At 51.8% G+C, this 57,671-nt stretch carries 55 protein-coding genes (1 of these 55 running past the window's edge); 26 read left to right on the forward strand and 29 right to left on the reverse strand.

What is annotated here, in order from left to right:
- The coding region (locus tag BS640_RS05685) for a GNAT family N-acetyltransferase (protein WP_338153346.1) at window positions 1-590 on the forward strand (590 nt) is incomplete at its 5' end.
- Here the strand turns inward: BS640_RS05685 and BS640_RS05690 are convergent.
- Both BS640_RS05690 and BS640_RS05695 read right to left on the reverse strand, forming a co-directional pair.
- Window positions 591-2,003 (reverse strand): DHA2 family efflux MFS transporter permease subunit, encoded by a 1,413-nt coding sequence (locus BS640_RS05690; RefSeq protein WP_084912154.1) that lies wholly within the window; start codon window positions 2,001-2,003, stop codon window positions 591-593.
- Window positions 2,004-2,061: 58 nt separating this feature from the next.
- Window positions 2,062-3,300 (reverse strand): MFS transporter, encoded by a 1,239-nt coding sequence (locus BS640_RS05695; RefSeq protein ID WP_084912155.1) that lies wholly within the window; start codon window positions 3,298-3,300, stop codon window positions 2,062-2,064.
- Between the two features lie 190 nt (window positions 3,301-3,490).
- Here BS640_RS05695 and BS640_RS05700 point away from each other — a divergent pair, with 190 nt between their 5' ends.
- Window positions 3,491-4,378: a LysR family transcriptional regulator gene (locus BS640_RS05700; protein WP_084912156.1), complete on the forward strand. Its 888-nt coding sequence runs from the start codon at window positions 3,491-3,493 to the stop codon at window positions 4,376-4,378.
- Window positions 4,379-4,427: 49 nt separating this feature from the next.
- Here BS640_RS05700 and BS640_RS05705 read toward each other — a convergent pair whose 3' ends face one another.
- Together BS640_RS05705 and BS640_RS05710 are read right to left on the reverse strand one after the other, a co-directional pair.
- Window positions 4,428-4,949 carry a chromate transporter gene (locus BS640_RS05705; protein WP_165429192.1) on the reverse strand — a complete coding sequence of 174 codons (522 nt, stop codon included), beginning with the start codon at window positions 4,947-4,949 and terminating at the stop codon, window positions 4,428-4,430.
- Entirely contained in the window at window positions 4,946-5,533 is a 588-nt protein-coding gene (locus BS640_RS05710) for a chromate transporter (protein WP_017490076.1), read from the reverse strand. The genes BS640_RS05705 and BS640_RS05710 overlap by 4 nt, the downstream gene beginning before the upstream one ends.
- 115 nt (window positions 5,534-5,648) lie before the next feature.
- On the opposite strand from BS640_RS05710, the gene BS640_RS05715 reads away from it, so the two are divergent.
- Complete coding sequence (locus BS640_RS05715) at window positions 5,649-6,560, forward strand: LysR family transcriptional regulator (protein ID WP_017490075.1); 912 nt, start codon at window positions 5,649-5,651, stop codon at window positions 6,558-6,560.
- 6 nt (window positions 6,561-6,566) lie between these two features.
- Here BS640_RS05715 and BS640_RS05720 read toward each other — a convergent pair whose 3' ends face one another.
- Window positions 6,567-6,926 carry an ArsR/SmtB family transcription factor gene (locus BS640_RS05720; protein ID WP_017490074.1) on the reverse strand — a complete coding sequence of 120 codons (360 nt, stop codon included), beginning with the start codon at window positions 6,924-6,926 and terminating at the stop codon, window positions 6,567-6,569.
- A 260-nt stretch (window positions 6,927-7,186) separates the two neighbouring features.
- On the opposite strand from BS640_RS05720, the gene fusA reads away from it, so the two are divergent.
- Complete coding sequence (gene fusA / locus BS640_RS05725) at window positions 7,187-9,292, forward strand: elongation factor G (RefSeq protein ID WP_017490073.1); 2,106 nt, start codon at window positions 7,187-7,189, stop codon at window positions 9,290-9,292.
- Window positions 9,293-9,403: 111 nt separating this feature from the next.
- Here the strand turns inward: fusA and BS640_RS22360 are convergent, their stop codons facing one another.
- Entirely contained in the window at window positions 9,404-9,493 is a 90-nt protein-coding gene (locus BS640_RS22360) for a Hok/Gef family protein (protein ID WP_081601379.1), read from the reverse strand.
- Window positions 9,494-9,648: 155 nt separating this feature from the next.
- On the opposite strand from BS640_RS22360, the gene BS640_RS05735 reads away from it, so the two are divergent.
- Window positions 9,649-10,206 carry a TetR/AcrR family transcriptional regulator gene (locus BS640_RS05735; RefSeq protein WP_165429195.1) on the forward strand — a complete coding sequence of 186 codons (558 nt, stop codon included), beginning with the start codon at window positions 9,649-9,651 and terminating at the stop codon, window positions 10,204-10,206.
- A 58-nt stretch (window positions 10,207-10,264) separates the two neighbouring features.
- On the opposite strand, the gene BS640_RS05740 is transcribed toward BS640_RS05735, so the two are convergent.
- Together BS640_RS05740 and BS640_RS05745 are read right to left on the reverse strand one after the other, a co-directional pair.
- Window positions 10,265-10,717 (reverse strand): GNAT family N-acetyltransferase, encoded by a 453-nt coding sequence (locus BS640_RS05740; RefSeq protein ID WP_084912158.1) that lies wholly within the window; start codon window positions 10,715-10,717, stop codon window positions 10,265-10,267.
- 36 nt (window positions 10,718-10,753) lie between these two features.
- Window positions 10,754-11,782, reverse strand: coding sequence for a glycosyltransferase family 9 protein (locus BS640_RS05745; RefSeq protein WP_084912159.1), 1,029 nt, complete (start codon window positions 11,780-11,782; stop codon window positions 10,754-10,756).
- 328 nt (window positions 11,783-12,110) lie between these two features.
- Here BS640_RS05745 and BS640_RS05750 point away from each other — a divergent pair, with 328 nt between their 5' ends.
- From BS640_RS05750 to BS640_RS05765, 4 genes are all read left to right on the forward strand, one after another.
- Window positions 12,111-13,496 carry a diaminobutyrate--2-oxoglutarate transaminase gene (locus BS640_RS05750; RefSeq protein ID WP_026110281.1) on the forward strand — a complete coding sequence of 462 codons (1,386 nt, stop codon included), beginning with the start codon at window positions 12,111-12,113 and terminating at the stop codon, window positions 13,494-13,496.
- Window positions 13,497-13,514: 18 nt separating this feature from the next.
- The gene (locus BS640_RS05755; protein ID WP_017490068.1) at window positions 13,515-14,987 is read left to right on the forward strand and encodes a pyridoxal phosphate-dependent decarboxylase family protein; all 1,473 of its coding nucleotides are present in this window, start codon (window positions 13,515-13,517) and stop codon (window positions 14,985-14,987) included.
- A 160-nt stretch (window positions 14,988-15,147) separates the two neighbouring features.
- On the forward strand, window positions 15,148-15,423 hold the full coding sequence (locus tag BS640_RS05760) for a metal/formaldehyde-sensitive transcriptional repressor (protein WP_017490067.1): 276 nt from the start codon (window positions 15,148-15,150) through the stop codon (window positions 15,421-15,423).
- A gap of 55 nt (window positions 15,424-15,478) precedes the next feature.
- A complete protein-coding gene (locus BS640_RS05765) occupies window positions 15,479-16,597 on the forward strand; it encodes an S-(hydroxymethyl)glutathione dehydrogenase/class III alcohol dehydrogenase (protein ID WP_017490066.1) in 1,119 nt (372 codons plus the stop codon).
- Window positions 16,598-16,652: 55 nt separating this feature from the next.
- On the opposite strand, the gene BS640_RS05770 is transcribed toward BS640_RS05765, so the two are convergent.
- From BS640_RS05770 to BS640_RS05840, 15 genes are all read right to left on the reverse strand, one after another.
- The gene (locus BS640_RS05770) at window positions 16,653-18,005 is read right to left on the reverse strand and encodes a flippase (RefSeq protein WP_017490065.1); all 1,353 of its coding nucleotides are present in this window, start codon (window positions 18,003-18,005) and stop codon (window positions 16,653-16,655) included.
- Between the two features lie 152 nt (window positions 18,006-18,157).
- Complete coding sequence (locus tag BS640_RS05775; protein WP_017490064.1) at window positions 18,158-20,356, reverse strand: polysaccharide biosynthesis tyrosine autokinase; 2,199 nt, start codon at window positions 20,354-20,356, stop codon at window positions 18,158-18,160.
- 220 nt (window positions 20,357-20,576) lie between these two features.
- Window positions 20,577-22,325, reverse strand: a complete 1,749-nt coding sequence (locus BS640_RS05780; protein WP_206023983.1) for a hypothetical protein — start codon at window positions 22,323-22,325, stop codon at window positions 20,577-20,579.
- Between the two features lie 243 nt (window positions 22,326-22,568).
- Window positions 22,569-23,672: a DegT/DnrJ/EryC1/StrS family aminotransferase gene (locus tag BS640_RS05785; RefSeq protein WP_084912161.1), complete on the reverse strand. Its 1,104-nt coding sequence runs from the start codon at window positions 23,670-23,672 to the stop codon at window positions 22,569-22,571.
- Window positions 23,673-24,230: a GNAT family N-acetyltransferase gene (locus BS640_RS05790; protein ID WP_017490061.1), complete on the reverse strand. Its 558-nt coding sequence runs from the start codon at window positions 24,228-24,230 to the stop codon at window positions 23,673-23,675. It lies immediately after the preceding gene.
- Window positions 24,220-24,675, reverse strand: a complete 456-nt coding sequence (locus BS640_RS05795) for a sugar 3,4-ketoisomerase (RefSeq protein ID WP_017490060.1) — start codon at window positions 24,673-24,675, stop codon at window positions 24,220-24,222. The genes BS640_RS05790 and BS640_RS05795 overlap by 11 nt, the downstream gene beginning before the upstream one ends.
- A gap of 402 nt (window positions 24,676-25,077) precedes the next feature.
- Entirely contained in the window at window positions 25,078-26,478 is a 1,401-nt protein-coding gene (locus BS640_RS05800; protein WP_084912162.1) for a group 1 glycosyl transferase, read from the reverse strand.
- A 43-nt stretch (window positions 26,479-26,521) separates the two neighbouring features.
- On the reverse strand, window positions 26,522-27,472 hold the full coding sequence (locus tag BS640_RS05805; protein ID WP_017490058.1) for a glycosyltransferase family 2 protein: 951 nt from the start codon (window positions 27,470-27,472) through the stop codon (window positions 26,522-26,524).
- Window positions 27,473-27,553: 81 nt separating this feature from the next.
- A complete protein-coding gene (rfbD, locus tag BS640_RS05810; RefSeq protein ID WP_017490057.1) occupies window positions 27,554-28,408 on the reverse strand; it encodes a dTDP-4-dehydrorhamnose reductase in 855 nt (284 codons plus the stop codon).
- Window positions 28,405-28,941: a dTDP-4-dehydrorhamnose 3,5-epimerase gene (gene rfbC, locus BS640_RS05815; RefSeq protein ID WP_017490056.1), complete on the reverse strand. Its 537-nt coding sequence runs from the start codon at window positions 28,939-28,941 to the stop codon at window positions 28,405-28,407. Before rfbC ends, rfbD begins: the two co-directional genes overlap by 4 nt.
- A gap of 1 nt (window position 28,942) precedes the next feature.
- Entirely contained in the window at window positions 28,943-29,818 is an 876-nt protein-coding gene (rfbA, locus tag BS640_RS05820; RefSeq protein WP_084912163.1) for a glucose-1-phosphate thymidylyltransferase RfbA, read from the reverse strand.
- A gap of 19 nt (window positions 29,819-29,837) precedes the next feature.
- Window positions 29,838-30,899: a dTDP-glucose 4,6-dehydratase gene (rfbB, locus tag BS640_RS05825; protein WP_017490054.1), complete on the reverse strand. Its 1,062-nt coding sequence runs from the start codon at window positions 30,897-30,899 to the stop codon at window positions 29,838-29,840.
- A 40-nt stretch (window positions 30,900-30,939) separates the two neighbouring features.
- Window positions 30,940-31,848 (reverse strand): glycosyltransferase family 2 protein, encoded by a 909-nt coding sequence (locus BS640_RS05830; RefSeq protein WP_017490053.1) that lies wholly within the window; start codon window positions 31,846-31,848, stop codon window positions 30,940-30,942.
- An 89-nt stretch (window positions 31,849-31,937) separates the two neighbouring features.
- Window positions 31,938-33,083, reverse strand: a complete 1,146-nt coding sequence (locus BS640_RS05835; RefSeq protein WP_017490052.1) for a polysaccharide export protein — start codon at window positions 33,081-33,083, stop codon at window positions 31,938-31,940.
- Between the two features lie 1,434 nt (window positions 33,084-34,517).
- Window positions 34,518-35,456 carry a LysR family transcriptional regulator gene (locus BS640_RS05840; protein ID WP_017490051.1) on the reverse strand — a complete coding sequence of 313 codons (939 nt, stop codon included), beginning with the start codon at window positions 35,454-35,456 and terminating at the stop codon, window positions 34,518-34,520.
- A gap of 161 nt (window positions 35,457-35,617) precedes the next feature.
- On the opposite strand from BS640_RS05840, the gene BS640_RS05845 reads away from it, so the two are divergent.
- Both BS640_RS05845 and msrA read left to right on the forward strand, forming a co-directional pair.
- Complete coding sequence (locus tag BS640_RS05845) at window positions 35,618-36,829, forward strand: MFS transporter (RefSeq protein WP_017490050.1); 1,212 nt, start codon at window positions 35,618-35,620, stop codon at window positions 36,827-36,829.
- A gap of 143 nt (window positions 36,830-36,972) precedes the next feature.
- Window positions 36,973-37,518 (forward strand): peptide-methionine (S)-S-oxide reductase MsrA, encoded by a 546-nt coding sequence (msrA, locus tag BS640_RS05850; RefSeq protein ID WP_017490049.1) that lies wholly within the window; start codon window positions 36,973-36,975, stop codon window positions 37,516-37,518.
- A gap of 77 nt (window positions 37,519-37,595) precedes the next feature.
- On the opposite strand, the gene BS640_RS05855 is transcribed toward msrA, so the two are convergent.
- Window positions 37,596-38,312, reverse strand: coding sequence for an SDR family oxidoreductase (locus BS640_RS05855; protein WP_026110280.1), 717 nt, complete (start codon window positions 38,310-38,312; stop codon window positions 37,596-37,598).
- A gap of 157 nt (window positions 38,313-38,469) precedes the next feature.
- On the opposite strand from BS640_RS05855, the gene BS640_RS05860 reads away from it, so the two are divergent.
- From BS640_RS05860 to ansP, 4 genes are all read left to right on the forward strand, one after another.
- The gene (locus BS640_RS05860) at window positions 38,470-39,333 is read left to right on the forward strand and encodes a helix-turn-helix transcriptional regulator (RefSeq protein WP_017490047.1); all 864 of its coding nucleotides are present in this window, start codon (window positions 38,470-38,472) and stop codon (window positions 39,331-39,333) included.
- Window positions 39,330-40,163, forward strand: a complete 834-nt coding sequence (locus tag BS640_RS05865) for an AraC family transcriptional regulator (protein WP_017490046.1) — start codon at window positions 39,330-39,332, stop codon at window positions 40,161-40,163. The genes BS640_RS05860 and BS640_RS05865 overlap by 4 nt, the downstream gene beginning before the upstream one ends.
- 54 nt (window positions 40,164-40,217) lie before the next feature.
- Entirely contained in the window at window positions 40,218-40,667 is a 450-nt protein-coding gene (locus tag BS640_RS05870; RefSeq protein WP_084912164.1) for a DUF2000 domain-containing protein, read from the forward strand.
- 302 nt (window positions 40,668-40,969) lie between these two features.
- Window positions 40,970-42,439: an L-asparagine permease gene (ansP, locus tag BS640_RS05875; protein ID WP_017490044.1), complete on the forward strand. Its 1,470-nt coding sequence runs from the start codon at window positions 40,970-40,972 to the stop codon at window positions 42,437-42,439.
- Window positions 42,440-42,492: 53 nt separating this feature from the next.
- On the opposite strand, the gene BS640_RS05880 is transcribed toward ansP, so the two are convergent.
- Together BS640_RS05880 and BS640_RS05885 are read right to left on the reverse strand one after the other, a co-directional pair.
- Entirely contained in the window at window positions 42,493-43,191 is a 699-nt protein-coding gene (locus BS640_RS05880) for a fumarylacetoacetate hydrolase family protein (RefSeq protein WP_017490043.1), read from the reverse strand.
- Window positions 43,192-43,344: 153 nt separating this feature from the next.
- Entirely contained in the window at window positions 43,345-44,136 is a 792-nt protein-coding gene (locus BS640_RS05885) for an SDR family NAD(P)-dependent oxidoreductase (protein WP_084912165.1), read from the reverse strand.
- A 130-nt stretch (window positions 44,137-44,266) separates the two neighbouring features.
- Here BS640_RS05885 and BS640_RS05890 point away from each other — a divergent pair, with 130 nt between their 5' ends.
- Entirely contained in the window at window positions 44,267-44,719 is a 453-nt protein-coding gene (locus BS640_RS05890) for a winged helix-turn-helix transcriptional regulator (RefSeq protein ID WP_017490041.1), read from the forward strand.
- A 75-nt stretch (window positions 44,720-44,794) separates the two neighbouring features.
- On the opposite strand, the gene BS640_RS05895 is transcribed toward BS640_RS05890, so the two are convergent.
- A complete protein-coding gene (locus BS640_RS05895; protein WP_017490040.1) occupies window positions 44,795-46,213 on the reverse strand; it encodes an aminotransferase-like domain-containing protein in 1,419 nt (472 codons plus the stop codon).
- A 152-nt stretch (window positions 46,214-46,365) separates the two neighbouring features.
- Between BS640_RS05895 and BS640_RS05900 the strand changes: the two genes are divergently transcribed.
- On the forward strand, window positions 46,366-46,683 hold the full coding sequence (locus BS640_RS05900) for a DUF1127 domain-containing protein (protein WP_084912166.1): 318 nt from the start codon (window positions 46,366-46,368) through the stop codon (window positions 46,681-46,683).
- A 214-nt stretch (window positions 46,684-46,897) separates the two neighbouring features.
- Here the strand turns inward: BS640_RS05900 and BS640_RS05905 are convergent, their stop codons facing one another.
- The gene (locus tag BS640_RS05905; RefSeq protein ID WP_017490038.1) at window positions 46,898-47,686 is read right to left on the reverse strand and encodes a DeoR/GlpR family DNA-binding transcription regulator; all 789 of its coding nucleotides are present in this window, start codon (window positions 47,684-47,686) and stop codon (window positions 46,898-46,900) included.
- A 410-nt stretch (window positions 47,687-48,096) separates the two neighbouring features.
- Here BS640_RS05905 and BS640_RS05910 point away from each other — a divergent pair, with 410 nt between their 5' ends.
- The 9 genes from BS640_RS05910 (at window position 48,097) to BS640_RS05950 (ending at window position 57,384) form a co-directional block, all read left to right on the forward strand.
- Window positions 48,097-48,918, forward strand: coding sequence for a transketolase (locus BS640_RS05910; RefSeq protein WP_017490037.1), 822 nt, complete (start codon window positions 48,097-48,099; stop codon window positions 48,916-48,918).
- A 2-nt stretch (window positions 48,919-48,920) separates the two neighbouring features.
- On the forward strand, window positions 48,921-49,868 hold the full coding sequence (locus BS640_RS05915; RefSeq protein WP_017490036.1) for a transketolase family protein: 948 nt from the start codon (window positions 48,921-48,923) through the stop codon (window positions 49,866-49,868).
- Window positions 49,858-50,658 (forward strand): GolD/DthD family dehydrogenase, encoded by an 801-nt coding sequence (locus tag BS640_RS05920; RefSeq protein WP_017490035.1) that lies wholly within the window; start codon window positions 49,858-49,860, stop codon window positions 50,656-50,658. Before BS640_RS05915 ends, BS640_RS05920 begins: the two co-directional genes overlap by 11 nt.
- A gap of 97 nt (window positions 50,659-50,755) precedes the next feature.
- Window positions 50,756-51,688, forward strand: coding sequence for a D-ribose ABC transporter substrate-binding protein (locus tag BS640_RS05925; protein WP_017490034.1), 933 nt, complete (start codon window positions 50,756-50,758; stop codon window positions 51,686-51,688).
- 61 nt (window positions 51,689-51,749) lie between these two features.
- Complete coding sequence (locus tag BS640_RS05930) at window positions 51,750-52,382, forward strand: DUF2291 family protein (RefSeq protein WP_026110278.1); 633 nt, start codon at window positions 51,750-51,752, stop codon at window positions 52,380-52,382.
- Between the two features lie 9 nt (window positions 52,383-52,391).
- Window positions 52,392-53,960, forward strand: a complete 1,569-nt coding sequence (locus tag BS640_RS05935; RefSeq protein WP_017490032.1) for a sugar ABC transporter ATP-binding protein — start codon at window positions 52,392-52,394, stop codon at window positions 53,958-53,960.
- Between the two features lie 15 nt (window positions 53,961-53,975).
- A complete protein-coding gene (locus tag BS640_RS05940) occupies window positions 53,976-55,049 on the forward strand; it encodes an ABC transporter permease (RefSeq protein WP_084912167.1) in 1,074 nt (357 codons plus the stop codon).
- Window positions 55,042-56,574, forward strand: a complete 1,533-nt coding sequence (locus BS640_RS05945; protein WP_017490030.1) for an FGGY family carbohydrate kinase — start codon at window positions 55,042-55,044, stop codon at window positions 56,572-56,574. The genes BS640_RS05940 and BS640_RS05945 overlap by 8 nt, the downstream gene beginning before the upstream one ends.
- Before the next feature lie 12 nt (window positions 56,575-56,586).
- Window positions 56,587-57,384 (forward strand): SDR family oxidoreductase, encoded by a 798-nt coding sequence (locus BS640_RS05950; protein ID WP_017490029.1) that lies wholly within the window; start codon window positions 56,587-56,589, stop codon window positions 57,382-57,384.
- A gap of 6 nt (window positions 57,385-57,390) precedes the next feature.
- Here BS640_RS05950 and BS640_RS05955 read toward each other — a convergent pair whose 3' ends face one another.
- Window positions 57,391-57,671 carry the end of an amino acid deaminase gene (locus BS640_RS05955; protein ID WP_084912168.1) on the reverse strand. 958 nt of this gene lie beyond the right edge of the window, so the window shows 281 of its 1,239 coding nt (coding positions 959-1,239); its start codon lies off the right edge, out of view; its stop codon occupies window positions 57,391-57,393.

A 57,671-nucleotide genomic window follows, 5' to 3' on the forward strand; every position in this document is an offset into this window, starting at 1 on the left:
CTATAATTTTAATAATTTTATCCAAGAGGGTAAAACTAATGAAAAGTTTTCATGGCAAAACAATAGTTCTACGTCCGGTAGAAATTAGTGATTACGAGTTTATACATAGCCTACGCGTTGCGCCTAAGAGTACGAAATTTCTGAGTATTGTCGATGATGACCCCTTGCAACAAAAACGTTGGTTAGAGCAATATAAAAAGCGTGAGGATGCAGGGGAAGAGTGTTATTTTCTCATTCAACGCGTCGATAATGCTCAGTCAGTGGGTTCTTTACGCGCTTATAATATTGATAATGAGAAGAAAACCGCACAGTGCGGCAGTTGGATTCTTAATGAGAATAAAACGATGACATCGGCAGTAGAAAGTATTTTATTACTCTGTGAAGCCATGGATGAATTAGGGATGAAAAAAGTGATTGTCGATGCACGTAAAGATCATGCAATGGCCCTTCGCTTTATAAAGAAAATATCCCAACGTTTTCATAGCGAAGATGCCACCAACTTTTATTACGAAATAGACATGCCGGTAATAATGACCGAGTTTTATAAAGATAATCATCATTATATTGAAAGGGATATCGCTCAGGCATGATTAATCCTTTCTTTTCGGCAGGCGTATTGCACTGATGATAATTAAACTGTGCAGTACGCTTAAAAGGATGAACGCGGAGAGATAGGGACGTGAAGATGGGGTAATGTGCGTCTGAAGGTCGATCTGCCACTGAAGAAATAGTGCGCAAAGTGTTGTCAATGTGGGTCCGCCTATTCGTTGTGAAATATTGAGCGTCGTGGTGGCCATCGGCAAGACGTTGCTTTCTACTGACCTATAGGCTGCCGCCATAGAGGGAATCCCCGTGGCGCTGAGCCCTGCACCGCGAATGAACAGCGAACATGCCAGCACCGGCACAGGAATTCCTTCTGCCGCCATCAGGATAAAAGGCAGGCATCCCAGCAGCGAGAGCAGTGCTCCTCCTGCCGACACGTAGCGAGTTCCAAAACGCTGTGTCAGCATCCCCATTAGCGGATTGGCGCACATCATCCCCAATCCCTGTGGCAACATCATCCACCCCATTTCGGTAGGTGAAAAACCGCCTAGACGCATTAGAAAGAGCGGAATAAGCATTTGTCCCGAGAATATCACGCCGTTGGTTAGAAACTGTGTGATAGCGGCTACTGAGAAGGTTTTATTGCGGAATAACGCGATGTCTATCAGCGCACGCTGCCGTTTTTTACGGGCATTAAACACAAATGCGGCTATCAGAAGCAGGGAAACGCTGAGGATTATCTGCCCTGAGGGCGTTGAAATTTGTCCGGCGGCGTAGAGAAACATCACCAATCCCGGTGAAAGCAGGGCAAGCCCGAGCCAGTCGAGCGGGCTTTTGATGGTCTCTTGAGGAGCGTTCGGCAGAAAGCGAAACGCTAACGCAATGGCGACGATCCCAATCGGGATATTGATCAGAAATAGCCAGCGCCACGAGGCGAAGTGCAAAATGCTCCCGGCAACGACGGGGCCAAATACCGGTGCCAGCAGCACGGGCACGGAAATATATCCGACCACCCGCGCCAAATTTTTGCCTGCGGCTCGCGCTATCACTGTTTGTGCCATGGGCGCGAGCAGGCCGCCACTCATGCCTTGTAAAATACGAAAGCCGATCAGCGAATTTGCCGACCAGGCCAGCCCACAGAGCGCCGAGGTGAGGGTGAAGGCCATAAAACAGGCGATATACACTGACTTAGTCCCTAAACGACTCACCAGCCAGCCGTTGAGAGGCAACGCCAGCGTCAGCGCCAGGAGATAGCCACTGATGACCCATTGAATCGTCGCCAGCGAAGCGTGCAGGTCGTGCGAAAGGCTGTCTAGCGAGACGTTGACCAGGGTAGAGTCGAGCTGAGACATAAAAGAGCCAAGCATCGTGACGCAGGCAATTTTCCACAGTGTGGCACTGACTTCTCCCGTTTCGGTAACGTATTCTGATTCATCGGTCTGTGGCTCAGGATTTGGCATGTTACCCCCTGAAGCAACTATAGCATTGAACGCTCAAGGGGCCGGTAAAGCTGCGCCTTTAAAAATCGGTTTTTGTTACGCTGAAGGCCAATATCAGGCAGGTGAGGGTACTCAGCGTAAACAGCAGATGCGACGCCAGCAACAGACCGCCAGAATCGATTACCTTACCCAGTAGAATCGGCACCCAATTGCCGACGTAAGCAATCACATAAAACAGCGAGATTAAACGGGCATGGCTGGCCTTGGGGGAAATCCTGTTCAGCAGCGTCGCGCTGCCGACAAAAATAGCGCCATAGGCATAACCTCCAATAACGATGCCAACTGCCGCCAGCGCGAGGGAGTGCCAGGCAATGGCGGCGGAAAAAATAATCACCGACAACGCCTGCATCAGACAGCCAACAATCAGCGAGTGACGGGCGTTAATGCCGCGACTGAGGATCTGGCTTATGCCAGCGATACTCAGATAGGCTGCTATCACATAGCCAAATACGCCGCGGTTATGCAGTCCCAGCAGCCTCTCTGCAACATTGGGCCCGAGGGACAGCATGCTGGCGGCGACGCCCCAGCAGGTGAATAGCGCGAGGGCACACAAGACGAATTTTGCTCCCGTCGCCTTGAGGCCTGACTTCAGGCTGGTATCCCCACCGTGCAGCGGTTCGGAAGAGAGGGGAGTCAAAGAAACTTTCTCGCTCAACGGCCAGTTCAACGAGACCCCCGCCATGGCAATGGCCACCAGACCCATGATTATCATGAACGGTAACGTAGTGGGATGAAATCCCGTTTGCAGGGCGATGCCACTGAAAATAGGACCGAGCGCAAGACCCGTAGTAAAAGAGACGGTGGCAATTAATGCGGCTATTTTGCCAGAATCTTGGGGGCCGAAGCGCAGCAGGGCAATATTAGCCGCCCCGGTTAATGCCCCGGTCCCTACGCCTGCCAGCAAACGGGCAAAAAACAGCAGCCAAAAGGTATCGGCCAGCGAAAACAGCAGCGCACCGCAGAACACAATCAGCAGGGCAGGCAGAATGACGCGCCGCAGATCGGTAATGCGTCCGGCCACATTGCCGATACCCAGCAGCGAGATAAGAACGCCCCCGGCGTAAGCGCCATAGATTATCGTCAGGCTGATCGCTTTCAGACCTAAATGTTGTTGATAGAGGGGATAAAGCGGCGTCGGTGCGCTGCTGTTGAGCAGTGCAGCCATCAGTGCCATCGAAAGAAACAGTAAAATGGCAAAATGTGATTTACCGGCAGACGGCCGGGAGGTGAGCTGTTCAACGTTAAGACTTGATGACATGCGGTACTCCTGAGAACCCAATGGATGACCCGGCAATCGCCCGCCATACGTGTCGATGTATGGCGGGCGGATTCAGGGGATGCGCGCATCATAGCCTTGAGTAAAAAGAGAAAAAATCGACAAGAATGCATCACGGTGATTCAATATTGCATGCTTAACATAAACCCTCTTGGGAAACGGAAATTTCAACATGAATTGGGATGATGCGCGTTTTTTCCTTGCGCTAGCGCGTTGTGGGACGTTACGTAAGGCTGCCGGTGAACTGAATGTCGATCAGGCGACCGTAGGCCGCAGAATAACGGCGCTTGAGGACAGCTTAGGTTCCAAGCTTTTTGTTCGCACGCCTAAGGCCTTTTCACTCAGCGCGCTCGGCGAAGCGCTGCTGACCCACGTTATCGAGATGGAAAACGCCGTCAGCGCGATAAACCGCAAGGCTATCCATGGTGACGAGAGTCCGTCCGGCAACGTGGTGATTACCACCACCGATACGTTGGCGGAGGCCTTTGTGATCCCAGCGATTAAAATGCTGCGTCAACAGTATCCGGAAATCACCGTTTCGCTGCTGACGGCGGTCAACGTCTATGATATATCCTATCGCAATGCCGATCTGGCTATCCGCGGCGTTCGTCCTGAAGAGGATACGCTGGTGGTCAAGCGGCTCGCTACGATTGAAATGGGGCTTTATGCCACTCAAGACTATCTCGACAGAAAAGGGATGCCGGTAAAAGGCACACAGCTACAGGGGCACGATCTGCTGATGTTTCCGCGCGATGCTGTACCTCGGCACTGGGCTAATTTTTGCGGAGAGAGTCTCACCAGTCCCAACGTCGTCATGCAGTCAAACTCACAGCTATTGCTGCGTTCGGCCACACTTCAGGGATTGGGGATTGGCCTGCTGTCTTCGTTTCTGGCCGACAAGAGTCCGCAGCTTATTCGTCTTTTTCCCGAGAGCAAGGACTGGGTCGATATCTGGCTGGTGCTGCATCCTGATTTACAGCGCGCGGCCAAAGTCAGGGCGGTGATTCACGTGTTGGAGCAGGTGTTTGAAGGGGTCAACCGACAAGAGCTTCTTCCCTGAGGCTACCTGTCGATTGTCGCAACGCGGTTGTATGACTTAGTCCTCTGACTCAGGCCAAAACCAGCCCGAGAACGGCACCGACTGCCAGCACCCACAGGGGATGGATTTTCTTGTTCATGGCTAAAGCGGTGCAGAGCAGGATGACGCCGCCAAGCGCAACGCTGGTGGCCGACGCCTCGGCAATCAACAGTCCGCTGGAAACCACCAGTCCGACGGTCACCGGCACGAGTCCGCTTTGTACGATTTGACGCCACGGCCTGTCTTTGTAACGCCTCCAGCCGCGCATCACCAACAGGGTGATGATTGACGACGGCCCAAATTTAGCGAGCGATGACACCAGCAGACCCGCCCATCCGGCAACCTGCCATCCGACCAGCGGCACAATCATCATGTTCGGGCCGGGAGCGGCCTGTGCAAGGGCGAACAGGGCGCTAAATTCCTGCGCGCTCATCCAGTGGTGGTTCTGCACCACCTCGCGCTGCATCTCGGGTAAAATGGTGTTTCCACCGCCGAAAGCCATCACCGACAGCTGGGTAAACAGCAGCGCCAGCGTGATTAATACGCCGATCATTTCTGGCTTCTCCAGTAAAGCAGGATGCTAACCGGTGCCAGCACCAGCATCACAAGCAGCATCGGCAGGCGTAAACCGGCAATAGCGAGAATACCGACGGCAACAATAGCCAGCGAGAGCCATTTTCCCTTCAGCGGCAGCAGCATCTTGATGCCGGTCGAAAGCAGCAGTCCGGCCGCACCCGCCGCGAGCCCGGCAAACAGGTGCTCGACCACCGGGTCATTCTGATAGCGGGCATAAACCAGACCCAGGCCAACCACAATGGCCGTCGGCGCGCAGATAAGGCCCAAAATTGCCGCCAGCGCCCCGCGCAGTCCGCGAAACTCGTTGCCTAACGCTACCGACAGGTTGATGATGTTGCCCCCCGGCAAAAACTGGCACAGGCCGAGCAACTCGGTAAATTCATTGCCGTCAAGCCAGCGTTTCTTCTCGACAATCATCCTGCGCGCCATCGGCAAAACACCGCCGAAGCCGGTGAGTCCTAAAATAAAGAAGCCCATAAAGAGGTCACGGCAGCTGGGCGCAGACGCGTGGTAGTCGATAACCTGTTCGGTACTGGCATTGTTATTCACGGGTGCAGGCATCAAAGGGCTCGGTAATAATAAAAGAGTTAATTGAGGTATGGTTTTTAAGTATGATGCCAGTTGAGATATCAATGTGTCTAATGCATTTGAAGACTATAAAGGATACCTAAAAGGTATGGCGGCGATTGACTTAAAACGTCTACGGGCATTTGTCACCGTGGTGGAAGAGGGCAATATCACTCGCGCGGCGCAGCGTCTGTTTATCCAGCAGCCTCCCCTCACAAGGCTTTTGCAGAGCCTGGAGGAGGAGTTCGGGGTGAAGCTGTTGGCGCGCTATCCTCGCGGTGTTGAACCGACCGAGATAGGTCGAGTGCTGTTTCAGGAGGCCAAGGCGCTGCTGGAACGCGCCGAAAATCTCAGCGCGACGATGCAGCGAGCCACCGAAGGTAAGCAGGGTAATATTCGGATCGGTTTTACCAGCTCGGCTGCGCTGCATGCCTTCGTGCCGACCGTGCTGCGGCGCTATCGCGAGGTTTATCCGCAGGTGACTGCGCAGCTTGAGGAGTCGGGGAGTACCGAGCTGTTACAGGCGCTGGTTAACCGTACGCTCGATGTGGCGTTCGTGCGCACGCCGGTGCTGGGCATGCCGGAGCTGAAAATTGAACGTATCTTGCAGGAACCGATGATGGTGGCGCTGCCGGTTGGGCATCCGCTGGCACAGATTGGCGATGGCGCGGTCGAGCTTAAGACGCTTATTAACGAAGGCTTCATTCTGTACCGACGTCCGGCCGGACAGGGATTGTATGACGCGATTCTTGCCGCCTGTTATCGCGCGGGATTCAGCCCTCGCATTGTTCAGGAGGCGCCGCGACTGACCTCCTGTCTGAGTCTGGTGGGGGCGGGATTGGGGGTGTCGATCGTGCCTGCTTGTATGGTGCGACTCGGGGGTGAGGGCGTGGTCTACCTGCCACTTTCCGACGAGGCCAAACTGCATGCGCCGCTGTTTTTGGCGCAGCGCAAGGAGTCTTCGGCGATGATTGCGACATTCTGCGCGCTGGTTAAAAGCCAGCTTGATGAGATGAGTTAGGAGCGTTTATATTGCCGCGTCGTCGTTTCGTCGATGTCGGGCGGTGGATTCCAGCGTGATATTGTCGTTTTCAACCGCGTGCAGCAGCGAGTCCAGCAGGCCAGGGAATCGCGCATCTAAATCTTCTCTGCGCAACGACAGCAGATTGGCACGACCGTCAGGGCGCTGCCAGATAACCCCACTCTCACGTAGCACCCGCCAATGGTGAGTCAGCGTCGATTTCGATAACCCCTGTAGCAGCATGCCGCAGGGATATTCACCCCCGTCTGCCAGCTTTTGTATCACCGCAAGACGTAATGGATTGCCTAACGCAGTCAGGACATTTTCGAGGCGGATCTGCTCGCGTTCAGGGTGGTTGGCAATCATATCTTTCCTGTTCGATACTCATAGGGTCGGCGTAAAAGCCCGGATGGCACGAGGCTTTGCAAGGCGCGGATCATAGCCCACAGCCGCTTGCCGATGCAATGTTCCTGCCAAAGAGCAGGACGATAGCACTGATAGTAAACAACGATTGTTCGTATATACTCGTACAATTGTAGTATGCTTTCGCGGTACAGCAATCTATCAACGCCGACGGGAAATGGTTCCCGCCTGATTCATTAGCCATCCTCTACTAAGGACATTATATGGCTCGCAAAACTCCTATCGAGCGCTACCGTAACATCGGTATCTCGGCACACATCGACGCCGGTAAAACGACCACCACCGAGCGCATCCTGTTCTACACCGGCATGAACCATAAATTAGGTGAAGTGCACGACGGTGGAGCGACAACGGACTGGATGGAGCAGGAGCAAGAGCGTGGCATCACCATTACCTCGGCGGCGGTAACCTGTTTCTGGCGGGGGATGGACCACACGTTTGACGAGCATCGTATTAATATTATCGATACGCCCGGGCACGTCGATTTTACTATCGAAGTTGAACGCTCGATGCGCGTTCTCGACGGGGCGGTGATGGTCTATGACTCCGTCGGTGGCGTGCAGCCGCAGTCTGAAACGGTGTGGCGTCAGGCCAATAAATATAAGGTTCCGCGTCTGGCGTTCGTCAACAAGATGGACCGCCCCGGCGCTGACTTCTTCCGAGTGCGTCAGATGATGATTGACAGGCTGAAGGCGAACCCGGTGCCGATTGTTATTCCAATCGGCAGCGAAGAGCACTTCACCGGCGTGGTTGACCTGCGCAAGATGCGCGCGATCCTTTGGGATGACGCGACGCAGGGGATGACGTTCAGCTATGCCCCGATTCCCGCCGAGTTGCAGGCGAGCGCCGAGACATGGCGTGAGAAAATGGTTGAGGCCGCGGCAGAAGCCAGCGACGAGCTGATGACCCAATATCTTGAGCAGGGCGAGCTGAGCGAAGACCAAATCACCTTCGGGCTGCGCCAGCGTACGATTGCCGGTGAAATTCAGCCGATGCTCTGCGGCAGTGCGTTCAAGAACAAGGGCGTACAGCGCATGCTCGACGCCGTCGTGGAGCTGATGCCTTCGCCGCTGGATATTCCTGCGGTAATCGGCACCGACGAAGACGGCAACGAGGTGCATCGTCACGCGGACGACGGCGAGAAGTTTTCCGCGCTGGCGTTCAAGCTGATGACCGACCCCTACGTCGGCCAACTGACCTTTGTGCGCGTCTATTCTGGCGTGCTGTCGAAGGGTGACAGTGTCTATAACCCGATTCGCGGCAGGAAAGAGCGTATCGGGCGTATCGTGCAGATGCATGCCAACGTGCGTCACGAGGTGGACGAAATCCGTGCGGGTGATATTGCCGCCTGCGTAGGGTTAAAAGAGGTGACGACCGGGGAAACTTTGTGCGATCCGAGTGAGATTATCACGCTGGTGCGCATGGAGTTCCCGGAGCCGGTGATTTCGCAGGCCATTGAACCCAAAACCAAGGCCGATCAGGAGAAGATGGGCATCGCGTTACAGCGCCTGGCATCAGAGGATCCGTCGTTCCGTATTCGCACCGATGAGGAGTCTGGGCAGACGATTATTTCCGGGATGGGCGAGCTGCATCTGGAGATTATCGTCGATCGCATGAAGCGCGAATTTGGCGTTGAAGCGAATATCGGCAAGCCGCAGGTGACGTATCGTGAGACCGTGCGTAAGAAAGCCGAAGACGTCGAAGGGAAGTTTGTGCGTCAGTCGGGCGGTAAAGGCCAGTATGGCCACGTCGTTTTCACGCTTGAGCCGCAGGAGTCGGGCAAAGGTTTTTCCTTTATCGATGCGACGAAGGGCGGCGTTGTCCCGCGTGAATTTATTCCTGCGGTGGAGAAAGGCGTGGTTGAGGCGCTCAACACGGGTATTTTGGCCGGTTATCCGGTGGTGGATGTCAAAGTGACGCTGACCTTTGGGTCGTATCACGAGGTGGACTCATCGGAAATGGCGTTCAAGATGGCGGCTATCTTTGGGTTCAAAGAGGCGGCACGGTTAGCGAGTCCGGTTATCCTTGAGCCGATTATGCGAGTCGAAGTGGAAACACCGGAAGACTACGCGGGGAGTGTGATGGGTGACCTGTCTTCGCGGCGCGGGACGGTGCAGGGCATGGAGGAAATTCTGGGCGGCGGGGGCAAGCTGATTAAGGCCGAAGTCCCGCTGTCGGAGATGTTTGGTTACTCGACGGTGCTGCGGTCAATGTCTCAAGGGCGCGCGACTTACAGCATGGAGTTCCACCACTATGCTGAAGCGCCGCGTAACGTCGCCGATGAGATTATCTCGTCGCGTTCCAGGTGATTGAAAGTAATATAAAAAGCCAGCCTGAAAGGGCTGGCTTTTTAATAAAGGAGGCTCAGGAGTACTGTTTGCCAATCCAACCAGTGGGAGCGAACTCCCCCCTGGTTTGCCCTATCTTAGGGGTTCACAGGCCATGAAAGCCGCAATCTCTGTATTTCCTCGTTTGATATGTAACTCGCATACCTCACCGCCCGTTATTATAAAGTCAAAGGTTTAATATTTTTAATGGTAGGGGCTTCAAGGTACCTCTTGTATAGGAAATCATCATTCTCTATATTGAGCCGATGAATGAAAATAAAATTTCCTCTCAAAAAAATATCATTTCAAGACAGCGCGGCAGACCGCGAGAATTTGACATGGATCAGGCATTGGACAAGGCGATAAAAGTCTTTTCCGAACGCGGATTTCACGCCAGTTCAATCAGCGATTTAACCCAGGCAATGGAGCTGGCCTCCGGTAGCGTTTATAAGGCGTTTAAGGACAAGCGCGCGATCTTTATTGCCGCCTTCGATCGTTATAAAAGCGTGCGCAATGCCCAGCTAGACGCCAACATCTCGCAGGGGATAACCGGGCGAGAGCAACTGGAACATGCGCTGCGTTTTTACGCCAATTCGGCGCAGGGTGAACAGGGAATTCTCGGGTGCCTGGTCGTCAGCGGCACCACGGAGCTGTTAACGTTTGACGACGAGATTGCCCTCAAGCTGAAGCTCAGCCTCGCCGCGAGTGAAAATATGCTCAAGGCGCTGATTCTCCGGGGCAAAGAGGACGGTTCGATAGCCTCGACGGTTAATGAAGAAATTGTCGGCACGGCCATTCTCTGTATGACGCAGGGAATGAGGGTGGTAGGCAAAACAGGCCGCAGCAGCCAAGAGATGCAGTCAGTGGTTGATGCCGCACTTAAGATGCTTGGCTGAGAGGCGGCTATAAAACCCTCCTTGCTTGCTGCATTCCTTACGCAGGAAGCGGGGAGTTTTAGCTCTGCTGATAAATTTCCGGCCGGTTTATCTGCCAGACAAAGTTATCGGTATTGGCCGGCATATAGCCCACCTTTTCATACAACCCGGCGGCCGTTGAGGTCACCAGCATAATGCGTCGCAGTTGCGTTAAGGTCGGGTGTTCAAGACAATAATTCATCATCCAGCGCGCGAGCCCCTGTCCCTGATGGTGCTCGATAATAAACACGTCGCAGAGATAACCAAAGGTGGCGAAGTCAGTCACCCGCCGTGTAAATCCGATCTGCTCACTGCCTTTATAGAGCCCAAAACACAGACTGTTGTCGATGGCTGCGTCAAGCCGTTCCCGGCTGATGCCTTTGGCCCACGTCGAACGGCTCAGGAAAGCGTGAATGAATGTCCTGTCGAGGGGAGATTTATCGGTTGTTATGACGTATTCACCGCGACGCCATGCGGCTTGATCTTTTTTCATCCGTCTCCGCCTAAAGATTATCCCAAAAAAAAGACCTTACAGAAGGCGTAAATCATTAGCGAGCCTTTGATATGCCTTTTCGACGGCGGCGATGTGCGCACTCTGTGAACTGGTATGCATCAATGCCAGCTCAGGGACGTCCACGACAAACGACGTACATAGCGGGTAATCCCGCACGCGGAACTCCGGTAAGATCGAGGTAAAAAACGCAGTCGTGGGGATCTCAAAGCCTGCTGCGGCATGCACTGCCGCCGAATCGCAGGTCATTAATGCGGCTGCATGTTTAATCCAGCTTAAAAAATGAACAGTTTTGGTTGAGAATCTGCTAATATTCACGTAACGAGGATGAACGACATCCGCAAACCCGAGTATCGGGAGTGCATATTTCTGCCACAGCTGCTCAACCATGCCGACGTGCAGGTTCGCGGGAATGCTGCGAATAGGCGTGCTCGCAGTCGGGCAAAACAGCACATAACCGCCGCTGTGCCAGGGTGAAGCGATCGCGGGCAACTCGAGCTGTTGCAGCCAGTGGTTACGCTTAAGTAACGGCGATACCGCGTCAGGAGCGACACCCAACGCCTGAAGGAAGAAGTCAATCATCGGCAAGGTCGAGAAATCGGGCCAAAAAACATGATTGCCAATATCGATGCGTAGATCCTGCTCGGGGATTGCCTTTAGTGAAACGGGAAGGGGCCGGCAGTGTGCGACCTTGCCTTCGGCTAAAGCATAGAGTTGCTCGACGTAATCGGGTGCCTTCGAGGGCCGATAAATTTTAACCTCGAGCGCAGGATTGAACGTTCGTAAGGCTTGAATCGCGGTGAGTCCAATGATGGAGTCGCCAAGAGCGACACCCATGCCATTGATGATGTGCAGAGTTTTTATCGTTGAATAGTCTGTTTCAATAGGCTGAGACGAGGCATTGGCTACGCCAATTTCTGGCGTCAAGGCAAAGTAGTCGCCGAGAATTTGGTCATCCTGCTCAAAATCGTAGGATGCGTGGATTAATCCATTGGCGTCGAGAAGACTGCCGCGATGGAAAAGAATGTCGTCGGGGCTGAGTTTCATAGCTATCCGTTGATTCACATTGCTTTAAAGTCGGTACTGGCCGCTTTTTTTACCTGTTATCGGCCCCTGAAAGGTCGGTTTTTTCCGCCAAAAGGGGTTTTTTCGTGCCTTATTAAACGCCACTCGGCAGGTTATCTGTGGCATGATCGGGCAATAAATCAACAACATATTGATTCATATAGAAAAGGATAAACAAATCTACACAAAATAAATTATTGAGAAGATACCCCAAAAGCCCTATATTGGCCGCGATTTTTCACAGCGGTTAATTTTTCAATTCAATTTATTCAACTGCGGCGTTCCTGATAACCCGAGTTGTAGGAGAGATATGATGACGGATGAAGTCCGTATTGATACTTTAGGTGCAAATTCATTAAATGGAAACAATGAAACCTATTTGGCGAGACAAGCTGAATTTGAATCGAATGTTAGGAGTTATCCTCGCAAGCTGCCTTTGGCTATCGCCAAAGCGTTAGGCGTGTGGATCACCGACGTTGAGAATAATCAATATCTTGACTGCCTGGCTGGAGCGGGAACGTTGGCTCTGGGTCATAATCACCCTGACATACTGCAAAGCATCCAAAATGTCATTACTAGCGGCTTGCCGTTACATACGCTTGACTTGACGACGCCGTTGAAAGACAAGTTCTCGGCTTACCTGCTGTCTTTACTGCCTGGACAGGGTAAAGAGTACTGCCTGCAGTTCACCGGTCCATCCGGTGCTGATGCCGTTGAAGCTGCGCTGAAACTGGCTAAAAAGCATACTGGCCGTACTGGCGTGATTAGCTTCTCCGGTGGCTACCACGGTATGACCCATGGCGCACTGGCGGTAACAGGTAACCTGTCTCCGAAAGAAGCCGTCAATGGCATGATGCCAGAAGTGCAGTTTATGCCTTACCCACACCAGTACCGCTGCCCGCTGGGTATTGGCGGTGAAGCTGGCGTTAAGGCACTGACCTATTACTTCGAAAACCTGATCAACGACGTGGAAAGCGGTGTTCGTAAACCTGCGGCCGTGATCCTGGAAGCCGTTCAGGGCGAGGGCGGTGTTAACCCTGCTCCTGTCGAATGGCTGCAGCGCATCCGTAAAGTGACTCGCGAACACGGCATTCTGCTGATCATCGACGAAGTTCAGGCTGGCTTCTGCCGTACCGGTAAGCTGTTTGCCTTTGAACACGCAGGTATTGAGCCTGACATCATCGTTATGTCTAAAGCCGTGGGTGGCGGTCTGCCGCTGGCCGTTCTCGGTATCAAGAAAGAGTTCGATGCCTGGGAACCGGGTCACCACACCGGAACCTTCCGGGGTAACCAGCTTGCTATGGCAACCGGCCTGACCACGCTGAAGTACATGAAAGAAAATAATCTGGCCGATAAAGTGGCTGCGCAGGGCGAATGGCTGAAAGGCCAGCTGGCCGAGCTGCAGAAACGTTATCCGGTTATCGGCAACATTCGCGGCCTGGGTCTGATGATCGGTATGGAAATCGTCAAGCCTAACGAAGCGCCGGATCACATGGGTAGCTACCCGGCCGATCCACAGCTGTCCGCACTGTTGCAGAAAAAATGTTTCGAAGCTGGGCTGATCCTTGAGCGTGGCGGTCGTGGCGGTTGCGTACTGCGCCTGCTGCCATCCCTGCTTATCAGCAATGAAGAACTGGGTATTTTCCTGGATAAATTCGAACAGGCTTTGTTGGCCGCTGGCATCAAACCTGTCTGAGTGGAGTGATTTACCCTAATGTCCAAGTTAAACCCGATTCTGGCAGCTTCTGCGCAAAGTACTGAAGCCTACCAGCAGGCGATTGCCCAGAGTAGCGCGGCGGTTGTGCAGTGGCTGCAACAACCCGAGATGTATCAGGGTAAAACCGTTGCTGAGCTGCGTGAACGCATTACCCTGGATTTCAATCCACAGGGTCTGGGCAACCAGGCGGCGATTGAACGTGCGATTGAGTTCTTCCTGAAAGACAGCCTGTCGGTGCATCACCCTCAGTGCGTCGCACATTTACATTGCCCAAGCCTGGTGGTAAGCCAGGCTGCGGAAGTGCTGATCAACGCCACTAACCAGAGTATGGACTCGTGGGACCAGAGCCCATCAGCAACCATCATTGAGATTAAGCTTATTGAATGGCTGCGTTCTCAGGTAGGTTATCAGGCTGGCGACGCAGGTGTGTTCACCAGCGGCGGCACCCAAAGTAACCTGATGGGTCTGATGCTGGCCCGTGACGCTTTCTTTGCGCGTCAGGGGCACTCGGTACAGCAGGACGGTCTGACCGGTGACCTGAAGAAGATCAAAGTCTTCTGTTCTGAAAATGCACACTTCTCTGTGCAGAAGAACATGGCATTGATGGGGCTGGGTTACCAGTCGGTGACTCTGGTGAAAACCGACCGCTTTGCGCGTATGGATCTCAACGATCTGCGTGAGAAAGTGGAACTGGCGAAAGCCAACGGCGAGCAGATTCTGGCTATCGTTGCCACGGCGGGTACTACCGATGCGGGCGCGATTGACCCACTGCGTGATATCGCTGCGCTGGCGGCAGAACACAACATCTGGGTGCACGTTGATGCGGCCTGGGGTGGTGCACTGCTGCTTTCTGAGAAATATCGCGACTATCTGGACGGCATTGAGCTGGTGGATTCCATTACTCTGGACTTCCACAAGCAGTTCTTCCAGACCATCAGCTGCGGTGCCTTCTTGCTCAAAGAAGCGCGCCACTATGAGCTGATGCGCTACCAGGCGGCTTACCTGAACTCCGAGTTTGATGAAGCTCAGGGCGTGCCAAACCTGGTATCCAAATCGCTGCAGACTACCCGTCGTTTCGATGCATTGAAACTGTGGATGGGTCTGGAAGCATTGGGTCAGAAGCAATACGCAGAGATTATCGACCATGGCGTGACCTTGGCTCAGCAGGTTGCACAGTATGTGACCGAGCAGCCAGCGCTGGAGCTGGTGATGGAGCCTCAGCTGGCAAGCGTACTGTTCCGCTTCCGTCCTGAGCATCTGGCAGCAAGCAGCGATGCAGATATTGCGTTGCTTAACCAGAAGATTGGCGATGCGTTGCTGGATTCTGGCCGCGCTAACGTGGGCGTCACTGAATCTGACGGCATCACCTGCCTGAAAATGACGTTGCTGAACCCAACCGTTACGCTGGAAGACATCAAAGTCCTGCTGGCGCTGGTTGAAAGCACCGCGCAGAAACTGCTGACGGCGTAATACGTCTCTACAGCGGTTAAACGCTCTGAAAAGCCGATAACATCTCGATGTTATCGGCTTTTTTATTGCCTGAAATTCCCCCCACTTTATCTACACTCAATATTGCCATCTCTCATTTATGCATATACTATACCCCCCTATAGTATAAAGGATCCGATGAATGCCAAATTCAGCAGAAGATAAAAAGAAGGTCTTAGCCCGTATCCGACGCATTGGCGGACAGGTTGAGGCGCTGGAACGCGCGCTGGGCAGCGATGTTCCCTGCGTTGCCATGCTCCAGCAGATAGCCGCCATTCGCGGTGCCGCAAATGGCCTGATGGCCGAGATGATGGAAATTCATCTTAAAGACACGTTGTTGGCGGGTGAACCTTCCCTCAACGAACGAACTCAGTGTACCGATGAAATCTCTGGCTTCATCCGGTCTTATTTGAAATAGCCTTCTGCGCCGACCGGCGACAAGGCCACCTGTTTATCTACCGATAGGAAGCATTATGAAATCACGTGCAGCCGTAGCATTTGGGCCTGGCAAACCGCTTGAAATCGTCGAAATCGACGTCGCTCCACCGAAAAAAGGCGAAGTGCTGGTAAAAATCACCCATACCGGCGTTTGCCACACTGACGCATTTACCCTGTCAGGCGACGATCCTGAAGGTGTTTTCCCGGCGGTTCTGGGCCACGAGGGCGGCGGTATTGTCGTAGAAGTCGGCGAAGGCGTAACGACGCTGAAGGCGGGCGACCACGTCATTCCTCTCTATACCGCCGAGTGCGGCGAGTGCAAGTTCTGTAAATCGGGTAAAACCAACCTGTGCCAGGCCGTGCGTGCGACGCAGGGTAAAGGGCTGATGCCAGACGGCACCACTCGTTTCTCCTACAACGGTGAGCCTATCTATCACTACATGGGCACCAGCACCTTTAGCGAATACACCGTGGTGGCGGAGATTTCGCTTGCCAAGGTCAATCCTGAAGCGCCGCTGGAAAAAGTGTGCCTGCTGGGCTGTGGCGTGACCACCGGTATCGGTGCGGTACATAACACTGCAAAGGTGAAAGAGGGCGACAACGTGGCCATTTTTGGCCTCGGCGGTATCGGCCTGGCGGCGATTCAGGGCGCGGTACAGGCTAAAGCCGGTCGCATCATTGCCATCGACACCAACCCGAGCAAATTCGAGCTGGCGCGTGAAATGGGCGCAACAGACTGCATCAATCCAAATGATTACGATAAACCGATTCAGGAGGTGATTGTTGAGATGACCGACGGCGGCGTGGAGTTCAGCTTCGAGTGTATCGGCAACGTCAACGTGATGCGTGCCGCACTGGAATGCTGCCACAAGGGCTGGGGGGAGAGCGTGATTATCGGCGTTGCGGGCGCAGGACAGGAGATTCGTACTCGTCCGTTCCAACTGGTGACTGGCCGCGTATGGCGTGGTTCAGCGTTTGGCGGTGTGAAAGGGCGTTCTCAGTTACCGGGGATGGTAGAGGATGCGATGGCGGGTAGAATCAAGCTGGATCCGTTTATCACCCACAAGCTGCCGCTTGAGAGCATCAACGAAGCGTTTGACCTGATGCACGAAGGCAAATCAATTCGTACGGTAATTCATTTCGGCGAGAAGTAACCCTCTACGTCACCCCGCTCTGCGCTGAGAGGCGCAGAGCGGGGCATTATCAGGGTCAAGACAGGGTAGAAACAACCAACCGACTGCGTTTAAGCTCGCGGGAATAGAGCACATAGCGGAGGGTGTGCAGCACTACCAGACTCAGCAGCATACGGAAGTTCCAGGCGATGGCCGCGCCGATAATCCCATAATGATGGGTCATCCACGGCAGATAAATCACGTACAGCGCAAGGTCGACAATCTCACACATCGCGATAATCCACGGCTTTCCACAGGCCTGGATCCACACGAAGGCCGGTTGAACCAGACCGTGCACCAGATACCCCGCCAGAAACATCGAAAAGATGATCCACGAGTGTTCGGCGAATCCTGGATTAATCCACACCGACAGGAACCATTTCGACAGGAAAATTCCGGCTACCGCAGGGATAACCAGTATCGCGAAAATCCCCAGCATGACTTTGTTGAAGTAGGCGTTAGCACTGCGAATATCGGTCGCAATCTTGGTGACCAGCATCGGAAACAGTACGCCACAAACGCTTACCGCGACGATGGCGATACGTGAAACCACATCGTAAGGCGTGGTGTAGTAGGCAAACACCGTGGCCCCGACGATAGACGCAACAAAGAAGCGGTCGATATAGAGCATAATCGGCGCAATGATGTTCCCCACCGACACCCAGCCGCCGTACCTGACCAGTTCGAGTGCGATAGCTTTGGTGGTCGGGACGCTCATCAGCGAGATCGGCGTTACCGTTTTAATTTCGCTGCGCATCATCAGGTAAAAGGCGACGGCCATAATGCAGCGTAAAATGCACAGTGAAAGGGTGATGTAGAACAGACTTGGGGTGAAGAATGAGATGATCATTGGAACCAGATACATCAGGATCGAAAAAGGGGCCTTGCCGATGCTTATCTTCTTGAAGGCGCCAAAGGCTTCCATTACGCCGACAAAAATGGTTTGTGCGATAACAAATGGCAGGCTAAACGCCACAATCTTCATGCTACCGGCGATCTCTTCACGTATCTGCTGATTGGATACGTTAAAGAAATGCTCGGCTATCCAACGGCTCTCGACCCAGAACAGTACCGAAATCACCAATAAAACGCAGGTGATCATTAACCAACCGGTTTTCACCACGGTCAGCATGGCCCGCTCATTTTTCTCATCGAGATATTTTCTCACCGAGTTGGTGACCGAGCGTGTAATACCAAAATCAAAGACGGTCATTGAGCCTATCAGCACAATGATGAGAGTCAGAACCCCAAAACGTTCCAGACCCGTGTGCTTCATGACTACCGGGATCATAACGATCGCAACCAGGACCGGCAGGGCATATCCCAGCAAATTCCAGGATATATTGCGGATAAATCCGCTGCTGAAGATCTTCGAGATGTATTGTTTCATGGTGAACGTTGGCCTGGTAGACAGGAAATTTAGCAATAAAAAATGCCAGTACCGAATACACCAGAGAACTTATAAGCCTTTTATCTCAAGGTTATAAAGGGTGCATTCGGACTGGCACATGACTTGCCTGGCAGCCCGCTAGGCCTGCACGATTAGTCTTTATCGATGTGGCGTTTGTACTCGTAAGTATAGAATGCGTCGTAGCTGTAGTTCTGGCTATAGTAGTTCGCAGAGCGACGTACGATGGCGTTCAGGATACAGCCTTTAACGTTAACCCCACTCTGTTCCAGACGCTTGATACTGACCTCAACTTCCTTAACGGTGTTGAGTTCGAAGCGCGCAACCATCATGGTTGTACCGACAATCTGACCGATGATGCTGGCATCCGTTACGGACAGCACCGGCGGGGTATCGATAACCACCAGATCATAGTTCTGGTTAGCCCATTCCAGTAAATCTTCAAAACGCTTGCTGGTCAGAAGTTCTGCTGGGTTAGGCGGCGTACGGCCACGGGTAATCACCTGCAGTTCCGGGATCTCGGTCTCATGAATGACTTCAGAAACCGTCTGCTGTCCGGCGAGTACGCTTGAAAGCCCTTTACGTGGGTTGAAGCCGAAGTATTCGTGTGCAGAACCGCGACGCATGTCGGCGTCAATCAGCAGCACCTTCTTACCGGTCAACGCGATAACGGCCGCAAGGTTAACGGAGATGAAGCTCTTACCTGCCTGAGGTACCGCACCGGTAATCATCAGGATATCGTTTTTCGCTTCAATCATCGCAAAGTGCAGGCTGGTACGCAGGCTACGCAGCGATTCGACGGTAAGGTCGGCCGGGTCGGTGATAGCCAGGACTTCTCTGCTCTTCTTGGCCTTATTATTCTTGCTCAGATTACCCAGGATAGGGATGCTGGCCAGTCGGCTTTGATTGGAGGCAAAAGGAACGTTCGCGTAAACGGTAATGCCTTGCTCTTCAAGTTCCCGCGCACCTTCAATACCACGGCGCATCATGATTTTCATCACGATGAAGGTCACTGCCAGCAGCAGACCCAGAATAGCGGCAAACGCTTCGATAAGGCTCAGTTTAGGGAAGACTGGCGCCACTTCAGAAGTTGCGTAGTCAACGATGCGTACATCACCCACAGTACTCGCTTTATTAATGCTCAACTCTTGCTGTTTACGTAACAGCTGCATGAAGATTTCCTGTTCTGAATCCACGTTACGATTCAGGCGCAGAAGCTCTTGTTGCGTGTTAGGCAAACTACTGATTTTCTTGTTAAGTGCGGTTTTTTCGTCTTCCAGAATTTTACGTTTTTCAAGCAAGGCACGATAGGTCGGGTGCTCTGGCGTATAGAGCTGGGAGATTTCGGCCTCTTTAAACGTCAACTCATTCAGTGAGTTATCCAGGTTTACCATGGTGTCGAGTGCGGAACGAATCTCGAGGCTCATGTCCACAGAATCACTTTTCTGACGGAAAGCATTCAGTTTGTCTTCTGAACGATCCAGCTCTTCATGAACTAAAGGCAGCTGCTGTTTCAGGAACTCCAGGCTGTTAGCCGCTTCCTGAGAATTACGTTGAACGTTTTGCAATACATAGTTGTTTGCGATGCTGTTCAGGACTTTCTGGTCACGCAGCGGGTTTTCACCCTTCAACGTCATTTCCAGCATACCAGTATCTACACCGGCATCGGCAACGGACAAGCCCGCAACCAGTTTGTCATAAGCGTCGCGGATAGGCAGCTTACGGACGGTATAAACAGTATTATCTTTAGCCTGCAGGTTATCAACGGTGATAGAAACACCATCAGCGGTCGCAGGTTGTCCGACGGTACCATTTACCAGAGGACGACCGTCAAAGCTGAGCTGAAAAGTTTTGGGACCGGTGACCGTGAATGTCAGCCACTGGCCTAGCATGGTATCGGGAACCTGTAGATGGCCAATTTCGAGCATATTGTGGGGTTGGTGGGTAAGGCGCGCCCAGCCTTTACCAAATAACGGGTAAAAATGTTCTTCCTGTTCGATGTCGAGATTCAATTCCTGAATAGTCTTGAACTGCACCAATTTAGATTTAATCATCTTAATTTGTGCGTCAGACTTGGGCTGTGAATCTGGTAAAAGCCTGGAAAGATCGTTGATTAACGCAGAACCTGCGTTTGTTTCAACCTGAACCATAGCGTCAGTGCTATAGATCGGTGTAGCGAAAAAGTAAAAAACTACGCCCAATAGCATCATCACCACAACGGTAATAATCACCAGCCTTCGGTCGTCTAGGATTGCGCCATATAAGCGACCCAGATCCAGGCTATTTGCGTTGGTTTCCATCTTGGCGAATCCTGCGTCTTTTTTTTCTGACATTATTAATCCCGCACTAATAAATGTGGTTATGGAATTTTGCTTAATCGAATTTCGGTCTGAACAAACAATAACGATTACAGAGTGAGCCATACAGACATTTATCTTCTGGTTTGTCTGTGTGCTTTAAGGGTGAATTTCGATATTTTAGTTCCTTTTTTGTTCAGAGTTGCCCTGCCTGATTCAAATCTGCTTCCTACATATTCGTAAACCAACTTCACTTTTAGACGCGTAATATGTTGGCGACAAACTGCATTTGATCAGTCGCTTCCTGCCTGACCTGAAAATCATAGCCCGATACACGCCAGGCAAAAGCGCCTTGGTTCCAAAACACCGCCTGAGCGACCATCGGTGTCTTTTCTGCGGGATCAGCGGTTAGGCTAATTAAAAACTCACCGGCAACGCCAAGAAAGTTTGTCTTGATATAAACCTTATAAAGATTGAGCTCCTGAAGGTACCTGTCTAAAGGAGACTCCTGCAGCGTAAATAATGTCGTGAATTCCGATGAGGAACGCCCGATGACCTGCGCCGTCCCTATTCCTTCATACAGATGAGCCTGCATGTAGAGCTTTTTTTGGAAATTGACGAAATCTGCAGTGAAATTAGCTACGGGTTCTTCACTCAGTGCACGGTTATATAGAGACAGCGCCGTTCCTGAATTGGCAATACCCATGCCTCGCAAACCGTCGGTCGTTCCTGAGAAACCGTTTTGAGCGGTAATAAACGATGTAAATAACATCGAACCATAAATACCACTACAGTAACCTAGCAAAGCCTGAATCTTAGCGAAAGGCTCACCTTCAAAATCATGCAAAATATCCACATAATTCGTCCCTGAAGGATTATCGCCGCATCGCTGAACCTGCAATATTTTACGTTTTATTGACGATTTGCCCGAAACGGTCAGTGTTTGACCTTTCGAGAAACTGCTGGTTGTCCCCTGAGAAATCGAAACATCTTTCGATTCCATCAGCATTAACCATGCTTCCCCCTGAGTCTGGTAAGCCATCAGGATTTCACTTCTGGTGATACCATTACTGACAATTTTGCCACGAGACAGGCCTTCAAGGCTGTCAACTTGCACGATGGATAAATAACGTCCGTTGTAGTCATGGTCGCCGGTAAGCTGAGAGTATTGAGATCCCCCTCGCAGGAGAATGCCTCCGTAGCGATTGTTGGCAACAAACTTGACGTTTATCTTCCATGATTCCGAGATAGGTGTCGTGCCTTTGGTGCCACGCGTGATATGTACGCCTAGCCAGTTTTCAGTCCAAAAGTCGCCGGTAATCTGCAGGGCGCCGTTTGGCCAGGTGTGTTCGCCGTTTGAGATGACGCGTATACAGTTTCTTGCATCACCAATGTGTAGTTGGCACAAAGCAAAACCATTGTCTTTAGCCCGGATCCCGTCTGCCTTGCCTGCGCCATTGAGCATATTGATACGCAGATTCAGGCCGGTAATGTTACCGTCAGTATCGCCGATGAAAATCATCGGTAAGGCATCCCACAATGTGGTGTTTTCCTGCCAGTTTTTATTGGCTACCAGGTGGGAAATACTAATGTTTAGACCTCGGTTACCGAGATACTCAACGATAATGGGCTTACTTATGTTGTAGGTGCCGGTGCCATAAACGTCGTGGATATCGTTCTTAATCGCGTACTTCAGCGCGGCGTTAATCGCCGTACTCCAGTCTCCGCGGGCGCTATCCGCATCGGCAAAATCTTCAATAGTGACAAAGTTATTGAGTTTCGCACCCACCGTATTTCGGCCATACGGATGTTTAAGGGCGTAACCGGTAATTCCTGCGCCGTCTAGCGACTTTAAATTTTCAACTGCAGCTGCAATTGACTCGCTGCCTTGTACTGCCTGAGCATGCTGGAGAGGTTCTGCCGCATTGGCACGACTTCCGCCGAGCCAGCCGACGGCTGCCGAGGGAACAAGCCAGCGAAACAAACTTCTTCGGGAAATTGTCATGATCTCGTGTCACTTCTGGTTAGGGCCAGAGACTGTCCGGCTGTTCCCCACTGCACCAAGTGTGCGCAACGGAATGAATAAAGGGCGGCTTATAAAGAGCAGCTATATAGAGAGGTATAGACTGAACTTTGCAGAAGAGTACCCGATATTTTCTGCTGTGAAATAGATGAACAATTTTGAAACGTTGCCCAGGGCAAATTATTAACTTCGGCCAGTGAAATGGCCGAGTTCTTATAAGGGAAACTACGCGCGGAACTTATTGCAAACTTCGATGATGTGCTCTACATCGCTGTTAGAAAGCGATGGATCGGCAGGCAGACTTAAAATCTGATCATGAATCGCTTCATTAAGCGGGAAACTTAAATGATTCATTTCCTTGTAAGCTTCCTGCAAATAAGGAGGTTTAGGATAATGAATGATTGTCTCCACGCCGTTTTGCTCGAGGTAATGCTTTAATGCATCACGATGTGCGCTGCGAACTACGAACAGGTGCCAGGTATGCTGTTCGCGATTAGCGACTTTTGGCAAGGTAATGATCGGGTTATTTATCCCGGCGAGATAGCGCTCAGCAATACGCCTGCGGTTCTCGACTTCAGGCCAGAAATACTTCAATTTAACGCTCAGAAGGGCGGCCTGCATTTCACTTAGTCGGCTATTAACACCCTGATAAATATTATAATAACGCTCTTTAGAACCATAATTACGAAGTGCTCTCAGGGTTGCCTCAAGTTCTTCATCGTTGGTCGTTGCAGCACCAGAATCACCCAGCGCGCCGAGATTTTTGCTCGGATAGAAGCTGAACGCCGAGGCGTCGCCCCAATAGCCTGCACGATGTCCATCAAGGGTAGCACCGTGAGACTGAGAACAGTCTTCGAGCACCAAAAGGTTAAACTCACGCGCGATTTCCATGATTTCTGGCATCGGGGAGAGGTAGCCATAGAGGTGTACTGGCATAATCACTCGGGTATTTGGGGTAATCGCTTCACGAATTTTGCTGACGTCGATGTTATAGCTATCGGCGTCCGGCTCTACAAACACCGGCTTTAAATTGTTTTCTGTTATCGCTAATACGCAGGCGATATAGGCATTGGCCTGAATGATGACTTCATCACCGTCTTTGATTTTACCCAGCAGTTTCCAGGCGCGAAGCACAAGCACAAGTGCATCGAGTCCGGACGCTAATCCGATACACGTTCTCACCCCACAAAATTCCGCAAATTCCTGCTCAAACTTGCGGACTTCAGGCCCGAGAATGTAATACCCGGAATCAATCACGCGTGCGCTTGCTGCTTTAAGATCTTCCGCATAGGGTGTATTGATTTTCTTGAGATTGAGAAAGTTGATCATTTACGCATCCTTTTCTGGAGCATCTGGCAAAATAAAGTGTTCATTTTCTTTGTAGAAAGTCGCCAACATTACCGGGACATCGATTTCGTAAAAATGATTCGTCTCATCCTCGCCGTGATAGCGATGCGATATCTTCTTGATGAAGCGTAAGGCGGGGGCGTTGTCTTTACGTGCATCGACAACTAACACACCAATCCCTATATCATTCATAGATTCCAGCATCAGCAAAATACTTTCGATTGCTGAGGTCATGGTTTTATTTTCATTGAGAATCCAGCTGCCGCAGTGGGCAATACTTTTCTCACGATCGACGCCGTAAGCACGCAAAGAACCTACGGGCTGCTGATTATCGATACGTTGAATGATGAAATAATATTCTTCACCTGCGGCTTCGCGTTTTTTGTAGTTTTCGAGCCACACTTTTTGCTGCAACGGGTCATCATCAACCGGTGTCAAAAATTGAGTACTTTTTGGGGCAACACGCAGGCTGTGAACAAATTCATAGTCGCTGGTTTCAACGGGGCGAAGCAGTATGGTTTTGCCATATTTATTCTTCATACTTGGCCTTTGCCTCTTCGATGAATACATCGTAATCGTGAATGTAATCGCCTTTGTCATACTTTTCGCTTGAGAGCACCACTAATGCACAGTCTTTACTAAAGTCATGCATTTCTACCCACACCATGTCATTGACCAACAGGCCTTTAGAGGGACTGTCCAGCCAGTGATCGCTGATTTTCATCCCGTCATTCAGGCGAACGCGCAGTTTACCGACCAGACAAATAAGGAACATTTTGTCACGACGGTGGGCGTGAAAGCCGCGATTTTGATTGGTATTGGTATTGAAGATGTAGAAAAGCCTTTTGATTTCAAAAGGAACTTGATTCATGGATTCCACGCTGACTAGGCAACCACGCTCGTCAGTGAAAGTCACCAGGTCAATCACCGAGTGTTGTGGCGGCTGTGAGGAGTCTGTTTCATCAGTGTGTGTAAATAAATTCATAATAATGCCTCTAACCTTATGATTAGTTATGATTTGGGGCTTTGGAGAAACCGTATAAGCCAATTTTTATGTCGATTATCAAAAAATGACATTTTTAATCTGATTCGCACATCGAACCCGATATGACAGACATCCATGGTGGAAATAATGTGCGATCGGTACATTTTCTCGCCTAATGGTTGAAATGCAAGGGCGGATCGCACATGTATTTTAAAGCGTCTTATTGAAGTTTTATTATTATAGTCGCGTAAGAGTGATTAGGGTTTAACATCGCATTATTATGCGTATTTTTATTCCCGCCCCTTATCGCGAAGGATTCCATTTCGCTATTAAGGCTGCATGAAATCCAACATTGAATACTGTCAAAAATTACGGCTTTTTCTGAAAAACATTAGCACCCAATTATTTTTTTATCGCATTCCAACTGATATACGCTTTATTAAAGAGCGACATGCGTAGGAATATTCGCAGAAAAAGTTTTTTTTCGTTACGATAAAGATATTTCATCACTTCAGGACTGATAGGGACAAACACCTTATTTCGTACTACCAGACTTTGGGTATCTCCACCCCAAGGTACTAAAGTTTCCATATCAAAAGAAGATTTCTCATTTTGATACAGACAGGCTAGATACCTTTTTTTCACTGCTTCATAACCATTTACGGCAACTATCTCCTCGACAACCCCATCGTCTTGATAGTGGTCAATCGTGTCAATCACATCACCCACGCTTGGTCTTTTAAGCTTATCGGCCGGCGAATAACCTTGTACCCGTGACATTAGTCCAATCCCTCGTTTACCGGCAAGAATCTGTTCGGCAAAAGCGGTTCCTCCCGGGAAAGGGTAGCTATCAACGTAGAAATCAGCCTCCCGTGTCAGAGAGATAAACTGATCGTACGGCAGGTAACGCAGTAGCCTCAGCCGCTTTCCGTAACGCAGCTTGAGAGGCCACCACCAAAAGTTTGTTAACATCGACACGCCAACAATCGTGAAGGTGGTTTGTGGCCATTTATCCAATATTTTAGCTATTAGCGGATTGATATTTTCTCCGCGAAAGGGCTTGAATTTCATCGCTGCCCCTGAACTAAAGAAACTTGGGTTAGCGCTGACTTCACTCGAGGTAGTCGCCTTTTCTGGGCGAATATCTGACACGGGAATACCTAAAAATGAGGTTTGCCCGGCGATAGTCTTAAGCTTGTCCAGACGAGCACCGTAGCTGCTGAGTTGGAAATAATAATTCGCTACAGCACTGCCAAAGGTGAAAGCGTGGTCGGCATGGTTTACAAAGTAAACATTGAGCTCCCGAACCTGCTGTATCAACCCGCAGGCCACCACCGTTGCGATATCGTCAGCATGGATATGCAACACGATACGTTTATAGTCCTTGCAGAAGGAATGAATCTGCTTGACGGTTTCAATAAGGTCGTTTGCTTCGATCGAATGGACGGCAGTAAATATCTTTTTGCAACGCTCCAGTGCTTTTTCATCACTGTAGCGCGTAATCAGTAAATCTGGCGGTATCTCATGCATTCCGGCCAGCTTTTCCATTAATCGCGTATGACCGCCAATAATATAAGCTTCAGTAATGATATGTAGACAATCTTTATTGGGGACTGACTCCGAGGATAAGGATAATGATTCCTTGGCGCGATTTATCAGTACCTTCTCCATTTCAGGGTCATCATATCGACCAATATCCATGGTATGGAGAAGGGAACCGTAGACTTTTGCTGCCTGCATACTGATATTGAAGTCTAACGTGTTTAATACTTTTTCCCTAAGAGGATTGATAAACGTCTTCATGATTATTTATGACCTTCACGTTGGGAAATAACCTACGGTAGAATTACAAACCCAGTACATAAAAAATAAAGAAAAATACATTACGTACTGAACCTGATTTACGAATACCGTGGCTACTAAACAATTTGAAGCGAGAGAAAATCCCTTTTTCGAAAGATTCAATATAAGCAGTGAGCAGTGCTTTGTCGGCAGATTTGAGGACCTGACCATAATCATCGAGAAAAAGCTGGGCCTGAGCTCGGGTTTTCTGCACCGAGATACGCGTTTGCTCCATTTTTTTCTTCATTGATGCGCCGAACAGCATGTCACCCAGTGAGGCTGATTTAGCACCTACCTGATTGTTACCATGCTGACGGTAAAGAATAAGCGAATTATCCAGGAAACTAATGCGGCCAGTAGAAGAAGCCAGCAGGGCAATATACCAGTCGTGCATGATGGACTCGCTGATGCGGCTGTTCTGAGTCTCAATCAGAAGCTCGCGGTTAAGGGCCATCACGCAGCCTGTGACAGAGTTACTGACGATCAGCGCGGCAAAGTCAGGATTACGATTCAAATTCTGATACGTAAACATTGAAATATGCACGGGTGACAGATTTTTGTCAGCCACGCAAAGGTCTGAATGCAGGAGTATCGGGCCGCTTTGCTGTTGTTCAAGTTCGATAAATCTGTCGATGAACAAGCGCATTTTATTTGGCAGCCACAGGTCGTCCTGGTCGCTGAAGAACGTATAGTCCGCGTCGGTATTGGCAATCAAATAATTGAAGTTTTCCCGAGGCCCACCTTTTTTACCGTTATCGAGCAACTCTATCCGTGGATCCTGCTGGTTAAAACGTTGGATAATCGCCGAGGTATTATCAGAAGAATTATCATCCGAAACCAGAATGTGGCAGTCGTACTCTGGTAAATGTTCGAAATTTAACAAAATGGACTGAATCTGCTCTGTTACGTATTTCTCACCGTTATACGTAGCCAGGATAACGTTTATTTTTCTCATAGCGTCTCAGCGTTCAGGATCTTTTTAAGCTTACCCATCGCTAACCTTAAATGAGTAAGCTTTAAGACTTTGGTGTTTAAATCAAAACTTGCGAATTATTTCAGTAAGCGCGGCTTCCCAATTTGACAGCTGTACGCCCAAAGACTTTATCTTTTCGCCGGCAAGGACAGAATAGGCCGGACGTCGTGCAGGCGTTGGGTATTGATCAGTTGTCACTGCGTTAAGCGTCGGTTTCTTCTCGATTCGCCCCTGAGAAACGGCAACATCAAAGATCTTATCCGCAAATTCAAACCACGAAACTTCACGATCGCCGCCAAAATGGTAAATGCCCCCTTGGGCGTTGCTTTGAAGAAGCTCAATGATTGCAGTTGCCAGGTCGCCTGCATAGGTCGGACAGCCACGTTGGTCGCTTACAATGCCTAGTTCGTCACGTTTTTCGGCAAGATTGACCATCGTTTTCACGAAGTTACTGCCGTATTCGCTGAACACCCAGGCGGTACGAATAATCGCCGCTTCAGGTAAAATGGCCTGAACAGCGTTTTCGCCGTCAAGTTTGGTCTTACCATACACGCCAAGAGGATTCGTTGTATCCGTTTCACGATAAGGTTGGGTGCCCTTACCGTCGAATACATAATCGGTAGAGACATGGATCAGTTTAGCCCCGACGCTACGCGCGGCGTGAGCCAGGTTTTCAGGACCCAGCGTGTTTACACGAGCAGCGGATTCAGGTTCACTCTCTGCTTTATCAACGGCGGTGTAGGCACCCGCGTTGACGATGGCATCGGGTTTCCATGAAAGTACGGCTTCTTCAACCTGAGATTTGTTGCCGATATCCAGTTCGGCAGATCCCAGAGCGCGCACCTGCCAGCCCTCCGGGAGCCTGTCCTGAAAACAACGTCCTAACTGTCCGTTGGCACCCGTCAGTAAAATTTTCATTTAACCAGTTCTCGCAGTGTTTTGCCGCGTTTGTCTTTGTCTGACAGCAGTGGGTTATCGATTGGCCATTCAATGCCGACGTCCGGATCGTTCCATATCAGACAGGCTTCAAGCTCTGGCGCATAATAATTGGTGCATTTATATTCAAAATCAGCAACATCAGACAGCACCACAAAGCCGTGTGCTAAACCCGGTGGTACCCAAAATTGGGTCTTGTTCTCTTCGGAAAGCAGTACGCCGTACCACTTGCCGTAGGAAGCAGACTCAGGGCGAATGTCGACAGCCACGTCATAGACTTCACCACGAACTACGCGCACCAGTTTGCCTTGAGGATTAGCAGTCTGAAAATGCATGCCGCGCAAGACGCCCTTGCTAGAACGTGAATGGTTGTCCTGAACAAACTCCAGATCGATGTTCAACATTTGCTGGTAACGTTTTTTCTCAAATGTCTCAAGAAAGAAACCACGACTGTCGCCGAACACCTTAGGTTGAATAATTTTGACGCCTACAAGCGGAGTATCAATGATTTCCATGTTAGATGTCCTTAAATTCAATCAGCTGGGTCAGATATTTTCCATAGCCGGTTTTTGCTAGAATTTTCGCCTGTTGTGCAACTTGTTCATGCGAAATCCAGCCTTTACGGAAGGCAATCTCTTCAAGACAGGCCACTTTAAAGCCCTGGCGTTTCTCAATGGTATGAATAAATTGAGAAGCTTCGAGCAGGCTGTCGTGTGTTCCTGTATCTAACCAAGCAAAACCGCGACCCAATTGTTCAACTTTCAGGTTACCAGCTTTCAGGTACATCTCGTTCAGCGTGGTGATTTCAAGCTCACCTCGGTGCGAAGGCTTGATTTGCTTTGCCATTTCAACAACGTGATGATCGTAGAAATAAAGACCGGTTACCGCCCAATTTGAACGAGGCTCAGTCGGCTTTTCTTCAATGGAAATAGCGCGATTCTTTTCGTCAAACTCTACGACGCCAAAACGCTCTGGATCCATTACCTGATAGCCAAAGACGGTAGCGCCATCAATATTGCTCACCGCGTGCTCAAGTTTACGACCGAAGCTTTCACCGAAGAAAATGTTATCACCAAGGACCAGTGCACAGCTTTCACCGGCAATAAAATCCTCGCCGATAATAAATGCCTGGGCTAAACCATCCGGGCTTGGCTGAATAGCATATTGCAGTGAAATACCAAATTGGGAACCGTCACCCAAAAGACGAAGAAATGCATCATTATCTTCGGGTGTGGTAATAATAAGAATGTCTTTAATACCAGCCAACATCAAAACAGAGATCGGATAATAGATCATCGGTTTATCATAAATAGGGAGCAACTGCTTCGATACACCGCGGGTAAGGGGATATAAACGCGTTCCTGAGCCGCCAGCCAGAATGATACCTTTCATGATTCTGTCACCTTAAAATTTATTTAGAAAGACCAAGACGCTCAGTCCAAGTACCCGCTTTAATAGTATTTACCCACTCGAAGTTATTCAGATACCATTGCACTGTCTTACGAATACCACTTTCGAAGGTCTCTTCCGGTTTCCAACCTAATTCACGGTCAATTTTTCCGGCATCGATGGCGTAACGCTTGTCGTGTCCAGGGCGGTCGGCAACCCAGGTAATCAAATCACGATAGTGTTTAATTCCTTCAGGTTTCTCTGGCACCAGTTCTTCAAGTAAATCGCAAATAGTATTAACTACCTCAATATTCTGGCGCTCATTATGGCCACCGATATTGTAGGTTTCGCCGACTTCACCTTCAGTCACAACCTTGTGCAGTGCACGGGCGTGATCTTCAACATACAACCAGTCACGAATCTGATCGCCTTTGCCATAGACCGGCAGAGGTTTACCCGCCAGGGCATTCAGGATGATCAACGGAATCAGTTTCTCAGGGAAATGATAAGGGCCATAGTTGTTAGAACAGTTCGTCACCAGGGTAGGCAGGCCGTAGGTGCGTTTCCATGCTCTCACCAAATGGTCACTGGCGGCCTTGGACGCAGAATAAGGGCTACTAGGGGAATAGGGGGTTTCTTCGGTGAATAGGTCGTCCACGCCGTGTAAATCACCATACACTTCGTCGGTGGAAATATGGTGGAAGCGGAAGGCGGCCTTGGCTTCTTCAGTAAGAGATAACCAGTATTCACGCGCGGCTTCAAGCAGGGTATAGGTACCCACTACGTTGGTTTGAATGAATGCGCCAGGACCATCAATAGAACGGTCAACGTGGCTTTCTGCCGCGAGATGCATCACCGCGTCAGGTTTGAATTCAATGAATACTTTTTTCAACGCTACTGCGTCGCAAATGTCTACCTGGGCAAAGCTATAGCGCGAATCATTGCTTACTGGAGCCAGTGAAGCCAGATTACCCGCATAACTAAGGTTATCGATAACCAGCACTTCATCATTGGTGTGCTGAATAATGTGTCTAACGACGGCCGAACCAATAAAGCCGGCACCACCTGTTACGATAATTTTCATTGTATCCTCAACAAATAAGGTAGAAGCAACGGAGGAGTTGTTATTTCCAATAGCGTTTGTGCATACTCAATGCGCGGTTCCATCCGAATGGCAGGGTTTTGTAATTCTTCCCCAACTTATATCCGGCTATTTTCATTGCATTATTTATACATGCACGTGGGATATACATAACTCCGTGTTTGAGCAAAAAGCGCAGCTCAGAAAAAATAAATTTTTTACCTTCACCACCTGCACCGCCAAAATTTTGATGAATCCACCGTTCTTTACCGTGGAAAACACCAATATCAAAGTAACGCTTAAATTCTTCAAGAGAAGTGTAATTATGAGAGTGACGAACCTGAGCTTCAGCCACATAGGCCACTTTATATCCTGCTAATACCGCCTTCCCGGCGAAATACATATCTTCACTGAGAATAGTATTAGAGGGGAATCCTCCTAACTCTTTAAATGTTGATATTCTATAGGCAGCAAATGAATTAGAAATGAAAACTGTTTTCAGGCCGACGCGGGCTGCGTCTGCCTGAGTATAAACATAGTTTTGAGCGGTATAGTTAAAACTGCGTGCATGCTGAGAGATAGGGGTCGCGTCAACATGAGGTAACTGGCGTCCATAGGCACAGGCAACTTTGGGATCTTCAAAGGCTGCAACCAGTTTTTGCAGGCTCCCCTCTTCCGGTATCGCATCCTGCGTTAGGAATATCACTATGTCACAGTCGGCGGGAGCGCAGTCTACTGCAAGATTTCGCGTCCCACCGTGATTAAACTCTTGAGAACTTATCCCAATGACATTGAACCCGGCCTGTTCCGCTAAAGCAGCCGTACCGTCACGGCTGCCAGAATCGATAACCTGAACATAAAGATCTTCAGGTGCATACTTCTTAATGTTAGCTATCGACTCTTCCCATATTTTTCCACCGTTGTAAGTGGGTATAGCCAAGAAGTATTTCATCATCTTTTCCTGGTTTAGCCAGAGATGAATAATTGCCCCCACGCAATAATTACGTCATCGCTGACATATTGACGCGTGGGGACTCAGTCTTAATTCCAGTCACGGATATATTTTACTGTTTCAGTCAGGTTATTAACGCCGGTGATCGTTGGTACGATCTGGCTGATAACGCGGTTCCAGCGCACGATAGGCGCTGCAGTGACATAAACAATGTCGTAAGGCTGTAACTGGAAGTTGCTGCTAAGAACCATCGCCGACGCATCTTTTGCATTCAGCTGATAGATGTCGGCAATTTTTCCTTTATCTTGACCTGTTCCGTTGTGAATACCACGGATGACAAAGACACCGGAAGCATCAGCCATATCCTGAGCAATACCGTTAGCATTACCCAAGGCCTCGGCCAGGGTCATACCACTGCGGTCCATTTTAAGCGTGCTTTGCTGGCCAACTTCACCCATGACGAAGACTTTGAGATCGTCATTGCGTGGCACGTAAAGAATATCGCCAGGGTAGAGCAGACGGTTTTGAGTCATGTCACCGTTTTGCATCAGCGCCTGGAGGGAAATACGTTCATCGTGGCCGTTATGAGTCAGCACCACATTGCGCCAGTCGGCATTGGCGGTCAAACCGCCGGCGGCGTTGATAGCATCGACAACGGTCAACGGAATATTGGTAATTGACTGCTGACCTGACGTTGTCACTTCACCTGTTATATAGGCTCTCTGTGAGCGGAACGAGGCTACGCTAACGTCAACCTGTGGGCTTTCTACGAAAGCAGACAGACGTTTAGCAATCATGGTACGAACTTGATCAAGCGTGAGACCTGCAACGTGAACCTGGCCAATATAAGGATAGAAAATATTACCGTCTGCACCGACCCAGTTACCCGTGTCACTGGCGCTACGGTATTGGCCTGCTGGCGTGGTTAATTCTGGGTGATCATAAATAGTTATCATCAACACGTCACCGATCCCGATGTGGTACTGATAACTTTTTAAAAGAGTTGTTAATTGTGGATTAGGACGTGCAATTGCGGCAGGGGGCTGCATCTTATTGACCAGATAGGGGGTCATTGGATAGATGTTGACCAGCTTGTCCAGGTCGTAATCGCTGTCTGGGACCTCGACGACATTTTTACTCCCGGTAATTAAGCCTTGCCCTGGTATAACTGTACAGCCGCCCAAAATACCCACAGCAAAGAATAGCGCAGAAAGTTTAAAAAGATTTTTGTGCATAGGTTCCAGACCATCTCGTTTTTTAAGAGTTACTGTCTTTATCATCATCATCATCTTCGACGTTAAAGAGATAACAGACCCAGGCGGGGAATGCATCCTGCTTGCCGGAAAAGGTGTGTGAAATCTCGCATTACTTCTGAAGTGTTCAAGTGTTAACCGGGAAAGAGTACGCTACCGCCCTTGGCTCGTAGCTACCAATACACTAAAAAAATAAGCATATAATCTTGGTCCGCACTTCAGAGTACAGACAATAACAGCCCTTGCTCTCCAAATAAATTAGCTTCGCTAAATTATTTCGACAGCTTAGGAGGCTCTGCGCTGTCGTTTATATTATTATTCCGCCTTGCACTTGATGTTTTTACATCTATGGGCTACGCACAATCCTGTTGACCTAAACTGTCGCGAGGGCTTGACTCACAGGGGTTTAGTTGTCAGTTTTTCTCACTTTCTCTGCTGAAATGAACTTCGTGGACAAATTCGCTTGAGCAAAACAAGGTTAACAAAACCATTCAAACTATCTTCTGGAGAACCTGTTTTTCAGATAATGCCTATTATCTTCAGAGCCAACATTACAAAATAAAGTAGAGATTAAGACTGATTTTTTTATGCGCTTTTCCCGTTTTATCCGCATCAATGATTTAAATAAAGAGCATTATAAAAATCGCTTTAGCGGAGGTTTGGGTCAGAGTCGCATTGTTATTTGGCTTACAGCCTCCCAAAAGATTAAGGCTCGTTACGTTTTCATCAGGTCCGGTGAGGCAAGATCCTAGCTGTTATAGCGTATCTGGCGGTTAACAAGGGGCAATTATATCCTGTTGCTTTTTTTGCATTGTTTAAAAAAAACGCATCTAGGATTAATCCTATGCTAGCATCATAGCAATTTGAAACAAGAGCGGCCAGAGCAAATTTTGGCGAAACGTCATATTTTTCAAGGTTTATTGCTTGCATTTTTTTGACGCTCTGCGTTTGAAACAACGATAAGTATATATAATACGATTGTTCCAGATTCGCAACACCTTAGTGAGTTCCTGACAGAGGTTTTTTTAATAATCTTGTCAAAAGTTTGTATAAAACTTGCCGTTCTATAACAGTTTCTTATGGTAGAAGAGGGGCCTGCGCGGCTTGGTGGGGCACAATAATTACCTGAAGTAACTATAAGGTCTGTTTTTACCGCCAAATTTATAGACAATCGGTCAAAAATTAATTCTGACGTTACTCTTTTTGAACAGCTGCTTTTAATTTATACGCAATTTGACTTTGTTTAAGCCTGATACCTTTTCGCCTCCTTGGGAAATAGTAGGGATAAAATACAAAAAGCGTTTTCTTTGGCGAGTCAAAACTTGAAAACGTTAAGATATGTGACGAGGCGTAAATAGAGGCATTATTCCCCACCTCTCGTTATATGCTCGGATTGTTAAAATAATATTTCGGTGGTTAATTTCGCGGCCGTCGTGTGCCACTGAGTTCTGGCATTACTGTGCGAATTAATTCCAGAAACTTTAGAAGTCGAGCGGGATAATAGCTGGCGTAAGGATAAACCAGGTACACGGGTAAGGGTTTAGCGTGCCAATCGGGCAAAATATGTACCAGGGTTCCGTCAACGATATTTTCGCTCACAACCCAAGCGGATACTATTGCTGCCCCCAGCCCGGTTTCTGCCGCCTTACGCGCGGCATACAAACTGTCGGTGCTTAATTTGGGTTTAATCTCAAAGCTGGCGCTTCTCCCACTTTCCCCATGACTTAACGTCACTTCGTTACGGTAAAAGGTACTTACCGCTATCCAGGGCAATCGGGCAAGACTGTCTATTTGCTTGATAGGAGAGTAACCCGCGAGAAGCGACGGTGAGGCAACGACGATTCTCGGCACCTCGGCGAGCAAGACCGCGACCATCGAGGGATCGGTTATCTCCCCAACTTGAATCATGCAGTCGATGTGTTCGGCGATAAAGTCAGGGGTACGGTCATTCAGCATCCAGTCAACGGACATATTGCCGTAGCGCTGCAGATATTCAGTCAACGGGGCGATCAGCTGGTCTTGTCCGAAGGCGTGCGGTGCACGGACGCGCAAAATGCCCTCTGGTTCTTCGCCATCGCCTCGGAGGTCGTCCTCGAGTGCACTCCACTGCTCAATGAGCAACTTGGCATGGCGATAACAGCGTTGTCCGTCATCGGTCAATTTCATCGCATGCGTGGTGCGCAGTATCAGTTTTGCCCCAAGCATACGCTCCAGCGCCTGCAACCGCCTGCTGACGGTGGGTTGGCTGGTTTGCATTTGTTGTGCAGCCGCCGAGAGGCTGCCGCTTTCCACGATACGTATAAAGGTACGCATCAGGTCTATGCGGTCGATACCGCCTGAGGAAGTTTTGCTCATACGTATTATGTATAACAGTTTTACCTTTTAGATGACTACCACTTATTGGTGACATACATAAAAATGCACACATCGGATAGCAGCCAGAGCGACCACGCACAGTATCGCCAGTCAGCGATACTTAACCTTTCGGCAAAAAGAAAGTCACCGGGGATACCACTATGTCAGAATTAGAAACAACACAGAATATTGCACCCGTGGAAGAGCCCGCGCTTCCCGGTAAAATGGTGTTTACGCTCGCCGCAGGCACCGGGCTGAGCGTTGCCTCTATTTATTACAGTCAGCCTATGCTCGGTATTATCGGGCCTTCTCTTGGCGCAAACCTCACGCAAACGGGGCTTATTCCCACGCTCACTCAAATTGGTTATGCGTTAGGAATTTTGTTTCTTATCCCGTTGGGTGACCGTTTTGACCGCCGCACGATTATCTTGCTGAAAAGTGTGTTACTGACGTTGTCACTGCTGCTGTGTGGTTTCGCGCCCGGAATTCACGGCGTGCTCCTCACCAGTCTATTAATCGGTGCAACGGCGACCCTGGCGCAGGATATCGTTCCCGCCTCGGCGGCGCTTTCCCCGGCGGCACAGCGGGGTAAGACGGTGGGCACCGTAATGACCGGTCTGCTGGTCGGGATCCTGCTTTCTCGCGTGGTCAGCGGCGTCGTGGCCGAGTACTTCGGCTGGCGTGCGATGTATCAGTTGGCGGCGGTGAGCGTGGCGCTGGTGGGACTGGCGCTGTGGCGGGTGTTGCCACGATTTACGCCCGGCACTGAGCTGAGTTATCCGCAGCTGCTGCTCTCCATGCGTCACCTCTGGCTGCACTACAAAACGCTACGCCGCGCTGCGCTGTCGCAGGGCCTACTGTCGGTGGCCTTCAGCGCTTTCTGGTCAACGCTGGCGATTATGCTGAACGAGACCTACCATTTGGGCAGCGGCGTGGCAGGGGCGTTTGGCCTCGCGGGTGCCGCAGGCGCACTTGCCGCACCCTTGGCGGGTAAACTGGCTGACAAGCAAGGGCCTGCCCTGGTGACGCAGATAGGTTCGGCGCTGGTGATGGTGTCATTTGCCGCCATGTTCCTGCTGCCGTTGCTGTCGCCGCATGCGCAGATAGCGCTGATTGTTCTGAGCGCAATTGGATTTGATTTGGGCGTGCAGGCTACGCTGGTGTCACATCAGTCCTTGGTATATGGCCTGGATCCTGCGGCCCGTGGACGCCTGAATGCACTGCTGTTTACGGTGGTGTTCATCGGCATGGCCGTCGGATCGGCACTCGGTAGCAAAGCCCTGGAGCTAGGGGGATGGCAGGGCGTTATCGCGCTTGCGACCCTCGCCGGTGCGGGAAGCCTGATCGTGCGAATTATGAGCCGAAAAATCTAAACTTTCGCCGTCTCGCACGATAAAGCAGCAGTGTTTCTCATAACAGCACAGGGAGATCATCTGCCCACTGGTTCAAATTGCTTTAAAAGTGTAGCCTGTGGGCAAGGTGCTAACACCACGGTGTTTAAGAAGAGGAAAAGACAATGACTATTGAATACGCAATCGTAGCGGGCGGCTGTTTCTGGTGTACGGAAGCTGTGTTTAAAGATGTGATCGGCGTTGAGACCGTTGAAAGCGGCTATATTGGCGGCACGACGGAGAACCCGACCTACGAACAAGTATGTACTGGCGAAACCGGCCATGCTGAAGCAATCCGCATCGGTTTTAACCCAGACCAGCTGAAATACGGCGATTTGCTGGACATCAGCTTTGCGACTCACGACCCTACCCAGCTCAACCGTCAGGGTAACGACATCGGCACCCAGTATCGTTCAGCTATTTTCCCGCTGAACGACGAGCAGAAAGCCGAAGCCGAAGCGGCTATCGCCCGTGCGCAGGAAAGCAATACCGATCCGGTGGTGACTGTAATCGAGCCGATCGCGCCTTGGTATCCAGCAGAGAACTATCACCAGGATTACTGGGATGGTGCAGGCCAGCGCAACGGTTACTGCATGGCGGTTATCCCGCCTAAGCTGCAAAAGCTGCGTAAAAGCTTTGCTAACCGCACTAAGTCCCTGCAAGACAAGTAAGCCTTAAGGCTGCTGCCAAGACAGCGCAAACTCAGACAGTTTGCGCTGTTTTATTCTCTGATACCGCGACTTCGGACCTATCCTCCCAGACTTAACCCACCGTCACACACGATATTCTGCCCGGTAATAAAGGTATTTCTCACCAAAAAAGCAATCGCTTCGGCGACGTCCTGTGCGCTGCCGACTCTCCGAACAGGGGTCTTTTGAGCATATTCAGCAAACAGGCCGCTCTTCTGGTGGTCATCCAAAAAGTCCCACCAGGGGGTATCAATCACTCCCGGAGACACCGCATTGACTCTTCGTGGGCAGATTTCGGCCGCCAGCGTTGGAACCCATCCGGCAATCGCTGCATTGGCTGCACCTATCCCACTGGTACCCGGCATCGCCGTCAGAGCCGTGATGGCGCTTAGGAAGGTGATACTGCCGGTGGCGCTTAAAGTGGGCAGCGCTGCCTGTGCACAGTTGAAATGTGGAAAAACCTTTTCTTCAAATCCCTGACGCACTTCATCAACGCTGAGGCTGGCGAAGGCGCCCACGCCCTTACCGCTGCCCAGCGCCAGAATCAAGTGATCGAGCGGCCCTAGGTCGGCAAAAACGTCGGGGAGTTGAGAATGAGCCGTGGCATCGACAACAACCGTATCCAGCGGGTAAGGCGCATCGCGTTGAGCCCGATACAGTTTTTCGGCATCGCGCCCTGCGATAGTGACACGGTAGCCCTGCATCGCCAGTAAATTTGCCGTTGCCAGACCAATACCTGATGAACCGCCAATAACCAAAACATGTTGCGTCGTCATAATAAAATTATCCATAGTGATGAGAGTAAAAGGACTCGTGCCGAAAGGCGTTATCCAATCGGCGCCCGCAGCGCTATCCTTGCGTGTTTAAAGAACCCTAAACAGTCTTCGGTTTATCATGGTATTCGCGACTACCTGTCTGCATAAGGAGAAGGTCATGAGCGCAAGAAATTTCAGGGAGTTGGGCAATTTTCTTCGCGCTCGCCGCGAATCGCTGCTGCCGCAGGACGTCGGCCTGCCCTTGGGGGAACGACGGCGCACGCCTGGCTTGCGCCGTGAAGAGGTTGCACAGTTGGCAAAAGTTGGCACGGCCTGGTACACCTGGCTTGAACAGGGGCGTGAAGTGAAGGCTTCAGCAGGCGTACTCCTGACTCTGGCCGATGCGCTGCGTATGACGGAGACCGAGTGTGCCCATCTGTTTGCGTTGAGCGGCAGGATGATGCCCCAGCGCTTGCCTGTGAACGAGCCACCGCTTGAGGCGGCGCTCCAGCGGATGCTTGATGATCTGAGCTTTCAGCCCGCGTACATTACGAATAAACGTTGGGATATTGTCGGCTGGAATAATGCGGCCTGTGCAGTTTTTGGCGATTATTCCCTGCTTGAGGGCGATGACCGAAATCTGCTGTCGATGCTGTTTGCCAATCAGGCACACCGGGAGTTATTGGTGGACTGGGCTGAGATAGCCCCCGCCGCGCTGGCAATTTTTCGCGCCGAAACGGCACACTGCGTCAACGAGGCGCATTTTGCGACGCTTATCGACAGATTGAATGTGAAAAGCGAGACCTTTAGGCAGCTGTGGGCGCGGCAAGAGGTATTGTCACAGCTGACCAACATCAAGCGTATTCATCACCCCATTGCCGATGCGATGTCGTTTGAATACCACAGTTTTCTCCTGTCCGACGGGTCCGCTCGCAGACTCACGGTCTATTCGCCCCAGGAAGTCAGTCGAGACAAACTGCAGGCGTTATTGCCGGTGCAGCGGCTCAACAATATCATGCGCCTCGAGAAGGAACATAAATGAACAACGACTGGATAGACGTGCGTCATTCGCCCGAGTACCAGATTGAAACTATTCATGCGCATTTTGAGGGGCACGCCTACGACGCACACTGGCATGACAGTTATCTGGTTGGCGTCACGCAGCAGGGCACACAGCAGTTTCACTGCCGACGTAATAAAATCACCAGCACGCCCGGTGACATCTTTTTGCTCGAACCTGGCGAGATACATGACGGTGACGCTCCAATAGAGGGCGGATTCACTTACCAGACCTTTTATCTCAGCCCCGAATGGCTCGACCGTGAAATTCGTCACCTGTTTCACGACACGCCGAGCAGCTATGAACTTTCATTTGCGAAAACATTAAACAGCGACCCCCGACTGGCGCAGGCCATCGCACAGACTTTTCAACTGCTGCATTTTGGCGAATTCAGAATTGTGCAACAAAGTGCGCTCGATAATCTGTTAGCGCATTTGGCTCCGCATATCCATTGGCGTGCCGAGGCGTCAGCGGCGCACCTTGCTTTGGGCTGCGCTCATCTGGCCCGTGAATATATGCATGCGCATTTGAATGAGGACCTGTCGCTGCAGGAGCTGGCCGCTGCAACAGGCACTGATCGATTCACGCTGACGCGCGCCTTTAAGCAGGCCTTTGGTATAGCGCCGCATGCTTATCTGGTGCAGTTGAGACTGGCCGAGGCGCGCATCAGACTGTCGCAGGGCGAAAAACCTGTCCAGGTTGCCGCAGAGCTTGGTTTTGCTGACCAGAGCCATCTGGGGCGCTGGTTCCGCCGCGCCTATCGCCTGTCTCCGGCGCAATATCGGCAAATCTGCACAAATCTTCCAGACTAGCGATACGCTATCATTGACAATCGGTTTTTATTCGTTAAATGGAGTAAAACCGTAATGTCAGTCTCCTCTATCACGACTTCCCCGCTAAGTGAACCGACTCAGCCTGAACGTCTGGTGATCGTCCTGAATGAAAGTCTTCCGGCAGGAAAAGCCGCTAATGCGGCGGCGGTGCTAGCAATGACGCTAGGCCAGCGTCATCCTGAATTAATCGGTTCACCTCTCGAAATTGCAGACGGAAAAACCTATCCCGGACTCACGCCGTTGGGCATCAGTGTGCTGAGCGGAAGTGACGAAGATCTCAAATCGGTGTTAGTCAATGGCACGTCGCATGGCTGCGATATAACCGTTTTTCCCCTTGAAGGTCAACAAACTACGCACTACGAGGCCTTCCTTGAGGCGGTCGCTTTGCAGACAGAAGGGAGTCTTCAACTGCTGGGAATTGCCCTCGCCGGAGAGAAAAAATCGGTACGAAAAGTGGTCGGCAAGCTCAAGCTTTTTGCCTGAAATTTGAGATTGATCACGAGCATCCCCAAGAGTGTTGGGGATGTTTCGGTCAATATATCGACTATATGGCAAAATATCGTACTGATAAGCGCATTTATAACGATTTAAAATGAGGTTTTTTTTGCCTCAATCCAAGAGAATAGGGTAGCATCTTCCGCCGTCGCCGAATTTAACCCCTCGTTAACCTCGGTTGGTCAAGAATAATACAGTGGCGATAAGCCACGACAGGCGTCAGCAATTGCAATCGTTTGCTCATGTTGAAGGCCGAGCGTGAAAGAATTCTTTTGGAGAACAGGTAAGAAATGAAACGACATAAAAAAACTGCGGAAGAACAACACGCAGCCAAAAGGCGTTGGCTGGATTCTCATGAGGATGGTTATCACAAGAGTATGGGCAATCGTCAGGTGCAGATGATTGCTATCGGTGGCTCTATCGGTACCGGTCTGTTTTTAGGCGCCGGTGCGCGTCTGCAAATGGCGGGTCCGGCGCTGGCGCTGGTCTATCTGGTTTGCGGTATCTTCTCATTCTTCATTCTGCGCGCATTGGGCGAACTGGTCCTGCACCGTCCAACCAGCGGCAGCTTTGTTTCCTACGCCCGTGAATTCCTTGGCGAAAAAGCCTCCTACGTGGCGGGCTGGATGTATTTCCTCAACTGGGCGATGACCGGTATCGTGGATATCACGGCGGTTGCGCTATATATGCACTACTGGGGCACCTTCAGCGACGTTCCACAGTGGATGTTTGCGCTCGGTGCACTGGCCATCGTCGCCACCATGAACATGATTGGCGTGAAGTGGTTTGCCGAAATGGAGTTCTGGTTTGCGCTGATTAAAGTGGCAGCCATCGCTATCTTCCTGATGGTGGGGGTGGTCTTCCTCGGCAGCGGCAAAGAGCTGGCGGGTCAACCTACCGGCTTACATCTGATTACCGACAACGGCGGTATCTTCCCACACGGGCTGCTGCCAGCGTTGGTGCTAGTCCAGGGGGTAGTCTTTGCCTTTGCGGCTATCGAACTGGTCGGTACTGCTGCGGGCGAAACCAAAGAGCCTGAGAAAATCCTGCCTAAGGCTATCAACAGCGTTATCTGGCGTATTGCACTGTTCTACGTCGGTTCTGTGGTGCTGCTGGTGCTGTTGTTGCCATGGAACGCCTATCAGGCCGGTCAGAGCCCGTTCGTGACCTTCTTCAGCAAACTGGGTGTCCCTTACATCGGTACCATCATGAACATCGTGGTGCTGTCTGCGGCACTGTCGAGCCTGAATTCAGGCCTGTACTCGACCGGGCGTATTCTACGTTCGCTGTCGATGGGCGGTTCTGCGCCTAAGTTCATGTCAAAAATGAGCAAGCAACAGGTTCCTTACGCCGGTATTCTGGTCACTGTTGCAATATACATCGTGGGTGTGGTGCTGAACTACTACGTGCCCTCACAGGTGTTTGAAATCGTTCTGAACATCGCATCGCTGGGTATTCTGAGCTCATGGGGCTTCATCGTGGTTTGTCAGATGAAACTGCGTAAGGCTATCAGAGAAGGCAAGGCGAAGGACGTTTCGTTCAAGATGCCAGGTGCACCGTTCACCTCATGGCTGACGCTCCTGTTCCTGTTCAGCGTGCTGGTGCTGATGGCCTTCGACTATCCGAACGGGACTTATACCGTGGCGACTATTCCTGCACTGGTGATTCTGCTGGTACTGGGTTGGTTCGGTCTGCGTAAACGCGCAGCGGAAGTGAAAGAGCTTGAGAAAGAACACGCAGAGACGTTTGAAGCGAAGTAATCGACGATTCTGTATGAAGAAAAACGGCCCCCTGCGTGCAGGAGGCCGTTTTTTTATGGCTTGGCGCTCAGCGTGAAGCTGAACTCACCGATGCCTTCAATGCCCCCCGAGACCACATCGCCCGGCTGGACAGCACCGACACCCGATGGCGTACCGGTAAAAATCACGTCGCCCGGCTGGAGCTCTACCGACTGCGACAAATAGCTGATAACGTCGGCAACCTGCCAGATTTGGTCGCCCAAGTCACCTGTCTGACGCGTCTCGCCATTCACCGCCAGCCAGATTTTTCCGCTGGCCGGATGGCCAATTTTACTGACAGGCAGCAGCGCATTTGCCGGAGCCGAATGATCAAAACCTTTGGCGAAATCCCATGGACGACCCATTTTCTTGGCCGTAGCCTGCAGGTCACGACGCGTCAAATCTACCCCCACCGTATAACCCCAAACGTGGCTCAGCGCCTCTTCAGGTGAAATATTCTTCCCGCCTTTACTCAGTGCAACGACCAGTTCAACTTCATGGTGCAGGTCTGAGGTCAAAGGAGGATAGGGTACTTCACCCTGAGCGGGCACGACGGCATCGGCCGGTTTCGAGAAAAAGAACGGCGGTTCGCGGTCCGGATCGTGACCCATTTCACGCGCGTGCTCCGAGTAATTGCGGCCTACGCAGTAAACGCGACGTAATGGGAAACGAGCATCTTGTCCTTCTATTGCCAGTGAAGCGGCTTCCGGTACGGGGATAACAAATTCAGTCATTTTCACTCTGCCATGGTTTAGTGTTTTGACCAGCGGTCATAACAGGGAGGATAAAAGTAGATGTTAAAAAACTGTAGTAATAAGTTTATCCAATGTAACCAGTGTCTCCGCCGCTTGCAACGAGGGCAGTTGTAAGGACTCATTAATCAAGGATTAACGATAACGCGGGGCCGCATGACTCTGTAAAAACTCCGGCAGTAATGCCTTGCGTGCACCGTCCAGTGCCAGCCATTTATTATCATCCTGCAGCGGAGGGATGGTGACGGCTTCTTTCTGGTCAAAGCCTGCCAATGCCGCATCGACCAGTTCTCCAACCTCCATCACGCCCGGAACTTCATCAATATTTTTGCCGCCTTTCTCCCAGATATCGGTGCGCGTTGCTGCGGGTAGCACGGCCTGGAAATAGACCCCGCGATCGGCAAGCTCAACCTGAAGCGACTGGGTGAAGGTGAGAACGAACGCTTTGCTCGCCGCATACACCGGGCCGCTGATTTCAGGCGCCAGCGCCAGCACAGAGGCAATATTGATAATCGCGCCGTTTTTGTGAGTCTGTAGTCCGTCGAGCGCCACGCGGGAAAGGCGTGCCAGTGAGGTCACGTTCAAACGGATAAGCTCATCGATGGCGTCAGCATCGGCATCGGTAAATTTACCCGGCAGGACCGATCCCGCGTTATTTACAAGCAGTGAGATAGCCGGGGTATCGCGGATAAGCTGTTCAACGCTTGCCAGGCTGGTGGCACGGGTAAGATCGGCGGGGAAAACGCGCACGTTGACGCCGGTTTTGCCGCTGAGCTGGGCGGCCAGGTTTTCCATTTTGGCGGCGTCGCGGGCGACCAGAATAAGATCATACCCGCGATGAGCCAGTCGATCGGCATAGGTTGCGCCGATACCGGTGGATGCGCCAGTGATAAGCGCTAAAGGTTTAGACTGTGTTGTCTGAGTCATGGTGTGTTTCCTCTGTTCTCGTCATTGCCAGGTTGAATGAATCATGGGGTTTCATTATTAAACCAGATGATTTTTAGCACCGGAGGTTTTATAATGCAACCAGATTAGGTTTCGCAGCACGGAGTGATAAATGAAACGCACCAGTTTTAACGACAGTGTGTGCCCGATCGCGCGTTCGCTTGACCTGATAGGCGACTGGTGGACTCTGCTTATCGTGCGAGATGCGCTGGGGGGCATTAAACGCTTCAGTGAGTTTCAGCGTAGTCTGGGGGCGGCTAAAAATATCCTCAGTTCGCGGCTGAAAACGCTGGTTGCGGAGGGCATTCTCGAGATTGGACCGGCGTCTGACGGCTCCGCCTATCAGGAGTATGTTTTAACGCAAAAAGGTAAGGAGCTGTATCCGATCCTGATAGCGTTGGGACAGTGGGGAAATCAGTATCTGTTTGCTGAAGACGAGGCCTGTAGCCGTGCGGTAGACAGGTTGAATTTGCAGCCTATCGAGCCGATAAGGTTGCACGCGAAGGATGGCAGGGTGCTAGGCGCGGAAGACATTCAGGTGATCCCCGGCAATAGCGGTGAGTAAAAACTGATTCAGCGTTCAATGCTAAAATCAGGTTTTACTCAGTTCTTACTCAGAGTGGAGCAGCGCGAAAGTGTGCTAACCGTTTTCCATCATTTGATGAATCACCTCGCCGACGCGTTTGATAGCCGGTTCGTGGATCTTCTCATCGAGCTGAGAATAGTTTAGCCGCAGGCAGTTACGGTATTTCCCTGAGGCAGAAAATATCGAGCCGACGGAAATTTGAATCTTCTCAGGTTCCAACAGACGGTTAAGCTTCTGTGTATCAATCTTCTCATCCAGTTCGACCCACAGTAAAAATCCGCCCTGCGGACGGCTGACGCGCACGCCTTCTGGGAAATAACGAATCACCCAGTCGGTCATGACACAGAGGTTTTGCTGATACTGTTGGCGAATACGGCGCAAATGAGTTTGGTAATACCCTTCCTTGATAAAATCGGCAATGGCCAGCTGCGGATGGGTGGCGCTTGCGCCGGTACCGATGTATTTCATGTGCAGTGCGCGATCGCGGTAACGGCCTGGGGCAATCCAGCCCATGCGCAGACCGGGGGCCAAAGTTTTAGAAAATGAGCTGCACAGCAGGACGCGGCCGTCATCGTCGAATGAGTAGATTGTCGCGGGGCGCGGATACTGATAGGCCAGATCGCCATAAACGTCGTCTTCAATAATGGCGATGTCATAACACTGTGCGAGCCGCAGCAGCGCCTTTTTGCGCTCATCGGGCATGTTGTAACCCAATGGATTATTGCAGTTTGGCGTAAGCTGGATGGCCTTGATGGGCCACTGTTCGAGCGCCATTTCCAGCGCCTCAATGCTGATACCCGTGACCGGATCGGTCGGGATCTCCAGCGCCTTCATGCCAAAACCTTTCAGGGTCTGCATCGCGCCGTGGAAGCTCGGGGAATCTACCGCCACGATGTCGCCAAACTCACAAACGGAACGAATGGCAATCGACAGCGCCTCGTGACAGCCGGTGGTAATCACCAGATTCTCGGCGTCGATACTGCTGCCGCTGTCGATCATCAAGCGTGCAATCTGATCGCGTAGCTCTTTCGAACCGTCGATTAAATCATAATAAAGCGCGCTCAGGTCGGTACGTTGTGCGACCTTAACCAAGGCACGGCTGAGGGGTCTTAGGCTGGGCAGGGTCAGGTCAGGTGTGCCGCCGCCAAGCGCTATCATACCGGGGATAACGCGGCTGGTAATTTGGGCCAGCACCTGATCCCACTGAGAGATATCGACGGGGCGTTGCGGCGTGCGGCATACGGCCGGCAGCCCCGGCAGGCGTTTACTGGCCGAGACAAAGTAGCCGGACTTTGGGCGCGCCTCAACCAGAAGCCGGTCCTCAAGCATCCTATAGGCCTGTTGCACGGTGCTGACGCTGACGCCGTGCTCGTTGCTTAACATGCGGACCGAAGGCAGACGCTGGCCCGAAGGATAGAGTCCCTGTTCGATGCGCTCACCCAAAACGTTGGCTAAATGCTCATAGCGATTCATATTGTCACCCGATAGCAGTACAGATAGGCATAATTTACGCCCAAATCTGTCTTTAAGGCGAGAACTGTATGCTGAAAATAATTAAAAACTGAATCTGTATTGTTTTCTGCCGTTAATACATTCTGTGTGTAAGGGTTAACAGGAGGGCAAAGATGAAAAGAATCAGTGATAGCGATCAATTTACCACCAACGCGAGTGCTATTCAGCAAACGGCAGCCGACGCGTCTAAGCATGACGTTAGCGCGCAGTTAAGTGATAAATATCTTGATAACGGTGAATTAAAGCTCGGTTGGTGGAGAACATTTTTCACATCCTATGCAAACTGGCGTGAGCGCCGTCATACGATGAAAATACTGCGTGGACTCAGCAGCTGCCAGTTGAAAGATATTGGTCTGTCATGCGGTGACGTTGATAAACTGTATGGCAACCGCAATGAGGATCGCAAGATTTGGCCAAATTGGCCTAAATAGGGGGGAGGATTGACCGATCGTTCCATGGGTTCAAGAATTGGATCTTTAGGTCAAAATTTTTGGTTTCGAGTCTTAAAGGTCAAAGTCTTTTAGGTCAAATGTATGCGCCGCCCAGTAAGCGAAGCGCATGCTTTTGATCTTAGAGACCTTAAAAGACTTTGCAATAAACTCCCTCAAGCGCATTGGGTAGCCACCCAAACTCCCCACCGCTTAGTCAAGCCACCAGCACCTTTACGCCGACTGCCTCAAATGCAGCCTTGGATTCGGCGCTAATCCCGCTGTCGGTTATCAGATAATGAATCTTCGACCACTCGCACGGCAGCGCAAACATCGACACTTTATCAATCTTGCTTGAATCAGCGACCACGTAAACCACGTTGGCCGACTGAATCATCGCGCTTTTTACTTTGATATCCGTCTCGCTAGGGAAGCTGAGGCCCGCGCGCGGTGAGATACAGGCCGTTGCCAGAAACAGCTTCTCGGCCAATACGTTCTCAAAAAAACTGGCCGCTTTTTCTCCCGAGGTCGAAAGAGTCGGAAACTTGAAAGTACCGCCGGTCAGCAAAATGTTAACGCCGGGCTCACCGCCGAGCTGTAGGGCGATATTCACCCCGGTAGTAATGACCGACAGACGTTTAATATGCCCAAGATGGTTGGCAATCGACGTGGTGGTGGTACCGGAATCGAGAATAATGGTGTCACCTGACTCGATAAAACTGGCCGCCAGCTGTCCGATGGCGTCTTTTTCCCGCATCTGTGTCTGACGCTCGAGCAGCAGGGCGTGAGTATTTTGTTTGCCGTCCATTAGCGTCGCACCACCGTGATAACGCTGAATAAATCCCTGTTTCTGCAGCACCCGCAGATCGGTTCGGATAGTCGCCTCGGTCAAGTTAAAGGCGTCAGTGAGCATTTTCACTGTGACGGTGCCATCTTCCCTGATCATTTCTAATATCTTGTCGCGACGATGCTGCATATCCGCCAATTGTTCGCTTTTGCTTTTCAATTGAAATACTCCTTATCCGTTCACTGGCACCATTTTAGCGGCATAGGGCCGTTAAAACCTGCTTTAAAGCCAAATTATCGCGACATGATGAAAATAGTAACGTTGCAGCAGATCTAAAGCGAGGAGCAAAAAAACCTTTTTTGATTTTCATATGAAAATCAAATCAGTGTTTTTGGTCATTATTCCTCGTATTACATAGTGTTATCATTTTTAAGAACAAGTCTTATTTATGTATATTTCTAATATTTAAGGATTTTAATAAAAAACCTGTTTTTGTATGAAACTTGATCAACCGCGCATTTTTCCCTAAAACGATAATTTATAGTTTTATTCGAAAATGAGTTGCGCCGTTAGCGACACTGTTCATGGGGGCAGTAGAAAGTGAACGGCAAGGTCAAGACGAGGTAAAGATGGACGCTCAGGAAATGAAAACGTTTCAGGAAATAAAAACTGTCGCCCGGCAGGCACGCCGTTACGTTTTGCAAATGAATCACCACGCAGGCAAAGGCCACACCGGGGCCGATCTTTCTGAAATCGATATCATCTGCACCCTCTACATGGCAGTGATGGACCGCGCACAGGCGAGTCCCGACAGGGATCGCTTCATTCTTTCCAAAGGTCACGGCGCAGGCGGCCTGTATTGCAGTGCGGCGGCGATGGGACTGTTAGACCCGAACGTGCTCGACCAGTTTATGGGGGACGATACGCTGCTGGCGGGTCATCCGGTGCACCAAAAGCTTCCGGACCTGGTCGAGATTAATTCTGGCGGTCTTGGCCATGGCCTGCCGATTGCCGTTGGGCTGGCGCTCGGCAATAAAATCAGCGGTCGCGCATATCGCCGTGCGTACGTGTTGCTAGGCGACGGTGAACTCGCCGAAGGCTCCAACTGGGAGGCCGCGATGTCTGCCAGCAAGTTTAAGCTCGACAATCTTATTGCCATTGTCGACCGCAATCGCCTGCAGCTCGCGGGCAAAACCGAGGACATCATGCCACTGGAGCCGCTGGCCGATAAGTGGCGCGCCTTCGGTTTTGAGGTGCTCGAGTGTGACGGGCATGACCCGGCGTCTATTCATGCCGCCGTCACCCAGCCGATGCAGGGCAAACCCCGCGTCATTTTGGCCAATACCGAGAAAGGCCACGGCATTTCGTTTATGGCCAACGTACCCGCCTGGCACCACGCCGTGCCTAACGATCAACAGCTGGCCGAAGGGTTGGCAGAGCTGGAGGAGTGATCATGCAAGACTTGCGCGACGCCGTCGTTTCGACGCTGATAGAACAACAGGAGCAGGGCGCCAACCTTAGCGTGATGGTGGCCGACTCGACCTCAACTTCAAAAATTTCGCCGTTCGAAAAGGCTTATCCGGACCGGGTGATAAACGTCGGCATAGCCGAGCAGAACATGGTCGGCATGGCCGCGGGTGTCGCACTGAGCGGCCACGTGGTGTTTACCGCTAACGCCGCACCTTTCCTGTTTGCCCGTTCGAATGAGCAAATGAAAAACGACGTCTGTTATTCAGAAACCAACGTGAAAATGCTTGGCCTCAATGCCGGGTTTGCCTATGGCCCACTGGGTGCAACGCACCACTGTACCAACGATATCGCCATCGCCCGTACCTTGGGCAATCTGCAGGTCTTCGCCCCCGCGGACGCCAGTCAGGCGCAGGCCATTGTTCGCCATGCCATCAAACATAAAGGCCCGGTCTACATTCGCATGGACAGCGACAAGCTTCCGGTGTTGCACGACGAGGATTATCGCTTTATTCCGGGTCAGCCGGACGTACTCGCCGAGGGCGACGACGTGGTGGTGTTCACGCTTGGCACGCTGGCGCATGAGGCACTTGCCGCACGCGAACAGGGCTGCAATCCGACGGTGGTGTCGCTGCCGTCGCTGTGGCCGCTCGACGAGCTGGCGGTGGTCGAGCTGATTAAATCGCATAAAAAGGTGATCACCATGGAAGAACACGCATTGAGCGGTGGTCTGGGCACCATCATCGGTGAGTTAATCCTTAAATACCGTTTGAGTCAGCCGCTGCAAGCGTTCGGCATTCCGGCCTACGAGTTCACCCACAGCAGCAGTCGTACCGCACTGCGCCGTCAATTTTCTATCGATACATCCGGTCTGGTTGCCGCACTGAAGGGGCCAGCGATTGCCGCTGCACGGGAGGCTGCGAATGAGCACTAATCAATACGACGTCAACCTGCGCTACGGCGTGGACACCCACCTGTCGCTAGAGGGAAAAGTCGTGGTGGTCACGGGGGGATTCGGCGGTATCGCGATGGCAAGCAACCGTATGATGCTGGAGAAGGGCGCGCATCTGGCGCTGCTCTATCCACAATTCGAAAGCGCTCTGAAACAGCAGATAGTGGATGAGCTGGGAGAACGTCAGGTTAGCTATTTCGAGTGTGACGTCACTTGTCCCTCTCAGGTCGTCGACGTGTTTCGCCAGGTCGAACAGCAGTGTGGGCAGATTGATATTTTGGTCAACTGCGCAGGCTACGTACATCTCGAACCGGCGGTAGAAACCTCCTTTGAACAGTGGCAGAAAAATCTGGCCGTTAACCTGACCGGACCGTTCCTCTGCTCACAGGCGGCGGCGCGCAGCATGATAGCACGCGGTAGAGGTGGGAAAATCATTAACATTGCCTCGCAGGCGGCCTCGATTGCTATCGATAACCACTGCGCCTACACCTCTGCCAAGGCCGGGTTACTCGGTATGACCAAGGTCATGGCCAAAGAGTGGGCACCGCACCGTATTAATGTGAATACGCTCTCCCCAACCGTGGTGCTGACGCCGATGGGCGAGAAGGCCTGGCGCGGCGAAAAAGGCGAAGAGATGAAAAAACTCATCCCCCTTGGACGCTTCGCTTATACCGACGAAATCGCCGCCGCTATTCTGTTTTTCTCGAGCAACGGCAGCGACATGATTACCGGCGCGGACCTGATGATCGACGGTGGTTTCACCATCTGGTAAGCCCGGCTTGCAGTAAGACTCTAAAAAACGGCGTTAACCCTACAAAATAAACGCCCAAAAGCTCTATAAAAAACAATAACATTGAGAGAACTTCACCATGAAAAAACACCTTGCCCTGTTAACCGTTCTTGCCAGTCTCGTCGTTCCTCCCGCCTTCGCCGTAGAAAAAGGCACCCTCGCTATCCTGGTTAACTCTCTGGATAACCCGTATTACTCCGCCGAGGCGAAAGGCGCCGAAGCCAAGGCCGAATCGTTGGGATACAAAACGCTGGTGCTTTCGCACGGCGAGGACGTTAAACGGCAGGGTGAGCTGATAAGCCTGGTTATTGGTCGCAAGGTTCAGGGCATTATTCTGGACAACGCCGACTCTCAGGCAAGCGTTGCCGCCGTGAAGCAGGCCAGAGATGCCGGTGTGCCGGTGGTGCTTATCAACCGTGAGATCCCGGTCGACGGCGTGGCGTTGGCGCAAATTTCCCACAACAACTTCCAGGCTGGCTCTGACGTCGCCAATGAATTTGTTGAAAAAATGGGTGAGAAAGGCACCTATGCCGAACTGACCTGTAATCTTGCGGACAACAACTGCGTGACCCGTTCCAAGTCGTTCCACAACGTTATCGATCAATACCCTGATATGAAAATGATCGCCCGTCAGGACGCCAAAGGCACGCTGATTGACGGTAAGCGCATTATGGACAGCATCCTGCAGGCGCATCCAGACATCAAAGGCGTGATAACCGGCAACGGTCCGGTAGCGCTGGGTGTTATTGCGGCCCTCAAGGCGGCGAACCGTAGCGATGTTACCGTCGTCGGCATTGACGGCAGCAACGACGAGCGCGACGCGGTGAAATCGGGTGCACTGTACGCCACCGTGATGCTTCAGGCGCAGGCGATTGCCTCTCAGGGCGTGGAAATTCTTGACCAATATATCCAGAAAGGCAGCTACAGCGGTAAAGAACGTATTCTGTTCCGCGGCATTCTCATCAAGAAAGACAACGCCGACAAGGTCAACAACTTCAATTATCAGAAGTAAAGATTGGCGCGCATAGAGCAGATACAGGCCCCGCCTGGGCGGGGCTTAAAGGAGAAGCGTAATGTCTAGTCGCTTGATGTGGATACTCATGGCAACGCTGCTGCTTTGCAGTTGCCGAATAGTTTCCGAAAAAAAGCTGGCGGAACTGAAGAATCCCCCGAACCCTCACCTGGCACAGGCGGCGATGCTGTTTGACCAACAAATTGCCCCGCAGATAGTCAGCTCTGCCAAGCCGCTTGCTACTTTACTCGGCCAGATAGAGGGGGCGAAAGACTTTGATACCGCTTGCCAGCAGCTTGGTTATCGCAGTCAGGACGAGAATCCCTGCGTATTCAACACCACCGTGAGTGGCACCGTCAGTGAGGTCAATACTGAATCACGCAACGGCCAGATTGTGCTGAAGAGCGATGACCCGAAAGTAGGGGAAGTGAAAGTGCAGATTGGCCCAACGTTTCGCGGTACCGAGCTGCGCGACAGTTATCGTGGCCTGAGCTACAGCGACTTCAACGATCAGAATATGTTCGGTGATTTCGGTAAAGCCATCAATCAGCGGGCCATTGCCTCGCTCGGCAAACCGTCGTTTAAGGTCGGCGATAAACTGACGATATATGGCGTATTTAGCGCCTTTGATACCCCGCAGCCACCCATTCTGCTGACACCTGCGAAAATCACGGCTGACAAGGCCACGCAGTAAGGAGTCGCGATGTTTGAACAACGCAGTAGCAGCGCACAGCCGGAGCCTTTCGCCAACCCTCTGCTTCAGGGGGGACCGGTGATTATCGAAACCCAGGGCGTTTCGCGCGTCTATCCCGGCGTAACGGCGCTCGATAACGTCAATTACCGCGTCTATCGCAACAAGGTCAACGTGCTTATCGGGGAAAACGGTGCCGGTAAATCGACGATGATGAAGATGCTGGCCGGCGTTGAAGTACCGTCCAGCGGCGAAATCCTGCTCGACGGTGAACCGGTGTCGCTCAGCTCGACCCATCAGGCGGAAAAGCACGGGATCAGCATCATTTTTCAGGAACTGAATCTGTTTCCGAATATGACGGTGATGGACAACATTTTTATCGGTAACGAATTTTTCCAGCGCGGCAGAATCAACGTCGATTATCAGTACCAGCTGGCGAAGTCCTTGCTGGAGCGCCTGGAGCTGGACGTTGATCCGCTGACGCCGCTGGAAGAGCTGGCAATCGGCCATCAGCAGCTGGTGGAGATAGCCCGCGCGCTGTCGAAGGATACGCGGGTGTTGATCATGGACGAACCCACTTCGGCGCTGAGTCAGTCCGAGGTCAAGGTTCTATTCAACGTTATTGAGCAGCTCAAGCGACGCGGTGTCACCATCATCTATATCTCGCACCGGCTGGAAGAGCTGATGGAAATTGGTGACCACATTACCGTCTTCCGCGACGGCAAGTTTGTCGCCGAGCAGGAGGTCAGTCAGGTCAGTATTCCCTGGATAATTTCCAGCATGGTCGGTGAAAAAGAAAAGCAGTTTGACTATCGCTGCGCCGAAAAAGGTAGCGCGGTGTTGCAGGCCAACGGTCTGACGCTGCTGCATCAAAACGGCGGTTATTCACTCAATGACGTTAGCCTGACGCTACATCAGGGCGAGGTGGTGGGTGTTTACGGACTTTTAGGGGCCGGGCGGACCGAGCTGTTCAAGACCCTGATTGGCCTGCTGAAACAGGACGCGGGCGAGATCTGGCTGAAGGGGAAACGCATGGAGCACAGCCCGTTTGCCTATCGGCTCAAGCACGGCATGGCGCTGGTACCCGAAGACCGTCAGGCGGAAGGGCTTATTCAGCTGCTGTCGATAAAAATCAACATGACGCTTTCCAGCCTGTGCAGCAAAAGTTTCCTAAAAATGCTGTTACCGATCCGCGATGTGCCCGAAGACGCGGCGGTAAAAGAGATGATTGCCAAGCTGTCCATCAAGGTGAGTGACGCCTGTCTGCCGGTTACCTCGATGAGCGGCGGTAACCAGCAAAAGGTGGTGATCGCCAAGGCACTCATGACCCATCCGCAGGTGGTGTTTCTCGACGAGCCAACGCGCGGCATCGACGTCGGCGCGAAAACCGACGTTTATCATCTGATTGGCGCGATGGCGCAGCAGGGACTGGCGGTGATGTTCTCGTCATCAGAACTGGATGAAGTGATGCAGTTGGCGGACCGGGTAATTGTCATGGCGGACGGCAAAATTACTGCCGACCTGCGGCGTGCCGACGTGGACAGAGAAAAGCTGATCCGCGCGTCGACACCACACGATTAAGATTAAGGAACGGCTATGCAAAGTCAAAAGTATCTCATTTACATGTACTTACTCAAGGCGCGCACCTTTATCGCGTTATTGATTGTGGTCGCTTTCTTTAGCGCGATGGTGCCCAACTTTATTACGCCGTCCAACCTGCTGATCATGACCCAGCACGTCGCTATCACCGGCCTGCTGGCGGTCGGTATGACGCTGGTCATCTTAACCGGAGGGATCGACCTCTCGGTGGGGGCCGTGGCGGGTATTTGCGGCATGATTGGCGGAGCGTTGCTGTCGTTTGGCATCCCGCTTTGGGGCGACAACCTGCTGTTTCTTAACGTGATTGAGGTCAGTGTCGTGGTCGCTGTCGCCGGAGTAGTGATAGGAACGCTTAACGGGCTGGTGATCACCAAACTTGGCGTCGCGCCCTTCATCTGCACCCTGGGGATGATGTACGTGGCGCGCGGTGCGGCACTGCTGACTACCGACGGCAAAACCTTTCCCAATCTGAACGGGGTCGAAGCTTTGGGTAACACCGGTTTTGCGACGCTCGGTTCAGGCACCTTTCTCGGTATCTATAATCCTATCTGGCTGATGGTCGCTGTGGTACTGCTCGGTATTTATATCACCAAGAAGACGCCGCTCGGTCGTTATATCTATGCCATCGGCGGCAACGAATCGGCTGCCAGGCTGGCGGGCGTGCCGATAGCCAAGGTCAAAATCTTTGTCTATGCCTTTTCCGGGTTCTGTGCGGCGCTGGTCGGGCTGGTGGTGGCGTCGCAGCTGCAAACCGCGCACCCGATGACCGGCAATATGTTCGAGATGGACGCCATCGGGGCCACGGTACTCGGCGGAACCGCGCTGGCCGGTGGCCGTGGCCGAGTGTTTGGTTCAATTATCGGTGCCTTTGTTATCGTGTTCCTGGCCGATGGGTTGGTGATGCTTGGCGTCAGCGAGTTCTGGCAGATGGTGATTAAAGGTCTGGTTATCGTGACCGCTGTGGTTATCGACCAGTTCCAGCAGCGTCTGCAAAGTAAGGTCACGCTGATGCGCCGTCACGAAAAAAAGCAGCAGGCAACGTCTCCGCTGTCTGAGGTGAGCCATGGTTGAGGTAAAGACCCGACACAGGGACGTCATTGTGGCGATCGATGAAGGCACAAGCAATGCCAAGGCGGTCGCTATCGACGGCGGAGGGCGAGTGGTCGCCCAGTCTTCGCGGCCCTTGCAGGTACAAACGCCGCAGGCGGGATGGGTCGAACAAGATGGCGAGGTATTGGTCGAAGCTTCACTCACCGTGCTGCGCGAAGTCATCGACAGCGTGGGCATGCAGCGTATTGCGGCACTGGCGATAAGCAATCAGCGCGAGACGGCCATCGGCTGGTATCGCGCCAGCGGCAAACCGGTCGCGCCGGCACTGACCTGGCAATGTTCGCGCAGCGCGGCGTTTTGCGAGCAACTGCGCCGTGACCATCAGGAACCGGTCATTCGTGATATTACCGGCCTGCCGGTTGCCCCCCTGTTTTCCGCCTCCAAGATGCGATGGCTGCTCGACAGCCTGCCGGACGGCGCAGCGCGCGCGGCCTCCGGCGAGATTTGCCTCGGTACGATAGATGCCTGGCTGCTGTGGAATCTGACCGGCGGCGAGGCGTTTCGCTGCGATACCTCAAATGCCGCCCGCACCCAGCTGTTAAATCTCCAGCACGGTGACTGGGATCCGCAGATGCTGAAGCTGTTTGGTGTTCCGCGCGAGGCGTTGCCGCAGATTTGTCCCTCCAGCGGTTTCTTCGGCGAGACGCGCGGTCTAGACGGGATCCCCGACGGACTGCCGATTCTTGCGATGGTCGGCGACTCTCACGCTGCACTCTATGGCCACGGGCTCGGCGAGTTCGGCGGCGTGAAGGCCACCTACGGTACGGGATCTTCGGTCATGGCGCCTATTCCTCAGCCGCAGAGCAGCATCACGCAGCTCGCGACCACCGTGGCCTGGCACGATGGCCAAAGAGCCGTTTATGGGCTGGAGGGCAATATCCCGCACACCGGTGATGCGGTGGCGTGGATGGCGCAAATCACCGGCCTGACCGACGGTAAGGGCGAAACCCTGAGCCGGGCGTTGACCGAGCTACCGGCCAGCGTCGAATCCACACTGGGCGTCTATTTTGTTCCTGCACTGACCGGCGCGGGGGCTCCCTGGTGGGACGGACAGGCGCGGGGCGTGATAAGCGGGCTGAGCCGAGGCGTGGGGCGTTCGCATCTTATCCGTGCTTCACTCGAGGCCATCGCCTATCAAATCGCCGACGTCATCGACGCCATGCGCCAGCATCCCGACTTCCACCTTAGTTCTCTGCGGGTGGACGGGGGGCCGACGCGTAATCCCTGGCTGATGCAGTTTCAGGCTGACCTTTTGGGCTGTGAGGTGTTGCGCAGCAATACGCCGGAACTCTCTGCGCTCGGCGCGGGTCTTCTTTCCCGCAGGGCGCTTGAGGGGCTGGACGACGTCAGGCTAAGGGCACTGCTGCCACAGCATGACGTCTTTAAGCCCAACGCTGAACGGCATCACATTTTGCAGCAGCACTGGCAGGGCTGGAAAGCCGCAGTGGCCAGCATGCTGGAGCAGTCCGCTAAGCATTCACAATAAGGAAACGCGAAGATGAACAGAGACTTTAGTGGCAAGACGGTGGTGATAACCGGCGCATGCCGCGGCATTGGGGCCGGAATTGCCGAACGCTTTGCCCGTGATGGAGCCAATCTGGTGATGGTGTCGAACGCGGAACGGGTGTTTGAAACCGCCGAGACGCTGCGTCAGCAGTATGGCGTCGATATTCTTCCCTTACAGATTGACGTCACCAACGAACAGCAGGTGCAACAGCTCTATCAGCAGGCGCTGGAAAAATTTGGCACCGTCGATGTGTCTATCCAGAATGCCGGGGTGATCACTATCGATCGTTTCGACCGCATGCCAAAACAGGACTTCGAGCGGGTGCTGGCCGTCAACACCACTGGCGTCTGGCTGTGCTGCCGCGAGGCCGCGAAAATCATGGTCAAACAGCGTGCGGGGAGTCTGATCAACACCTCGTCGGGCCAGGGGCGTCAGGGCTTTATTTATACGCCACACTATGCGGCCAGCAAGATGGGCGTCATCGGCATTACCCAGAGTCTGGCGCTTGAACTCGCTCCTTATAACATCACCGTCAATGCATTTTGTCCCGGCATTATCGAAAGCGAGATGTGGGATTACAACGACCGCGTGTGGGGCGAAATCCTCAGTAGCGACGAGAAGCGTTACGCCAAGGGGGAATTAATGGCCGAGTGGGTGCAAGGTATTCCGCTAAAACGCGCCGGCCAGCCGCAGGACGTCGCCGGGCTGGTGGCGTTTTTGGCCTCTGACGACGCCCGCTATCTGACCGGACAGACTATCAACATCGACGGCGGGCTGATTATGTCGTGAGGCAGCTCAGAAGAAGGTGCTGATATCGCCGACGCAGCGATATTCATCGTCGATAAGCGGCAGATAGCGCCACTTGTCGAAGGCGGTGCAGGGGTGAGAAATACCGCATCCTACCCAGTCACCGACCGCCAACAGCAGATCGGCGGGCAGGCTAAGATAGGCGTGCTGATCGTTGACGGCGGTTATGGTGCTCTGCGCCGCCGTGCGAGGATGCGAACCGTCACGGTCGCGGAAAAAGTGCGGCACTGGCAGGTCCTGATCGAAAGGCACGTCGCGGCGGCCAAAAT

Source organism: Rouxiella badensis (assembly GCF_002093665.1).
GTDB classification, from domain to species: Bacteria; Pseudomonadota; Gammaproteobacteria; order Enterobacterales; family Enterobacteriaceae; genus Rouxiella; species Rouxiella badensis.

Coding starts and splice junctions, on each gene's coding strand:
- BS640_RS05690 (WP_084912154.1), bottom strand. CDS start 2,003: ATGCCAAATCCTGAGCCACAGACCGATGAATCAGAATACGTTACCGAA.
- BS640_RS05695 (WP_084912155.1), bottom strand. CDS start 3,300: ATGTCATCAAGTCTTAACGTTGAACAGCTCACCTCCCGGCCGTCTGCC.
- BS640_RS05700 (WP_084912156.1), top strand. CDS start 3,491: ATGAATTGGGATGATGCGCGTTTTTTCCTTGCGCTAGCGCGTTGTGGG.
- BS640_RS05705 (WP_165429192.1), bottom strand. CDS start 4,949: ATGATCGGCGTATTAATCACGCTGGCGCTGCTGTTTACCCAGCTGTCG.
- BS640_RS05710 (WP_017490076.1), bottom strand. CDS start 5,533: ATGCCTGCACCCGTGAATAACAATGCCAGTACCGAACAGGTTATCGAC.
- BS640_RS05715 (WP_017490075.1), top strand. CDS start 5,649: ATGGCGGCGATTGACTTAAAACGTCTACGGGCATTTGTCACCGTGGTG.
- BS640_RS05720 (WP_017490074.1), bottom strand. CDS start 6,926: ATGATTGCCAACCACCCTGAACGCGAGCAGATCCGCCTCGAAAATGTC.
- fusA (WP_017490073.1), top strand. CDS start 7,187: ATGGCTCGCAAAACTCCTATCGAGCGCTACCGTAACATCGGTATCTCG.
- BS640_RS05735 (WP_165429195.1), top strand. CDS start 9,649: ATGGATCAGGCATTGGACAAGGCGATAAAAGTCTTTTCCGAACGCGGA.
- BS640_RS05740 (WP_084912158.1), bottom strand. CDS start 10,717: ATGAAAAAAGATCAAGCCGCATGGCGTCGCGGTGAATACGTCATAACA.
- BS640_RS05745 (WP_084912159.1), bottom strand. CDS start 11,782: ATGAAACTCAGCCCCGACGACATTCTTTTCCATCGCGGCAGTCTTCTC.
- BS640_RS05750 (WP_026110281.1), top strand. CDS start 12,111: ATGATGACGGATGAAGTCCGTATTGATACTTTAGGTGCAAATTCATTA.
- BS640_RS05755 (WP_017490068.1), top strand. CDS start 13,515: ATGTCCAAGTTAAACCCGATTCTGGCAGCTTCTGCGCAAAGTACTGAA.
- BS640_RS05760 (WP_017490067.1), top strand. CDS start 15,148: ATGCCAAATTCAGCAGAAGATAAAAAGAAGGTCTTAGCCCGTATCCGA.
- BS640_RS05765 (WP_017490066.1), top strand. CDS start 15,479: ATGAAATCACGTGCAGCCGTAGCATTTGGGCCTGGCAAACCGCTTGAA.
- BS640_RS05770 (WP_017490065.1), bottom strand. CDS start 18,005: ATGAAACAATACATCTCGAAGATCTTCAGCAGCGGATTTATCCGCAAT.
- BS640_RS05775 (WP_017490064.1), bottom strand. CDS start 20,356: ATGTCAGAAAAAAAAGACGCAGGATTCGCCAAGATGGAAACCAACGCA.
- BS640_RS05780 (WP_206023983.1), bottom strand. CDS start 22,325: ATGACAATTTCCCGAAGAAGTTTGTTTCGCTGGCTTGTTCCCTCGGCA.
- BS640_RS05785 (WP_084912161.1), bottom strand. CDS start 23,672: ATGATCAACTTTCTCAATCTCAAGAAAATCAATACACCCTATGCGGAA.
- BS640_RS05790 (WP_017490061.1), bottom strand. CDS start 24,230: ATGAAGAATAAATATGGCAAAACCATACTGCTTCGCCCCGTTGAAACC.
- BS640_RS05795 (WP_017490060.1), bottom strand. CDS start 24,675: ATGAATTTATTTACACACACTGATGAAACAGACTCCTCACAGCCGCCA.
- BS640_RS05800 (WP_084912162.1), bottom strand. CDS start 26,478: ATGAAGACGTTTATCAATCCTCTTAGGGAAAAAGTATTAAACACGTTA.
- BS640_RS05805 (WP_017490058.1), bottom strand. CDS start 27,472: ATGAGAAAAATAAACGTTATCCTGGCTACGTATAACGGTGAGAAATAC.
- rfbD (WP_017490057.1), bottom strand. CDS start 28,408: ATGAAAATTTTACTGACGGGTGCCAACGGACAGTTAGGACGTTGTTTT.
- rfbC (WP_017490056.1), bottom strand. CDS start 28,941: ATGGAAATCATTGATACTCCGCTTGTAGGCGTCAAAATTATTCAACCT.
- rfbA (WP_084912163.1), bottom strand. CDS start 29,818: ATGAAAGGTATCATTCTGGCTGGCGGCTCAGGAACGCGTTTATATCCC.
- rfbB (WP_017490054.1), bottom strand. CDS start 30,899: ATGAAAATTATCGTAACAGGTGGTGCCGGCTTTATTGGTTCGGCCGTC.
- BS640_RS05830 (WP_017490053.1), bottom strand. CDS start 31,848: ATGAAATACTTCTTGGCTATACCCACTTACAACGGTGGAAAAATATGG.
- BS640_RS05835 (WP_017490052.1), bottom strand. CDS start 33,083: ATGCACAAAAATCTTTTTAAACTTTCTGCGCTATTCTTTGCTGTGGGT.
- BS640_RS05840 (WP_017490051.1), bottom strand. CDS start 35,456: ATGAGCAAAACTTCCTCAGGCGGTATCGACCGCATAGACCTGATGCGT.
- BS640_RS05845 (WP_017490050.1), top strand. CDS start 35,618: ATGTCAGAATTAGAAACAACACAGAATATTGCACCCGTGGAAGAGCCC.
- msrA (WP_017490049.1), top strand. CDS start 36,973: ATGACTATTGAATACGCAATCGTAGCGGGCGGCTGTTTCTGGTGTACG.
- BS640_RS05855 (WP_026110280.1), bottom strand. CDS start 38,312: ATGACGACGCAACATGTTTTGGTTATTGGCGGTTCATCAGGTATTGGT.
- BS640_RS05860 (WP_017490047.1), top strand. CDS start 38,470: ATGAGCGCAAGAAATTTCAGGGAGTTGGGCAATTTTCTTCGCGCTCGC.
- BS640_RS05865 (WP_017490046.1), top strand. CDS start 39,330: ATGAACAACGACTGGATAGACGTGCGTCATTCGCCCGAGTACCAGATT.
- BS640_RS05870 (WP_084912164.1), top strand. CDS start 40,218: ATGTCAGTCTCCTCTATCACGACTTCCCCGCTAAGTGAACCGACTCAG.
- ansP (WP_017490044.1), top strand. CDS start 40,970: ATGAAACGACATAAAAAAACTGCGGAAGAACAACACGCAGCCAAAAGG.
- BS640_RS05880 (WP_017490043.1), bottom strand. CDS start 43,191: ATGACTGAATTTGTTATCCCCGTACCGGAAGCCGCTTCACTGGCAATA.
- BS640_RS05885 (WP_084912165.1), bottom strand. CDS start 44,136: ATGACTCAGACAACACAGTCTAAACCTTTAGCGCTTATCACTGGCGCA.
- BS640_RS05890 (WP_017490041.1), top strand. CDS start 44,267: ATGAAACGCACCAGTTTTAACGACAGTGTGTGCCCGATCGCGCGTTCG.
- BS640_RS05895 (WP_017490040.1), bottom strand. CDS start 46,213: ATGAATCGCTATGAGCATTTAGCCAACGTTTTGGGTGAGCGCATCGAA.
- BS640_RS05900 (WP_084912166.1), top strand. CDS start 46,366: ATGAAAAGAATCAGTGATAGCGATCAATTTACCACCAACGCGAGTGCT.
- BS640_RS05910 (WP_017490037.1), top strand. CDS start 48,097: ATGGACGCTCAGGAAATGAAAACGTTTCAGGAAATAAAAACTGTCGCC.
- BS640_RS05915 (WP_017490036.1), top strand. CDS start 48,921: ATGCAAGACTTGCGCGACGCCGTCGTTTCGACGCTGATAGAACAACAG.
- BS640_RS05920 (WP_017490035.1), top strand. CDS start 49,858: ATGAGCACTAATCAATACGACGTCAACCTGCGCTACGGCGTGGACACC.
- BS640_RS05925 (WP_017490034.1), top strand. CDS start 50,756: ATGAAAAAACACCTTGCCCTGTTAACCGTTCTTGCCAGTCTCGTCGTT.
- BS640_RS05930 (WP_026110278.1), top strand. CDS start 51,750: ATGTCTAGTCGCTTGATGTGGATACTCATGGCAACGCTGCTGCTTTGC.
- BS640_RS05935 (WP_017490032.1), top strand. CDS start 52,392: ATGTTTGAACAACGCAGTAGCAGCGCACAGCCGGAGCCTTTCGCCAAC.
- BS640_RS05940 (WP_084912167.1), top strand. CDS start 53,976: ATGCAAAGTCAAAAGTATCTCATTTACATGTACTTACTCAAGGCGCGC.
- BS640_RS05945 (WP_017490030.1), top strand. CDS start 55,042: ATGGTTGAGGTAAAGACCCGACACAGGGACGTCATTGTGGCGATCGAT.
- BS640_RS05950 (WP_017490029.1), top strand. CDS start 56,587: ATGAACAGAGACTTTAGTGGCAAGACGGTGGTGATAACCGGCGCATGC.